The 57,105-nt window shown below is 70.4% G+C and carries 53 protein-coding genes and 1 pseudogene; 27 read left to right on the forward strand and 27 right to left on the reverse strand.

The annotated features are described in order from the left end of the window. From VGR06_RS17450 to VGR06_RS17465, 4 genes are all read left to right on the forward strand, one after another. Positions 1 to 879, forward strand: an 879-nt coding sequence (locus VGR06_RS17450) for a helix-turn-helix transcriptional regulator (protein ID WP_327560138.1), incomplete at its 5' end; no start/stop codon positions are given. Then, on the forward strand, positions 876 to 1,091 hold the full coding sequence (locus VGR06_RS17455) for a DUF397 domain-containing protein (protein WP_327560139.1): 216 nt from the start codon (positions 876 to 878) through the stop codon (positions 1,089 to 1,091). The genes VGR06_RS17450 and VGR06_RS17455, both read left to right, overlap by 4 nt. Next, positions 1,088 to 1,816, forward strand: coding sequence for a bifunctional 1-(5-phosphoribosyl)-5-((5-phosphoribosylamino)methylideneamino)imidazole-4-carboxamide isomerase/phosphoribosylanthranilate isomerase PriA (priA, locus tag VGR06_RS17460; RefSeq protein ID WP_327560140.1), 729 nt, complete (start codon positions 1,088 to 1,090; stop codon positions 1,814 to 1,816). Before VGR06_RS17455 ends, priA begins: the two co-directional genes overlap by 4 nt. Continuing rightward, a complete protein-coding gene (locus VGR06_RS17465) occupies positions 1,813 to 2,115 on the forward strand; it encodes a DUF6191 domain-containing protein (RefSeq protein ID WP_327560141.1) in 303 nt (100 codons plus the stop codon). Before priA ends, VGR06_RS17465 begins: the two co-directional genes overlap by 4 nt. 263 nt (positions 2,116 to 2,378) lie before the next feature. Here VGR06_RS17465 and VGR06_RS17470 read toward each other — a convergent pair whose 3' ends face one another. From VGR06_RS17470 to VGR06_RS17480, 3 genes are read right to left on the reverse strand one after another with little or no spacing between them, the layout of a single operon-like run. Then, a complete protein-coding gene (locus VGR06_RS17470; protein ID WP_327560142.1) occupies positions 2,379 to 2,759 on the reverse strand; it encodes a PPOX class F420-dependent oxidoreductase in 381 nt (126 codons plus the stop codon). Between the two features lie 9 nt (positions 2,760 to 2,768). Continuing rightward, complete coding sequence (locus tag VGR06_RS17475) at positions 2,769 to 5,135, reverse strand: ABC transporter permease (protein ID WP_327560143.1); 2,367 nt, start codon at positions 5,133 to 5,135, stop codon at positions 2,769 to 2,771. Next, on the reverse strand, positions 5,132 to 5,797 hold the full coding sequence (locus tag VGR06_RS17480) for an ABC transporter ATP-binding protein (RefSeq protein WP_327560144.1): 666 nt from the start codon (positions 5,795 to 5,797) through the stop codon (positions 5,132 to 5,134). The genes VGR06_RS17475 and VGR06_RS17480 overlap by 4 nt, the downstream gene beginning before the upstream one ends. A 113-nt stretch (positions 5,798 to 5,910) precedes the next feature. Here VGR06_RS17480 and VGR06_RS17485 point away from each other — a divergent pair, with 113 nt between their 5' ends. Both VGR06_RS17485 and VGR06_RS17490 read left to right on the forward strand, forming a co-directional pair. Continuing rightward, the gene (locus VGR06_RS17485) at positions 5,911 to 7,059 is read left to right on the forward strand and encodes a sensor histidine kinase (RefSeq protein WP_327560145.1); all 1,149 of its coding nucleotides are present in this window, start codon (positions 5,911 to 5,913) and stop codon (positions 7,057 to 7,059) included. Continuing rightward, positions 7,056 to 7,721, forward strand: coding sequence for a response regulator transcription factor (locus VGR06_RS17490; protein ID WP_327560146.1), 666 nt, complete (start codon positions 7,056 to 7,058; stop codon positions 7,719 to 7,721). Before VGR06_RS17485 ends, VGR06_RS17490 begins: the two co-directional genes overlap by 4 nt. 55 nt (positions 7,722 to 7,776) lie before the next feature. Here the strand turns inward: VGR06_RS17490 and VGR06_RS17495 are convergent, their stop codons facing one another. From VGR06_RS17495 to VGR06_RS17510, 4 genes are read right to left on the reverse strand one after another with little or no spacing between them, the layout of a single operon-like run. Continuing rightward, entirely contained in the window at positions 7,777 to 8,340 is a 564-nt protein-coding gene (locus VGR06_RS17495) for a Uma2 family endonuclease (protein WP_327560147.1), read from the reverse strand. A 57-nt stretch (positions 8,341 to 8,397) separates the two neighbouring features. Beyond that, positions 8,398 to 9,132 carry an ABC transporter permease gene (locus VGR06_RS17500; protein WP_327560148.1) on the reverse strand — a complete coding sequence of 245 codons (735 nt, stop codon included), beginning with the start codon at positions 9,130 to 9,132 and terminating at the stop codon, positions 8,398 to 8,400. After that, positions 9,129 to 9,857, reverse strand: a complete 729-nt coding sequence (locus tag VGR06_RS17505) for an ABC transporter ATP-binding protein (protein ID WP_327560149.1) — start codon at positions 9,855 to 9,857, stop codon at positions 9,129 to 9,131. The genes VGR06_RS17500 and VGR06_RS17505 overlap by 4 nt, the downstream gene beginning before the upstream one ends. 60 nt (positions 9,858 to 9,917) lie before the next feature. Further along, the gene (locus tag VGR06_RS17510) at positions 9,918 to 10,487 is read right to left on the reverse strand and encodes a TetR family transcriptional regulator (RefSeq protein ID WP_327560150.1); all 570 of its coding nucleotides are present in this window, start codon (positions 10,485 to 10,487) and stop codon (positions 9,918 to 9,920) included. Positions 10,488 to 10,512: 25 nt separating this feature from the next. Between VGR06_RS17510 and hisF the strand changes: the two genes are divergently transcribed. Both hisF and hisI read left to right on the forward strand, forming a co-directional pair. Then, complete coding sequence (gene hisF / locus VGR06_RS17515; RefSeq protein ID WP_327560151.1) at positions 10,513 to 11,277, forward strand: imidazole glycerol phosphate synthase subunit HisF; 765 nt, start codon at positions 10,513 to 10,515, stop codon at positions 11,275 to 11,277. Continuing rightward, complete coding sequence (hisI, locus tag VGR06_RS17520) at positions 11,268 to 11,618, forward strand: phosphoribosyl-AMP cyclohydrolase (protein ID WP_327560152.1); 351 nt, start codon at positions 11,268 to 11,270, stop codon at positions 11,616 to 11,618. Before hisF ends, hisI begins: the two co-directional genes overlap by 10 nt. On the opposite strand, the gene VGR06_RS17525 is transcribed toward hisI, so the two are convergent. Beyond that, a complete protein-coding gene (locus tag VGR06_RS17525; RefSeq protein WP_327560153.1) occupies positions 11,599 to 12,216 on the reverse strand; it encodes a TetR/AcrR family transcriptional regulator in 618 nt (205 codons plus the stop codon). The genes hisI and VGR06_RS17525 overlap by 20 nt on opposite strands. A 97-nt stretch (positions 12,217 to 12,313) precedes the next feature. Here VGR06_RS17525 and VGR06_RS17530 point away from each other — a divergent pair, with 97 nt between their 5' ends. From VGR06_RS17530 to lgt, 6 genes are all read left to right on the forward strand, one after another. Continuing rightward, positions 12,314 to 13,849: an anthranilate synthase component I gene (locus VGR06_RS17530; RefSeq protein ID WP_327560186.1), complete on the forward strand. Its 1,536-nt coding sequence runs from the start codon at positions 12,314 to 12,316 to the stop codon at positions 13,847 to 13,849. Further along, positions 13,846 to 14,349 (forward strand): Trp biosynthesis-associated membrane protein, encoded by a 504-nt coding sequence (locus VGR06_RS17535; RefSeq protein ID WP_327560154.1) that lies wholly within the window; start codon positions 13,846 to 13,848, stop codon positions 14,347 to 14,349. Before VGR06_RS17530 ends, VGR06_RS17535 begins: the two co-directional genes overlap by 4 nt. Before the next feature lie 74 nt (positions 14,350 to 14,423). Next, positions 14,424 to 15,233 carry an indole-3-glycerol phosphate synthase TrpC gene (trpC, locus tag VGR06_RS17540; protein WP_327560155.1) on the forward strand — a complete coding sequence of 270 codons (810 nt, stop codon included), beginning with the start codon at positions 14,424 to 14,426 and terminating at the stop codon, positions 15,231 to 15,233. Further along, entirely contained in the window at positions 15,212 to 16,450 is a 1,239-nt protein-coding gene (trpB, locus tag VGR06_RS17545) for a tryptophan synthase subunit beta (RefSeq protein ID WP_327560187.1), read from the forward strand. The genes trpC and trpB overlap by 22 nt, the downstream gene beginning before the upstream one ends. Beyond that, a complete protein-coding gene (gene trpA, locus VGR06_RS17550; RefSeq protein ID WP_327560156.1) occupies positions 16,447 to 17,241 on the forward strand; it encodes a tryptophan synthase subunit alpha in 795 nt (264 codons plus the stop codon). Before trpB ends, trpA begins: the two co-directional genes overlap by 4 nt. 36 nt (positions 17,242 to 17,277) lie before the next feature. After that, positions 17,278 to 18,342 carry a prolipoprotein diacylglyceryl transferase gene (gene lgt, locus VGR06_RS17555; protein WP_327560157.1) on the forward strand — a complete coding sequence of 355 codons (1,065 nt, stop codon included), beginning with the start codon at positions 17,278 to 17,280 and terminating at the stop codon, positions 18,340 to 18,342. 58 nt (positions 18,343 to 18,400) lie between these two features. Here lgt and VGR06_RS17560 read toward each other — a convergent pair whose 3' ends face one another. The 9 genes from VGR06_RS17560 to VGR06_RS17600 form a co-directional block, all read right to left on the reverse strand. Next, complete coding sequence (locus VGR06_RS17560) at positions 18,401 to 19,477, reverse strand: diacylglycerol kinase (protein WP_327560158.1); 1,077 nt, start codon at positions 19,475 to 19,477, stop codon at positions 18,401 to 18,403. Further along, positions 19,474 to 20,265, reverse strand: coding sequence for an SDR family oxidoreductase (locus tag VGR06_RS17565; protein WP_327560159.1), 792 nt, complete (start codon positions 20,263 to 20,265; stop codon positions 19,474 to 19,476). The genes VGR06_RS17560 and VGR06_RS17565 overlap by 4 nt, the downstream gene beginning before the upstream one ends. Before the next feature lie 92 nt (positions 20,266 to 20,357). Then, entirely contained in the window at positions 20,358 to 21,125 is a 768-nt protein-coding gene (locus VGR06_RS17570) for an ABC transporter ATP-binding protein (protein ID WP_327560188.1), read from the reverse strand. 138 nt (positions 21,126 to 21,263) lie between these two features. Next, a complete protein-coding gene (locus VGR06_RS17575) occupies positions 21,264 to 22,289 on the reverse strand; it encodes a FecCD family ABC transporter permease (RefSeq protein ID WP_414637287.1) in 1,026 nt (341 codons plus the stop codon). Continuing rightward, a complete protein-coding gene (locus tag VGR06_RS17580) occupies positions 22,279 to 23,250 on the reverse strand; it encodes an ABC transporter substrate-binding protein (protein ID WP_327560161.1) in 972 nt (323 codons plus the stop codon). The genes VGR06_RS17575 and VGR06_RS17580 overlap by 11 nt, the downstream gene beginning before the upstream one ends. Before the next feature lie 55 nt (positions 23,251 to 23,305). Continuing rightward, positions 23,306 to 24,490: an NB-ARC domain-containing protein gene (locus VGR06_RS44255; RefSeq protein WP_422652995.1), complete on the reverse strand. Its 1,185-nt coding sequence runs from the start codon at positions 24,488 to 24,490 to the stop codon at positions 23,306 to 23,308. 309 nt (positions 24,491 to 24,799) lie between these two features. After that, a complete protein-coding gene (locus VGR06_RS17590; protein WP_327560163.1) occupies positions 24,800 to 25,822 on the reverse strand; it encodes a LacI family DNA-binding transcriptional regulator in 1,023 nt (340 codons plus the stop codon). Continuing rightward, positions 25,819 to 27,219, reverse strand: a complete 1,401-nt coding sequence (locus VGR06_RS17595; protein WP_414637288.1) for a GH1 family beta-glucosidase — start codon at positions 27,217 to 27,219, stop codon at positions 25,819 to 25,821. The genes VGR06_RS17590 and VGR06_RS17595 overlap by 4 nt, the downstream gene beginning before the upstream one ends. Before the next feature lie 188 nt (positions 27,220 to 27,407). Next, positions 27,408 to 28,826 carry a glycoside hydrolase family 16 protein gene (locus tag VGR06_RS17600; protein WP_327560165.1) on the reverse strand — a complete coding sequence of 473 codons (1,419 nt, stop codon included), beginning with the start codon at positions 28,824 to 28,826 and terminating at the stop codon, positions 27,408 to 27,410. 752 nt (positions 28,827 to 29,578) lie between these two features. Between VGR06_RS17600 and gltB the strand changes: the two genes are divergently transcribed. Together gltB and VGR06_RS17610 are read left to right on the forward strand one after the other, a co-directional pair. Continuing rightward, positions 29,579 to 34,174: a glutamate synthase large subunit gene (gene gltB, locus VGR06_RS17605; protein ID WP_327560166.1), complete on the forward strand. Its 4,596-nt coding sequence runs from the start codon at positions 29,579 to 29,581 to the stop codon at positions 34,172 to 34,174. Positions 34,175 to 34,252: 78 nt separating this feature from the next. Further along, positions 34,253 to 35,773 carry a glutamate synthase subunit beta gene (locus VGR06_RS17610; protein ID WP_327560167.1) on the forward strand — a complete coding sequence of 507 codons (1,521 nt, stop codon included), beginning with the start codon at positions 34,253 to 34,255 and terminating at the stop codon, positions 35,771 to 35,773. A gap of 54 nt (positions 35,774 to 35,827) precedes the next feature. Here the strand turns inward: VGR06_RS17610 and VGR06_RS17615 are convergent, their stop codons facing one another. The 3 genes from VGR06_RS17615 to VGR06_RS17625 all read right to left on the reverse strand — a co-directional run bounded on the left by VGR06_RS17615 (position 35,828) and on the right by VGR06_RS17625 (position 38,859). Further along, a complete protein-coding gene (locus VGR06_RS17615) occupies positions 35,828 to 36,433 on the reverse strand; it encodes a hypothetical protein (protein ID WP_327560168.1) in 606 nt (201 codons plus the stop codon). Positions 36,434 to 36,674: 241 nt separating this feature from the next. Then, positions 36,675 to 37,370 (reverse strand): hypothetical protein, encoded by a 696-nt coding sequence (locus VGR06_RS17620; RefSeq protein WP_327560169.1) that lies wholly within the window; start codon positions 37,368 to 37,370, stop codon positions 36,675 to 36,677. A gap of 49 nt (positions 37,371 to 37,419) precedes the next feature. Beyond that, entirely contained in the window at positions 37,420 to 38,859 is a 1,440-nt protein-coding gene (locus tag VGR06_RS17625; RefSeq protein ID WP_327560189.1) for an aromatic amino acid ammonia-lyase, read from the reverse strand. 122 nt (positions 38,860 to 38,981) lie between these two features. Between VGR06_RS17625 and VGR06_RS17630 the strand changes: the two genes are divergently transcribed. The 5 genes from VGR06_RS17630 to VGR06_RS17650 all read left to right on the forward strand — a co-directional run bounded on the left by VGR06_RS17630 (position 38,982) and on the right by VGR06_RS17650 (position 44,917). Further along, positions 38,982 to 39,968 (forward strand): peptidase, encoded by a 987-nt coding sequence (locus VGR06_RS17630; RefSeq protein WP_327560170.1) that lies wholly within the window; start codon positions 38,982 to 38,984, stop codon positions 39,966 to 39,968. A 162-nt stretch (positions 39,969 to 40,130) separates the two neighbouring features. Then, a complete protein-coding gene (locus tag VGR06_RS17635; RefSeq protein WP_327560171.1) occupies positions 40,131 to 40,796 on the forward strand; it encodes a DUF2461 domain-containing protein in 666 nt (221 codons plus the stop codon). Between the two features lie 88 nt (positions 40,797 to 40,884). After that, positions 40,885 to 42,309, forward strand: coding sequence for a pyruvate kinase (pyk, locus tag VGR06_RS17640; RefSeq protein WP_327560172.1), 1,425 nt, complete (start codon positions 40,885 to 40,887; stop codon positions 42,307 to 42,309). Positions 42,310 to 42,319: 10 nt separating this feature from the next. Continuing rightward, positions 42,320 to 43,198 carry an acyl-CoA thioesterase II gene (gene tesB, locus VGR06_RS17645; protein ID WP_327560173.1) on the forward strand — a complete coding sequence of 293 codons (879 nt, stop codon included), beginning with the start codon at positions 42,320 to 42,322 and terminating at the stop codon, positions 43,196 to 43,198. A gap of 156 nt (positions 43,199 to 43,354) precedes the next feature. After that, positions 43,355 to 44,917: a bifunctional lysylphosphatidylglycerol flippase/synthetase MprF gene (locus VGR06_RS17650; RefSeq protein WP_327560174.1), complete on the forward strand. Its 1,563-nt coding sequence runs from the start codon at positions 43,355 to 43,357 to the stop codon at positions 44,915 to 44,917. 225 nt (positions 44,918 to 45,142) lie between these two features. Here VGR06_RS17650 and VGR06_RS17655 read toward each other — a convergent pair whose 3' ends face one another. After that, positions 45,143 to 45,481, reverse strand: coding sequence for a hypothetical protein (locus VGR06_RS17655; RefSeq protein ID WP_327560175.1), 339 nt, complete (start codon positions 45,479 to 45,481; stop codon positions 45,143 to 45,145). Between the two features lie 298 nt (positions 45,482 to 45,779). Here VGR06_RS17655 and VGR06_RS17660 point away from each other — a divergent pair, with 298 nt between their 5' ends. The 4 genes from VGR06_RS17660 to VGR06_RS17675 all read left to right on the forward strand — a co-directional run bounded on the left by VGR06_RS17660 (position 45,780) and on the right by VGR06_RS17675 (position 50,297). Continuing rightward, positions 45,780 to 46,628 carry a helix-turn-helix transcriptional regulator gene (locus VGR06_RS17660; RefSeq protein WP_327560176.1) on the forward strand — a complete coding sequence of 283 codons (849 nt, stop codon included), beginning with the start codon at positions 45,780 to 45,782 and terminating at the stop codon, positions 46,626 to 46,628. Between the two features lie 19 nt (positions 46,629 to 46,647). After that, complete coding sequence (locus VGR06_RS17665; protein WP_327560177.1) at positions 46,648 to 46,854, forward strand: DUF397 domain-containing protein; 207 nt, start codon at positions 46,648 to 46,650, stop codon at positions 46,852 to 46,854. Between the two features lie 213 nt (positions 46,855 to 47,067). Beyond that, a complete protein-coding gene (locus VGR06_RS17670) occupies positions 47,068 to 47,274 on the forward strand; it encodes a hypothetical protein (protein WP_327560178.1) in 207 nt (68 codons plus the stop codon). Between the two features lie 11 nt (positions 47,275 to 47,285). After that, positions 47,286 to 50,297 carry a helix-turn-helix transcriptional regulator gene (locus tag VGR06_RS17675; RefSeq protein WP_327560179.1) on the forward strand — a complete coding sequence of 1,004 codons (3,012 nt, stop codon included), beginning with the start codon at positions 47,286 to 47,288 and terminating at the stop codon, positions 50,295 to 50,297. A gap of 583 nt (positions 50,298 to 50,880) precedes the next feature. On the opposite strand, the gene VGR06_RS17680 is transcribed toward VGR06_RS17675, so the two are convergent. After that, positions 50,881 to 51,954: a YncE family protein gene (locus tag VGR06_RS17680; protein WP_327560180.1), complete on the reverse strand. Its 1,074-nt coding sequence runs from the start codon at positions 51,952 to 51,954 to the stop codon at positions 50,881 to 50,883. A gap of 168 nt (positions 51,955 to 52,122) precedes the next feature. On the opposite strand from VGR06_RS17680, the gene VGR06_RS17685 reads away from it, so the two are divergent. Together VGR06_RS17685 and VGR06_RS17690 are read left to right on the forward strand one after the other, a co-directional pair. Continuing rightward, entirely contained in the window at positions 52,123 to 52,758 is a 636-nt protein-coding gene (locus VGR06_RS17685) for an AAA family ATPase (protein WP_327560181.1), read from the forward strand. A gap of 3 nt (positions 52,759 to 52,761) precedes the next feature. Then, positions 52,762 to 53,859 (forward strand): alpha/beta hydrolase, encoded by a 1,098-nt coding sequence (locus tag VGR06_RS17690; protein ID WP_327560182.1) that lies wholly within the window; start codon positions 52,762 to 52,764, stop codon positions 53,857 to 53,859. Here VGR06_RS17690 and VGR06_RS17695 read toward each other — a convergent pair. The 5 genes and pseudogenes from VGR06_RS17695 to VGR06_RS17715 form a co-directional block, all read right to left on the reverse strand. Beyond that, a complete protein-coding gene (locus tag VGR06_RS17695; RefSeq protein WP_327560190.1) occupies positions 53,834 to 54,088 on the reverse strand; it encodes an AMP-binding enzyme in 255 nt (84 codons plus the stop codon). The two genes, VGR06_RS17690 and VGR06_RS17695, sit on opposite strands and share 26 nt — an antisense overlap. A gap of 242 nt (positions 54,089 to 54,330) precedes the next feature. Further along, positions 54,331 to 54,618 (reverse strand): annotated as a pseudogene (locus VGR06_RS17700) (AMP-binding protein); the annotation flags it as partial. Positions 54,619 to 54,825: 207 nt separating this feature from the next. Then, positions 54,826 to 55,347: a hypothetical protein gene (locus VGR06_RS17705; protein WP_327560183.1), complete on the reverse strand. Its 522-nt coding sequence runs from the start codon at positions 55,345 to 55,347 to the stop codon at positions 54,826 to 54,828. Positions 55,348 to 55,381: 34 nt separating this feature from the next. Next, complete coding sequence (locus tag VGR06_RS17710) at positions 55,382 to 56,686, reverse strand: ISL3 family transposase (protein WP_327560184.1); 1,305 nt, start codon at positions 56,684 to 56,686, stop codon at positions 55,382 to 55,384. Between the two features lie 208 nt (positions 56,687 to 56,894). Then, the coding region (locus VGR06_RS17715) for a hypothetical protein (RefSeq protein WP_327560185.1) at positions 56,895 to 57,105 on the reverse strand (211 nt) is incomplete at its 5' end.

Below are 57,105 nucleotides of genomic sequence, written 5' to 3' on the forward strand. Positions count from 1 at the left end.
TGGCTTAGCTTCCCCGCCATGCGAGATCGTACACCGACAGTACGCAGCCGAGAACTGGGAGAAGGACTGCGGAAGGCAATGCAGCAGGCTGGGATGAGTGGAAGGGAGATTGCTGGCAAACTGGGCTGGTCGGACAGCAGGGTATCCCGGTTGATGGCCGGCACTCGCGGGGGAACCGAAGCGGATGTGTCGGCATTTCTGGCAATTTGCGGAGTCACCGGCAAGGAACGCGAGCGCCTGCTGAAGTTGTGCAAGGACCAGTACATCCGAAGCTGGTTCCAGCAGCACGGCGCCCATCTGCCGGTGCAGCTGACGACCCTGATCGACCACGAGACCAAGGCCGTGTCCATTGCTGAGTATCAGTCCACCCTGGTGCCGGGTCTGCTCCAGACCGGGACCTACGCGCGCGCGGTGATCACAGCCTCGGGCGCCGTTCCCGACGATGAGGTCGAAGACCGGGTGTCGGCCAATATCGCCCGCAAGAGCATATTCACCCGCCAGCACCCGCCGAAGTTCACCTTCTTCATTCACGAGTTCGTGCTGCGACTCCCGGTCGGTGGCGCCGGGGTGATGTCGGAGCAACTGCACGAGCTGCTGCGCATGTCCGTGCGGCCGAACGTGATCTTGCGCGTGTTGCCGGCGGCCATCGGTGCCCACCCGGGCTGTGCCGGTTCGTTCAAATTGATGGAGTTCGCTGAGTTCAAGCCCGTGGCGTACCTGGACAGCGAGACGTCCAGCCTGTTCCTGGAGTTGCCGGACGAGATCGCCGCCTACCGGCGCATCTTGAAGTCCCTCGATGAGATTGCCCTTGATGAGGGACAATCGAGGGAGGTGATTGGCAACGTGGCGGTCGAACTCTACGAGTCGGGTGAATCATGATCGAATGGCGGAAGAGCAGCTTCAGCGCTAGCGGCGATGAGTGTGTCGAGGTGGGTTGGCGGAAGAGCAGCTTCAGCGCGAACGGGGATGCATGCGTCGAGGTTGGCAGGGCTGATCTTCGGGTCGCTGTGCGTGACTCCAAGAACACCGGGCCCTCGATCAACTTCCCGGTCGACGGGTGGCGGGGGTTGATGGCTAACCTGCAGGGGTGACGTTCTACCTTCTCCCAGCGGTGGACGTGGCGGACGGCAAGGCTGTCCGCCTGGTTCAGGGTGCGGCCGGCACCGAGACGTTCTACGGCGACCCGTGGGACGCGGCCCACGACTGGCAGGCCGGCGGCGCCGAGTGGATCCATCTCGTCGATCTTGACGCGGCGTTCGGCCGTGGGTCGAACCGCGAGCTCATGGCCGAGCTGGTCGGCCGCCTCGACGTCCAGGTCGAGCTCTCCGGCGGCATCCGGGACGACGAGTCGCTCGCCGCCGCCCTGGCCACCGGCTGCGCCCGGGTGAACCTCGGCACCGCCGCCCTGGAGAACCCCGAGTGGTGCGCCCGTGCCATCGCCACCCACGGCGAGAAGATCGCCGTCGGCCTCGACGTCCGCATCACCGAGGGCAACCACCGCCTCGCCGCCCGTGGCTGGACCCAGGACGGCGGCGACCTGTGGTCCACCCTGGACCGCCTCAACGCCGAAGGCTGCCCCCGCTACGTCGTCACCGACGTCTCCCGCGACGGCACCCTCACCGGCCCCAACCTGACGCTGCTCCGCGAGATCTGCGCCCGCACCCCGTCCCCGGTGATCGCCTCCGGCGGCGTGTCCACCCTCGACGACCTGAACAACCTCGCCGCGCTCGCCCCCCTCGGCGTCGAAGGCGCCATCATCGGCAAAGCCCTCTACACCGGCCAGTTCACCCTTCCCCAAGCCCTGGCCGCGGTATGAGCACCCCCGAACTCATCCTCTCCCTCAGCATCCCCGGCTGGGTAATACTTCTCGTCGCCGTCGCCCTCTACGAGCTCCGCCGAAGCAAGCGCCAACGCCGAACCGGCACGCCGCTCTCCGCCACCTTCATCGACGAGTTCACGGCAACCTTCTACGGCTCCAAACGCCAGGAGCTCGACAACCGCGCCTCCCAGTCCCTTCTCCGCGAAGAAGACTCCGACGGCGCCCCACCCTGGCTCGGTATCGACCTCGACCGCCGGGTCGTGCACCTACGCCCCGACGCCTCCGGCGACTACTGAGACACCAGCCCGGAGCCCTGAATACCCGCCACCGGCACCCCGGACCCCTCGATACCCGCCGGCAGCATCACAACCCCCAAGCTCAACGCACACGCCACCGCCACCACGAGCCGCCGCACCGACATGGCCGCCTCCTCCTCCGCTCGGTATGACCCCGATTGTGGCGGTCCCCTAGTTCGACCCGGAACCGCTGTCCGGCCTACATGCCCTGAAGGCGTCCTTCAGGGCGTTGAACGTCCTGAAGGTCACCTTCAGGGCATCAGCTAGGCCAGGTTGATCGAGATCCCCACGGTGCCCTTCCTGCCTCGCCTGATCGTGCTGCCGAGCACCGACACCCACCCGATGACGCCGAACTTGGCCTTGATCAGGCGCCGGACGCGCTCGGAGCCCGCCTCGTCGAGGATCCGGGCCGTTCCCTTGACCGCGGCGCCACGGGGTCTGCCGCGGAGGTCGCACTCGGCCAGCTCCACCGCGCCGTTGTTGCGGATCCGCTTGACCTTGCCGGTGTTCGCGGCCGTCCAGATGGCCACCTCGTCGCCGTCGCGGACGACCCAGACCGGCGTCGGCACCGGCGTCCCGTTCTTCCGGAACGTCGTCACCAGCACGTACTTTCCGGCCGCGAGCCGGTCCAGGTCGGATGCCATGGCGGAAACCTACGCGTAGGCGAGGGCTTCGCGCACCGTGAGGCGGGAGGCGCGGTACGCCGGAGCCAGCGTCGCGAGGGTCGCGCCGAGGAGCACCGCACCGGCCCAGATCACGATGGCGAGCCAGGAAACGCGCAGCGGCAAGGGGAGGAACCGTTCGCTGAGCCGGGAACGCAGCACGGCGGTGAGCACCGCGGCCGGCAGCGCCGTGACGACCAGGCTGGCCAGCGCGACGAACAGGCCTTCCAGCACCACGATCCGGCGCACCGCCCGCGGCCGCACCCCGATCGCGTGCAGCACGCCGAACTCGCGGGTGCGTTCCAGCACGCTGGTGCTCATCGTGGAGCCGAGCCCGATGAAGCCCACCAGCCCGAGCACCACCGCGATCGCGGTGACGACGCCGATCATGGCGTACACGTGGCCGTCGACCACCGCCGCGTACCGGGTCGAGGGCTGCGCCGAGTCCACCCGGAAACCGGCGGCCACCAGCGCCCGCTCGGCGTCCGCGGCGATCCCGGGCCGGTCGCCGCGGACCTGCACCTGGTTGGCCCGATCGTCGCCGGTCGCCCGCGCCAGCCCGGCCGGCGAGACGTACGCCGTCGCCAGCGCGAACACCTCGCGCTCGATCCCGACCACCCGCCACCGGACCGGCCGTCCGGACAACGACAGCTCCACGGTGTCGCCGACCTTCGGCTTGACGCCGTTGACCTGCTGCGACTGGTTCAGCACGATCGCGTCCACGTCGTCCGGCCGCAGCCACCGGCCGTCGACGAGCGGCAGGTTCAGCATCGTCGTGTCCGGCGGCACCGCGGCCAGCCGGAAGCTGCCGTGGCCCTGGTCGGGGTAGGTCCGCGCGAGGTCGACCTGACCGTCCCGGTGGCCGGTGACCGGCATCGCCCGCCAGGCCTCGACGCGGGTCGCGCCGGGCAGCCCGGCCAGCGCCCGGGTCAGGTCCCCGGCCGGCGCCGGCGCACCGAGGCTGAGCTGGGCGTTGACCCGGTGCTCGGCGGTGGCGTTGTCGACCAGCCCGCGGATGCTCTCCAACGTGTTCAGCGCGCCGGTGAACAGCGTGCCCGCGCCGGCCAGCAGCCCGATCGCCAGGATCAGCCGGCCCCGGCGGCGGAACATGTTGCGCAGAGCCAGAAGCAGGCCGCGGTCCAGTCCGCGGAGCCGGCCCAGCCAGCGCTGCGCGGGCTTCCCGCGGGGGGTGCCGTCGTGGTCGATGGCCTGCCGGACGGTGACCCGACCGGCCCGGACCAGCGGCACCAACGCCATGATCACTGGGAGGAGCAGCCCGGTGGCGAGCACCAGGGCGTACTGCCCGGGCGGGACGGAGGTGCTGGCCACGTCCATGTTCAGCATGCGGTCGGCGAGCAGCCGCGAGTACGGGCGGCCGAGCAGGATGCCCAGCGGGAACCCGACGGCGGTGGCGGCCGTGGCGACCAGCAGGACCATGATCAGGTAGAGCTGGACGACCCGGCCCGAGCGCGCGCCGACCGCCTTGAGGATGCCGATCTGCGGGATCTGCCGGCTCAGCAGGCTGTTCAGCATCGTCGCCACCAGCAACGCGCTGAGCAGCAACGACAACGCACCGAACATCAGCACCATGGACAGGATCGCGTTCATCTGGCCCTGGTGCGGATGCTCGCCCGGCGGCGGCACCTGGATCTGCTCGACCCGGACCGGAAGCGACGCCGCGACGTCCCGGGCGACGGACTCGACCGTGGCCCGGTCCTGGCTCGCCACGGTGATCTTCAGCTCGTTCAGGTCGGGCCGCAGTCCGAGGCGTGCCAACGCGTTCGTGGACACGTAGCCGTAACCCTTGGCCTCGTTGCTGGCCGGCGCGAGGCCCGGGTCGTGCACCACGCCGGTGATCCGCAGGGTGGCGGGCCGCCCGCCGCGGGGCTGGACGGTGATGGTGTCGCCGACCTTGACGCCGAGCACGTCCAGTGCCAGCCGTTCCAGCAGGATGCCGTCCGCCGGTGGCGGCCAGGCTCCCCGCTCCACGGCGAACGTCGCCACCCGCAGCGGATCGTCGGGGGCGTACCCGAATGTCTGAAGTGGATACTCGGACCAGCTGTCGCCGGTGCGGAACCGGGCGTCGAACTGGGTGCGCAGCGCCGCGCCGGTCACCCCGGGCCGGGTGCGGACGTCGGCGAGCCGGGCCGGGTCGAGGGTGCCGTCGAGCCGGATCGTGGCCGAGGCCGGGTTGGTGGCCAGGTAGCTGCGGGTGATCTCGCGGTCCACAATCGTTCTGGTGTAAAGGATCGCGCTGAACGCGGTGAGGCTGATCCCGATCGCGACGATCATGATCAGGATCCGCGCCCTGGTGCTGCGGAGGTCGCGCAGCAGCTTGACGAGCAGCAGCCGGGTCACCGGTCCACCGCCACTCGTCCGTCCACAAGCGACACCTGGCGGGCGACGTACTTGGCGATGTCGCGCTCGTGGGTGACCACGACGATCGTCCGGCCCTCGTCGTTCAGCTCGGCGAAGAGCTCCAGCACCGCGGTCCCGGTGGCCGAGTCGAGGTTGCCGGTGGGCTCGTCGGCCAGCAGCACCGGTGGGTCGTTGGCCAGTGCCCGGGCGATCGCGGCCCGCTGCTGCTGACCGCCGGACAGCATGGCCGGGAACTTGCCGGCCTGGTCGTCGATGCCGAACCGGGCGAGCAGGTCCAGGGCGCGGTCGCGGCGGGCGCGGGCCGGGATGCGGCCGGCGAAGTCCATCGGCAGCAGCACGTTCTCCAGCACCGTCAGCGTGGGCAGCAACTGGAAGAACTGGAAGACCAGGCCGACCGTGCGGCCGCGCCACTCCGCGAGGTCCGACTCGGACAGCTGCTGCACCGCGGTGCCGGCCACCACCACCTCGCCGCTGGTCGGGCGGTCGATCCCGGCCAGAATGTTCAACAATGTGGTCTTCCCACTGCCGGATCGTCCTACGATCCCCACGAACTCTCCGGGGGCGATCTCCACGTCCACCGCGTCGAGGGCGGTGACCTGGCCATAGGTCTTGGTGGCGGCGCGAACCGCGATGGCGTTCATGGCCGCTCACCCTGGCCGGCCGGCCGGTGTGCTGTCGTCGCCCCGGCGCGGGCATTCGGATGTACCGCGCTCGCGGTATGGGTCGCTGGCGTCCCGGTGTCTACCGTGGGCGCATGCATGGGCTGCGCCGGCACCCGGTCGCGGTGGACCTCGCCATCGCGGCGCACCTGTTCGCCGTCACCGTGCTGACCACGGTGCACGGTCCGGGGTACCTGGGCGGTCACCTGTCCCCGTTCGGCCTGGTGACCGCGGCGACGACCTGCGGCGCGCTGGCGCTGCGGCGGCGGTTCCCGTTCCCGGTGCTCGCGGTGACGATCACCGGCGCGGAGGCGTACCTGGCGGTGTCCGCGTCCACCGAGCTGGTCCTGGCCGCGCCGCTGATCGCGCTGTACACCGTGGCCGACCGGGTCGGCCGGCGCACGTCGCTGACCATCGGGGTGCTCGCCGTGGTCGCGGTTTCGTTGGTGCACCTGGTGTTGCGGCCGTCGTCGGTGTACGGGCCGGGGAACCTCGCGCTGGCGGCGCTCGGCGGGCTGGCCATCGCGGCCGGGGACGCCACCCGCAACCGGCGCGCGTACCTGGCCGAGGTCGAGGCCCGGGCCCGGCACGCCGAGGTGTCGCGGGAGGCCGAGGCGCGGCGCCGGGTCACCGAGGAGCGCCTGCGCATCGCCCGCGACCTGCACGACGTGCTGGGCCACCACATCGCGTTGATCAGCGTGCAGGCCGGGGTCGCCGGGCACGTGCTGACCTCGCAACCGGCGGTCGCCGGCGAAGCGCTCGACCACGTCCAGCAGGCCAGCCGGGCCGCGCTGGACGACCTGCGGGACACCATCGGGTTGCTCCGCGCTCCCGACGAGCCCGCGGCGCCGGTCCAGCCGACGCACGGGCTCGACCGGCTGCCGGAGCTGATCACGTCCTTCACCCGGTCCGGACTGCGCGTGGCGCACACCGTGTCCGGCGCGGAAAGACCTGTCCCGACGGCCCTCGGCACCACCGCGTACCGGGTGATCCAGGAGTCGCTGACCAACGTGCGCAAGCATTCGGGCTGCGCGGCGGCCCGGGTCGAGCTCGGCTACACGCCGCGCGCATTGCGGATCCTGGTGGAGGACAACGGTTCCGCTGTGTCGCACAAGGACGGTGGCGGGCATGGCATCGCGGGTATGCGGGAACGGGTTGCGGCCGTCGGTGGCCGCCTGCGGGCCGGTCCGCGCCCGGGTGGCGGCTTCCGGGTCACCGCCGTTCTGCCCTGGGCCACCGCATGATCCGGGTTCTGCTGGCCGACGACCAGGTCCTGATGCGCGCCGGCTTCAAGGTCCTCGTCGACTCCGCTCCCGACCTCGAGGTGGTCGGCGAGGCCGGAACCGGCGCCGCCGCCGTGGAACTGGCCCGGGTCACCCGCGCCGACATCGTGCTGATGGACATCCGCATGCCCGATGTCGACGGCATCACCGCCACGTCCATGATCACCGCGGACGACGACCTCGCCGGCGTCCGCGTCCTGATCCTCACCACGTTCGAAATCGACGAATACGTGTTCCGCGCGCTCCGCGCCGGCGCCAGCGGCTTCCTCGGCAAAAGCGCCGGCCCCGAAGAGCTGCTGTCGGCCATCCGCACCATCGCCGCCGGTGAGTCCCTCCTCTCACCCACCGCCACCAAGGCCCTGATCGCCCGCTACCTTTCGCATCCGGATCACCTGCTCTCCGCCACCCCGGAGCGCCTGGCCACCCTCACCCCCCGCGAACGCGAAATCCTCACCCTCGTCGCCGCAGGCCTGTCCAACGACGCCATCGCCGTTCACCTGGTCCTGAGCCCCGCCACGGTCAAGACCCACATCAACCGCACGATGACCAAACTCAACGCCCACGACCGCGCCCAACTCGTCGTCATCGCCTACGAAACCGGCCTCGCCCATGGCCATCGCTGACCAGCCTGGCAAGCGCCCTCGCAAATTCAGTTCGCGTCCGAGTTCCAAATGAGCTCTACATCAACTCGTCGAGATCCACCGAAACCTCGAAAGGATCGCTGACGACCATCTTGCCGGTGCTCATGCCGGCGGAGGTGTAGACCCGAGTCGTCGGATCCAGCCGGTAGCGGAAAACGGTCAGTTTGCGCTCGCCGGCGTCGAACTCGAGGCGCCAGAAATGATTGATTCCGGCGGTCGCATATTCCGCTGGCTTGTCGGTTCGGTCGGTGCTGACCGATCCCGGAGACATAACTTCCACCACTAGCAGGCAATGCTGAGGGCGCAGCACCTCGTCGCTGGGGATGGCCGAGTTGTATACGACGATATCTGGCCGGCGGTTGAGTAGAGGGACATCCCGCAGGCGAAGATCCACATCGATGACGGCTGTGAATTCCGGGTCGCACGCCGCATCGAGAATGTTCACGAGGCGCTGCACGACTCGCTGGTGGGGGCGGCGTGGACTCGGGCTCACAACGACTTGTCCATCAACGACCTCGATCTGGTGGCAGATCTCCTCGGGCAGCGCATCGTAGTCGGCGGCGGTCAAGCCGCCGACCATCCACTCGGGCAACGCCGTCATCGTGGCCCCTGACCTCGGACTATGAACTGGCAAGTTCAGACTGTACTAGCTCACTTCTCAGGGTGTCCTCCTGCGGAGGGTGGCGGCGCCGAGGATGAGGGCGGCGATGGCGCAGGCGGCGACGATGAGCAGGTTGCGGGTGAGGGTGGCGTCGAAGGTGGTGCTGCGGGTGACGTGGGAGAGCGCGTCCACGGCGTAGGACAGCGGCATCACGTTGGAGAGCCAGTTGAGGAGCCAGCCCATGTCGCCGCGGGGGACGAACAACCCGCACAGCAGGATCTGGGGAAGGACGAACAGCGGCATGAACTGGATGGCCTGGAACTCGGAGGTGGCGAAGGCGCTGACGAACAGGCCGAGGGCCATGCCGAGGAGGGCGTCGAGGACCGCGATGAGCAGGAGTGTCCACAGTGAACCGGAGACTTCCAGGCCGAGCCAGGTGACGCTGATGCCGGCGGCGACGGCGACCTGGACGACGGCCACCGATCCGAAGGCGAGGGCGTAGCCGAAGAGCACGTCGAGCTTGCCGATGGGGAGCGTCATGAGGCGCTCCAATGTGGTCGTGGTGCGCTCGCGCAGGGTGGTCACCGAGGTGATCAGGAACATGATCAGGAACGGGAACACGCCGAGCAGGGCCGGGGCGACCCGGGAGAAGATCAAGGGGGAGTTGAAGACGTAGCGCAGCAGGACCATGAGCAGGGAGGGGACCAGGACCAGCATCACGACCGTGCGCGGGTCGTGGCGGAGCTGGGAGAGGATCCGGCGGGCGGTGGCGAGGGTCAGGGTGGGGTTCATGACGCTACGACTTTCTGTGAACGGATCAGGTGCAGGAACGCCTGCTCCAGGTCGGGGGTTCCGGTGGCGCCGCGGAGGCCGTCCGGGGTGTCGTCGGCGAGGACGCGGCCCTCGCGCATGAGCAGCAGGCGCTGGCAGCGGGCGGCTTCGTCCATGACGTGGCTGGACACCAGCAGGGTCACGCCGCGGGCGGCCAGGCCGTGGAACAGGGTCCAGAGGTCGTCGCGGAGCACCGGGTCGAGGCCGACGGTGGGTTCGTCGAGGACGAGCAACTCGGGTGAACCCAGCAGGGCCACGGCGAGGTTGGCGCGGCTGCGCTGGCCGCCGGAGAGCTGGGAGACCAGCTTGTCGGCGTGGGCGCGGAGGTCGACCTCGGTGATCACGCGCTGCACGTCGCCGGCGGGGGCGTGCAGGATCGAGGCGAAGTAGCGCAGGTTCTCGGCGACGGTGAGGTCGGCGTAGATCGACGGGCTCTGGGTGGCGTAGCCGATCCGGCTGCGCAGCGGGGGGCTGCCGGCCGGCTGGTCGAGCACGGTGACCGAGCCGCCGGCCACGATCTGCACGCCGACGATCGCCCGCATGAGCGTCGTCTTGCCGCACCCGCTCGGCCCGAGCAGGCCGGTGACCTGGCCTTTCGGCACGGAGAAGCTGACCGATCTGAGGACCTCGCGCCCGCCTCGGCGGACGTCGAGCCCTTCGACCACGATGGCGGAGGAATTAGTCATGTGTTTAATTCTGCGCCCGTTGAGATGTCTCGTCAAGCGGGAAGTTCGGTGACGGCGGACTCAGTCGATGTACTGCTGGAGCACCGGCGCCACCAGGGCGACGAGCTCATCCTCGCCGGCCGAGGCGATGGGCTCGACGCCGACGATGTAGCGCATCATCGCGATGCCCATGACGTGTGAGATCAGGGCGGTCAGCCGGAGTTTCGGCACGCCGAGCGCGTCGGCCACCCGGGCCAGCATCACCCGCTCGATGAACTGCCGCATCATGGCGGCGGCCTGCGCGTTGGTGGACACCGAGCGCACCAGGGCCAGGAACGGTGTGCGGGTGGCCGGTTCCCGCCACAGCGAGATGAACAGGCGCAGGATGCGCTCGCCGACGGAATCGCGGGGGCCGTCGAGGACCACGGCGAGGACGGCCGCCGGGTCGATCGGCAGATCCAGCGCGGCGGCGAACACCTGCTCCTTGCTGCCGAAGAAATGGTGCACCAGCGCGGGGTTCACCCCGGCCTCGGCGGCGATCCCGCGGATCGTCGCGCCGTCGTAGCCGCGCTCGCCGAACTGGTTGCGCGCGGCCGCGAGGATGTCCTCCCGCGTCTCCGTCTGTCCCGGCCGGCGGCCCGTACGCGCCATGCCAGCCAGTATTACCCTCGGCGGCATGCCAGTAGCGGTTCGGGTGATCCCGTGTCTCGACGTCGACGCCGGCCGGGTGGTGAAGGGCGTCAACTTCACCAACCTCCGGGACGCCGGTGACCCGGTGGAGCTCGCCGCGGTCTATGACGCCGAGGGCGCCGACGAGCTGACCTTTCTGGACGTCACCGCGTCCTCTTCGGACCGGGAGACCATGTTCGACGTGGTGCGGCGCACCGCCGAGCAGGTGTTCATCCCGCTGACCGTGGGCGGCGGCGTGCGCAGTGAGTCCGATGTGGACAGGCTGCTGCGGGCCGGGGCGGACAAGGTGAGCGTCAACACCGCCGCGATCGAGCGGCCGGAGCTGCTTCGCGAGGCGGCGCAACGGTTCGGCTCGCAGTGCGTGGTGCTCTCGGTGGACGCGCGGCGGGTGCCCGGCGGCGGGTGGTTCGAGGTGACCACACACGGCGGGCGGCGTGGCACCGGGATCGACGCGGTCGGCTGGGCGGCGCGCGGGCAGGAGCTCGGGGTGGGGGAGATCCTGCTCAACTCCATGGACGCGGACGGCACCAAGGCCGGGTTCGACCTGGAGCTGATCGAGCTGGTGCGCGCCGAGGTGGACGTCCCGCTGATCGCCAGCGGCGGCGCCGGCGCGGTGGAGCACTTCGCCCCGGCCGTCTCCGCGGGCGCCGACGCGGTGCTCGCGGCCAGTGTCTTCCACTTCGGACAGTTGAGGATCGGTGAGGTCAAGGGGGCGCTGGACAAGGCGGGGGTGGAGGTCCGGTGGCCCTAGACCCGGCGCTGGCCGCCCGGTTGAAGCGCAACGCCGACGGGCTGGTGTGCGCGGTCGCCCAGCAGCGCGGCACCGGTGAGGTGCTCATGGTCGCCTGGATGAACGACGAGGCGCTGGAGCTGACCCTGACCACCCGCCGCGGCACGTATTTCTCCCGCAGCCGCAACAAGATCTGGGTCAAGGGCGAGACTTCCGGGCACACCCAGCAGGTGCACGAGGTCCGCCTGGACTGCGACGGGGACACCGTGCTGCTGATCGTCGATCAGGCCGGCGCGGCGTGCCATACGGGCGACCGGACCTGCTTCGACGCCGACGTGTTGCTCAGTCCAGATCCCCGGTGAGGTACCGCTGCACGTTCGGCGCCACCGCGGCGACGATCGTCGCCACGTCGGCGGACGCCATCGGCTCAAACTTCAGGACGTAGCGGGCGATGCCCAGCCCCACCATCTGCGAGCCCACCAGGCTGCCCCGGAGCAGCGGCCGGTCGTCGGCGGCCACCGCGCCGGCGATCTTGGAGAACACCTGCTTGACGAAGAAGTCGTGCAGCATGTGGGCCGCCTGCTCGTGGCTGGACACGCTGCGGATGAGCGCGGTGAAATGGCCGCCGCCGGTGGAGTCCCAGATCGTCAGGAACGTCCGCACGATGCGTTCGCCCATGGTCTCCGGCGGGCCCGCGGCGATCCGGCTGATCAGCTCCTCCGGCTGGAACGGCAGCTGCAGCACGGCCTGCACGAACAGACCCTCCTTGCTGCCGAACCAATGGTTGACCATGGCCGCGTCCACCCCGGCCCGGGTGGCGATCGCGCGCACCGTGGCGCCGTCGTAGCCCTGCTCGGCGAACACCCCCCTGGCCGCCTCCAGCAGCGCGGATCTGGTGTCCGTGCCGCCGGGCCGCCGCCCGCGCCGCCGGCCCTTGGCTTGCTCCACGGTCTCGGTCACGCGTCCATCATGACCCGTCAGGCAAGGATTTTCAACGTTGAATGAATTTACTCGTGCGGGACTCAACGGGCCGCACGGCACAATGACACGCATGGTCATGGTCGAGGCCGCTCTCGCGCGGCCGGCCGGGATGGGCGCGGTCAGCCCCACCCGCGAGGAGTTCCACGCGCTCGCCGCCGACCGGCGGGTCATCCCGGTGGTCCGCCGGGTGCTCGCCGACGCCGAGACGCCGGTCGGCGTGTACCGCAAGCTCGCCGCCGGGCGCCCTGGGACGTTCCTGTTCGAGTCCGCGGAGAACGGCCGGTCCTGGTCGCGCTGGTCGTTCGTGGGCGTGCACAGCCCGGCGGCGCTCACCGCGGACGGCGGCGAGGCGCGCTGGACCGGCACGCCGCCGGTCGGCCTGCCGATGACCGGTGACCCGCTGCAGGCGCTGCGCGAGACCGTCCAACTCCTGCACACCGACCCGCTGCCCGGGCTGCCCCCGCTCACCGGCGGCATGGTCGGCTTCATCGGCTACGACGCGGTGCGCCGGCTCGAGCGGCTGCCCACGCTCGCCGAGGACGACCTGCGGCTGCCCGAGCTGATCATGCTGTTCGCCACCGACCTCGCCGCGCTGGACCACCACGAGGGCACGATCACGCTCATCGCCAACGCGGTGAACTGGGACAACTCGCCCGAGCGGGTCGACGCCGCCTATGACGACGCGGTGCGCCGGCTGGACGCGATGACCCACGGGCTGCAGACCCCGGCCGAGGCGACCGTCGCGGTGTTCGCCCGGCCGCACCCGGAGTACCTGCGCCGGCGCGACCGCGACGAGTTCTGCTCCGCGGTGCGCGCCGCAAAGGAGGCGATCCGCGCCGGGGAGGCGTTCCAGGTAGTGCTGTCGCAACGGTTCGAGATGGCGACCCGGGCCGACCCGCTGGACATCTACCGGGTGCTGCGCACCACCAACCCCAGCCCGTACATGTACCTGCTGCGGCTGGACGGATTCGACATCGTCGGGTCCAGCCCGGAGTCGCTGGTGACCGTGCGGGACGGCCGGGCCACCACCCACCCGATCGCCGGAACCCGTTGGCGCAGCGCCGATCCCGAGGAGGACGCGCTGCTGGAGAAGGACCTGCTGGCCGACGAGAAGGAGCGCGCCGAGCACGTCATGCTGGTCGACCTGGGCCGCAACGACCTCGGCCGGGTGTGCAAACCGGGGACCGTGCACGTGGTCGACTTCTTCCGGGTCGAGCGCTACAGCCACGTGATGCACATCGTGTCCACCGTGACCGGCGAGCTCGCCGCCGGCATGACCGCGTACGACGCGGTGGCCGCCTGCTTCCCCGCCGGCACCCTCTCCGGCGCCCCCAAGCCCCGCGCCATGGAGCTGATCGAGGAGCTCGAGCCCACCCGGCGCGGCCTCTACGGCGGCGTGGTCGGCTACCTCGACTTCGCCGGCGACGGCGACACCGCCATCGCCATCCGCACCGCCCTCATCCGCGACGGCATCGCCTACGTGCAAGCGGGCGCCGGCATCGTGGCCGACTCCGACCCGATCTACGAGGACACCGAGTGCGTCAACAAAGCCGGCGCCGTCCTCGCCGCCATCGCCACCGCCGCAACCATGCACCCCGCCGGTGCTCCGTGAGGCGTCCACTGTGGATCGCGGTGGGGGCGTTGCTGGTGGGGGCGGTGGGGTTGTGGGGGGCATCGCGGTTGACGTGGGTCACCGAGTCGCGGGTGCGGGCTGGGACGGACGTGGCGACCACGGTGGGGCGGACGGGGGCGGATGTCGCTCCCCTAGGGGCAATTGCCGTGCTGGCGCTGGCCGGGGTGGCGGCGTCGGTGGCGACCGGAGGGTGGGCGCGGCGGTTGGTGGGGGTGGTGCTGGTGGCGGCCGGGGTGGCCGCGATCGTGGCCGGTGTGCTGAGCGGGCCGGTTTCCCTTTCGTGGGGCCGACTTCTCGCGCTCTTGAGCGGGGCTCTGGTGATGCTCGCGGGCGGGCTGCTGGTCTGGTTCGGTGACCGGATGCCGCGGTTGGGGGCGAGTTACCGGGCGCCGGGCGACCGGCGCGGGGCGCGGGATCCGGATGGTGATCTCTGGCGGTCGCTGTCGCAGGGTGATGATCCCACTACCGGGGAACGTTGACCCGGACCCGGTGCGGAACTGCCTTGTGGCGCAGGGCTAGCATCCCATTCGGCGGGAAGGGGCAAGTGCTTGTGGTGAGTGTTCTCGAGTCGATCATCGAAGGCGTGCGGGAGGATCTCGCGGCGCGCGAGTCGGCTCTTCCGTTCGAGAAAATCAAGGAGCTCGCCGCCAAGGCCCCGCCGCCGCGCGACGCGATCAGTGCGCTGCGGGCCGCCGACATCGGGGTCGTCGCGGAAGTCAAGCGCCGCAGCCCCTCCAAGGGCGACCTGGCGCTGATCGCCGACCCGGCGGCGCTGGCCAAGGACTACGCCGACGCGGGCGCGCGGGTGATCAGCGTGCTCACCGAGCAGCGGCGCTTCGGCGGCTCGCTGGCCGACTTCGACGCGGTCCGCGCCGTGGTGGACGTTCCGTTGCTGCGTAAGGACTTCATCGTCAGCCCGTACCAGGTGCACGAGGCCCGGCTGCACGGCGCCGACCTGGTGCTGCTGATCGTGGCCGCGCTGGAGCAGAACGCGCTGGTGGCCCTGCTGGACCGGGTCGAGTCGCTGGGCATGTCCGCGCTGGTCGAGGTGCACACCGCCGAGGAGGCCGACCGCGCGCTCGAGGCCGGCGCGAAGGTGATCGGCGTCAACGCCCGCGACCTGCACACCCTCGAGGTGGACCGGGACGTGTTCGGCCGGATTGCACCCGGCCTTCCGTTCGAGACCGTGAAGATCGCCGAGTCCGGCGTGCGCGGGCCGGGCGACCTGATGGCCTACGCCGGTGCCGGCGCGGACGCCGTGCTGGTCGGCGAGGGGCTGGTGGCCAGCGAGGACCCGAAGGCCGCGCTGATCCAGCTGGTAACGGCCGGCTCACACCCGGCCTGCCCGAGGCCGAGCCGGTGAGTGGGGACGACGACAAGCACGGCCCGGATCCCAGGGGCCACTTCGGCCCGTACGGCGGCCGGTTCCTGCCCGAGGCGCTGATCGCCGCGCTGGACGAGCTGGCCGCGGAGTACGACAAGGCCCGCGTCGACCCGGAGTTCACCGGCGAACTGGCCCGGCTGCTCAAGGACTACGCGGGCCGGCCGTCGCTGCTCACCGAGGCGCCCCGGTTCGCCGCGCACGCCGGTGGCGCCCGGGTGTTCCTCAAGCGTGAGGACCTCAACCACACCGGCTCGCACAAGATCAACAACGTGCTGGGTCAGGCGCTGCTCACCAAGCGGATGGGCAAGCAGCGGGTGATCGCGGAGACCGGCGCCGGCCAGCACGGCGTGGCCACCGCGACCGCGTGCGCGCTGCTCGGCCTGGACTGCGTGGTCTACATGGGCGAGGTGGACACCAAGCGGCAGGCGCTGAACGTGGTCCGGATGCGGCTGCTCGGCGCCGAGGTGATCCCGGTGACCTCCGGCTCGCGGACGCTCAAGGACGCCATCAACGAGGCGCTCCGCGACTGGGTGGCCAATGTGGACAGCACGCACTACCTGCTCGGTACGGCGGCCGGCGGGCACCCGTTCCCGATGATGGTGCGCAACTTCCACAAGATCATCGGCAGCGAGGCGCGCGCGCAGATCCTGGAGCAGGCCGGGCGGCTGCCGGACGTGGTCGCGGCCTGCGTCGGCGGCGGCTCGAACGCCATCGGGATCTTCCACGGGTTCCTCGAAGACCCGGCCGTGCGCCTGGTCGGGCTGGAGCCCGGCGGGCACGGCATCGAGTCCGGCGAGCACGGCGCGACGCTGTCCGAGGGCAGCCCGGGCATGCTCCACGGCGCGCTGTCCTACCTGCTGCAGGACGACGACGGGCAGACCATCGAGGCGTACTCGATCTCCGCCGGGCTGGACTACCCCGGGGTCGGCCCCGAGCACGCCTGGCTCAAGGACATCGGGCGCGCCGAGTACCGGTCGGTCACCGACGACGAGGCGATGGCGGCGTTCCAGTTGCTGTCCCGCACCGAGGGGATCATCCCGGCCATCGAGTCGGCGCACGCCCTGGCCGGCGCGCTCGTGCTCGGCCGGGAGCTCGGCCCGGACGGGCTGATCCTGGTGAACCTCTCCGGCCGGGGGGACAAGGACATGGACACCGCGGCGGCGTACTTCGGCTTCGCCGGTGAGGAGTTGCGATGAGCCGGCTTGATCCACTCTTCGCCGCCACCCGCGCCGAGGGCCGCGCCGCCCTCGTCGGTTACCTCCCGGCTGGCTACCCGACGGTTGACGACTCCATCGAAGCGCTTCGACAGCTGATCGACGCGGGCGCCGACCTGGTCGAGGTCGGGGTGCCGTACTCGGACCCGGTGATCGACGGCCCGGTCATCCAGGCGGCCGCGGATGTGGCGCTGCGCGGCGGTTTCCGGCTGCGCGACCTGTTCCGCGTGGTGGAGGGCGTGTCCTCGGCCGGCGGCCGGGCGGTCGTGATGACCTACTGGAACCCGGTGCACCGCTACGGGGTCGACGCGTTCGCCCGGGACCTGGCCGCGGCCGGCGGGCTCGGCCTGATCACCCCGGACCTGATCCCGGACGAGGCCGACGACTGGATCGCCGCCTCGGACACGCACGGGCTCGACCGGATCTTCCTGATCGCGCCGTCCTCCACCGAGGAGCGCATCGTCCGGACCGCCGACGCCACGACCGGATTCCTGTACGCCAGCGCGGTCATGGGCGTCACCGGGGCCCGGGACACGGTCGGCACCGCCGCCGCGGGCCTGGTCGCCCGCGCCCGGGCGCACACCGACCTGCCGGTCGGGGTCGGGCTGGGGGTGCGGTCGGGAGAGCAGGCCGCGGAGATCGCCGGGTTCGCCGACGCGGTGATCGTCGGCTCGGCCCTGGTCTCGCGGGTCCCGGACGGCGTCGAAGCGCTTCGCCAGCTCACGTTTGAGCTGGCGGCGGGCGTGCGGCGGCCGGCCGTTCCGCAGGGGTAAGCCCCGCCCGCAACCCGGATTGTGTCGCCCATTACGGTGAGCGCCGTGGTGACTGCCTCCAGTGTGTTCCTGGCCAGTTTTCCGAGCCCCGACCGGGGCGTCTGGCATCTCGGCCCGATCCCGATCCGGGCCTACGCCCTGTGCATCATCGTGGGCATCATCGTGGCGATCTGGTGGGGCGAGCGCCGGTTGGTGGCGCGCGGTGGCCAGGCCGGCACGGTGATCGACGTCGCGGTGTACGCCGTGCCGTTCGGGCTGGTCGGTGGCCGGCTCTACCACGTGATCACCGACTACGACCGGTACTTCGGCGAGGGCAAGAACCCGCTGGACGCGTTGAAGATCTGGGACGGCGGGCTGGGCATCTGGGGTGCCATCGCGCTCGGCGCGGTCGGCGCGCTGATCGGCTGCCGCCGCCGGGGCGTCCCGCTGCCCGCGTTCGCCGACGCGGTGGCGCCGGGGATCGTGGTCGCCCAGGCCATCGGCCGCATCGGCAACTACTTCAACCAGGAGCTGTACGGCGGCCACACGGATCTGCCGTGGGGACTGGAGATCTACAAGCGGTTCAACGACGCCGGCATCGAGGATCCGCTCGGCGGCGTCGCGGCCGCCGACCACGAGCAGATCGTCGGCAGCCCGGTGCACCCCACGTTCCTCTACGAGCTGCTCTGGAACCTCGCCGTTGCCGCCCTCGTCATCTGGGCCGACCGCAGGTTCCGGCTCGGCCACGGCCGCGCCTTCGCCCTCTACGTCGCCGGCTACACCGCCGGCCGCACCTGGATCGAGCTCATGCGCACCGACACCGCCCGGCACATCTTCGGTGTCCGCATCAACGTCTGGGTCTCGATCATCGTCTTCCTCGCCGCCGTCGCCTACTTCATCTACGCCCAACGCCTCGGCGAACGCGAGGACCTCGCCGCCCTCACCGCCGAACCGGACGAAACCGAAGGGGCCGAACCGGCCGAACCGGCCGACGAATCCGAACCGGAGGACGAGGACGCCGAGGAGAAGGAGCCCTCAGCCGAGGACGAACCGGCCAACGTCCCCGCCGGCAAACCCGACGAGGACGACAAGCCCGCCGAACCGACGGCCAAGGACGACTAGCCCGCGAGTTCGACGCTCCAGCAACTGAGTTCGACGTTCGGGACGCTGAGTTCGACGTTCAGGCCAGGTTGATCAACCCGCGGCCGGTGATCAGCGGTAGGTCGAGGGCGGTCAGCAGGCCCGGCCCTGCCTCCACGACGGCGGGGATGGCGTTGACCAGGCGCATGGCGGTGGCCTTCAACCCCGCGGTGTTGTGGTCGCCGTCGGAGCCGAGGAGTTGGAGGTCGAGGGTGTAGTTGGGCTCGCCGGTGACCACCACGCGGTAGCAGCCCTGGCCGGCGGGTTGGGGCCAGTCGGGGCCGAGGTCGGGGCGCAGGCGGGTGACGTGTTCGAGCACGCAGACCGCGCGATCGCCGACCATGCCGCGGACTTCGAAGCGGAGTGCGGCGGCGGTGCCCTCCTCGATGGTGCCGGAGTCGATGTCGAAGGTCTCGGGCGCCGGAAGGCGTTCGTAGGACTCCTCGACGCGGTCGAGGGTGACGCCGAGGCCGGCGGCCAGTTGTCTGACCACACTGCCCCAGGCGAGGGACAGGATGCCGGGTTGGAGCAGCAATGGCTTGTCCGCCAAGGGTTTGCCGAAGCCCATGATCTCGAACAGGACCTTGGCGTTGTCGTAGGTGCTGTAGTCGAGGATCTCCAGGCAGCGCACCTCGTCGATGCGCTCGCAGACGCCGGTGAGGACCAGGGGGAGCCAGTCGTTCGCGAAGCCGGGGTCGACGCCGTTGACCCAGAGCGAGGCGCCACCCTCGAGCGCGGCGGCTCGAAGCGGCTCGACGGCCTCGTCGGGCAGCACCCCGGACGGGAACTGGAGGAACACCGGGGAACTGGAGACGACGTTGATCCCGGCGCGGAGGAACCCGGCCAGGTCCTCCATCGCCTCGCCCAGCCGGTCGTCGGCCATCGCCGTGTAGACGATGCAGTCGGGCTTCAGGGCGAGCAGCGCGGCGGCGTCGTTGGTGGCGGTCACGCCGAGGTCGCGGCCCAATCCGGCCAGGTCGCCGGCGTCCCGGCCTACTTTGTCCGAAGTGGACACCCAGACACCGGTCAGCGACAGGTCCGGCCGGGCGTCGATGCCGGCGATCGCGTGCCGCCCGACGTTTCCGGTGCTCCACTGCACCACGCCGTAGTTGGTCATGAAAGGTCCGGGAGGCCGAGGTCGAGGTTGGGCGCCTGGGTGCCGCCGTCCACCTCGAGCACCTTGCCGGTGACGAACCCGCCCGCGGCCGACACCAGGAACAGCACCGTGGCCGCGATCTCCCGCGCGTCCCCGATCTTCTTCAGCGGCGTCGCCTGCTCCATCCGCGTCCGGATCTCCTCGTTGGTGAGCACGATGTCCAGCGCCGACGTGGCGACCGAGCCGACCGCGATCGCGTTCACCCGGATCCGCGGCGCGAGGTCGAACGCGGCCAGTTCGGTGAAATGCGCCAGCGCCGCCTTCGCCGTGCCGTAGGCCAGGAAGCCGCGCCCGCTCACCCGCCCCATCACCGAGGAGATGTTGACCACCGACCCGCCGCCGCCGCGGAGCATGACCGGCACCGCGGCCTTCGTCAACGCGTGCGCCGTGCCCACGTTGAACCGGAACGCCTCCTCCAGGAAGTCGACCTCGGTCTCCAGAAACGGCCGCGGGTACGTCCCGCCCACGTTGTTCACCACGATGTCCAGCCGCCCGAACTCGCCGTCCGCGGCCGTGGCCAGCCCGGCCACCGCGTCCAGTTCGGACAGATCGGCCGGCACCACCAGCGCCCGCCGGCCGGCGTCCTCGACCCGCTTCGCCACCTCGCGCAGGTCGGTCTCGGTCCGCGACGAGATCACCACGTCGGCCCCGGCCTCGGCCAGCGCGACCGCCGTCGCCGCCCCGATTCCGCGCCCCGCTCCGGTCACGACGGCCACTTTGTCCTTGATAGCGAACAGATCCAGAATCACCCGCGAACAGTAACAGGTTCTATTTGCGACTTGTCGCGGGTACTTCCCACGACAGGTGTCACCAGTCGCGGGAAGTACCCACGACAAGTCGGTTATCTGGGCCGGGTAGGGGCGACGACGAGTTGGCCGCGGGTCGTGGTGAGCACCTCGACCTCGGCGCTGTAGTGGCGGAGCACGTTCTCCCGGGTGAGGACCTCGGCCGGGGTTCCGGCGGCGGCGACGCGGCCGGCGTCGAGCAGCAGCAGGCGATCGGCGTACTGGGCGGCGAAGGTGAGGTCGTGCAGGGTGCTCAGCACGGTGGTGCCGTCCTCGGTGCGCAGCCGGTCGACGAGGTCGAGCAGGGCCTGGGCGTGGCCGATGTCGAGGCCCGTGGTGGGCTCGTCGAGCAGCAGCAGGCCGGCCTGCTGGGCGAGCACCCGGGCCAGCACCGCGCGCTGCCGCTCGCCGCCGGACAGGGTGCGCAGCACGCGGCCGGCGAGGTCGGCGAGGTCCAGGCGGGCCAGCACCTGCTCGACGATGGCGTGGTCGCGGCGGCCTTCCCGGGCCAGTGGGCCGAGGTGCGGGGTGCGGCCGAGCAGGGCGTAGTCAATGACCGTCAGGCCCTCGGGGAGGACCGGAACCTGTGGCGCGTAACCGATCGTTCGGGCGCGGGCCCGGGAGCCGAGCGTGCTCGCGGGGACGCCGCCCACCAGGATCTCGCCGTCGCTGCGGGCCAGCCCGATGATCGACTTGAGCAGCGTCGACTTGCCGGCGCCGTTCGGCCCGATGATGGCGAGCCACCCGCCCGGTTCGAGAGCGGTGCTCACATCGAAGACCACCCGCTCCGAGCCGTACCCGGCGCTCACCCCGCGGAGCACCAGCGCTGGATGGTCGCTCCGGCTCGGCCACGCGGAGGTGCCGGCGTTCGCTCGTGCGCTGCTCGGTGCTCGTTCCTCGCACCTGCGCTGCTCCTCACTCACACCAGCACCGTGGCCTCGCCTCCGCTCCGATAGCGGGCGTCATCGCAGCCGGCCCCGGTTCAACCGCAGCACCAGCACGAAGAACGGCGCCCCGGCGAACGCCGTGATCACCCCGATGGGCAGCTCGGCCGGGGCGAACGCGGTGCGCGCCACCTCGTCCGAGACGATCAGGAACGCCGCGCCGCCGAGCAGCGAGAGCGGTACCACCACCCGGTAGCTCGCGCCGGCCAGCAGCCGGACCAGGTGCGGCACCACGATCCCGACGAACCCGATCAGCCCGCTCACCGCCACCGCCGCGGCCGTGGCGAGCGAAGCGGCCAGCAGCACCACCAGCCGCACCCGCCCGGGCCGGACGCCGAGCGAGGCCGCCTCGTCGTCGCCCACCGCCAGCACGTCCAGCAACCGCGCGGCCAGGCACAGCACCACGGCAGCGGTTCCGATGTAGGGCAACGTCAGCAGCACGTCGTGCCACCCGGCCGTGGTCAGCCCGCCGAGCATCCAGGTGTACACCTGCTGGATCGTGTCCGTGTTGAGCTGCTGCGCGAACGTCTGCACCGCGGTGAGGAACGCCGCCACCGCGATCCCGGCCAGCAGCAGCACCGCGGTCCCGCCCCCGGCCGAGCGCCCGAGCAGCCAGCTCAGCCCGACCCCGCCCAGCGCACCGGCGAAAGCGGCCAGCGGCAACGGATCCACCACCCACCCGGTGCTCGCCGGCGCCGCCACCACGACCACCGTCGCCGCCATCCCGGCCCCGGCCGCCGCGCCGAGCAGGTACGGATCCGCCAGCGGGTTGCGGAAGACGCCCTGGAACGCCGCTCCGGCCACGGCCAGCGCCGCGCCGACCAGCCCGGCCAGCACCACCCGCGGCACCCGCAGCTGCCAGATGATCGCCGCCTCCTGCGCGGAGAGCGGCGAGGTGCCGCCGGTCAGCTGGGCGAAGACCTCGCGCGCCACCCGCGTCCAGCCCAGCCCGGCGGCGCCGATCAACGTCGCGCCGGCCGAAACCACGAGCAGCACGAGCACCGCCACCACCAGCGTGACGGGGGACAACCGGCTAGGCCGCACTGGCCTTGGTCACCGCCTGGGCAACCGAGCGCACCAGGTCCACGATCCGCGGACCCCACCGCGACGCCAGGTCGTCGTCGAGCGCGACCACGTTGCCGCCCTGCACGGCCTTCAGCGTGCGCCAGCCCGGCCGCGCGCCGACCGCAGCAGCGTTCTGCCCACAGCATTTGCTGTCCGCCAGGAAGATCAGATCGGGGTTGGACCGCAGCACGTGCTCCGCGGACAGCTTCGGGTAGCCGGAGTTCACCGTGTCCGCCGCGTCCGCGATGTTGCTCAACCCGAACAGCGCGTACACCTGCCCGATGAACGTCCTCGACGACGCCGCGTCCAGCTCGGTGGTCAGCTCGTGGTAGTACGTCAGGGTCTTCGCCGGCTTCGGCACCTCGCCGACGATCTTGGAAATGTCCTCGGTGGTCCTGCTGACCAGCTCCTCGGCCTCCTTGACGTGCCCGGTTGCCTTGCCCAGCAAGCGGAACTGATCCAGCACGTCGTCAAACGCCTTGGCGGACGGCAGAAGCAGCACCGGCTGGTGCAGCTTCGCCATCCCCGCGACGAGATCGTTCGAGTCCGACTGCGCGATCACCAGGTCGGGCCGGTAGCCGGCGATCGCCTCGACGTTCGGCGTCAGCCCGGACAGCGACGTCTTCGGCGTGTCCTTGGGGAAGTCGGAGTGGTCGTCGACGGCGACGACCTGCTTGCCGGCACCGATCGCGAACAGCGTCTCGGTGGTGCTGGCGGACAGCGACACGATCCGCTCCGGCCGGTGGTTGAGCACCAGCGGCTTGCCGTCCGGCGGGGTCAGCTGCACCGGAAACGCCTGCGCCGCCTGACTCGCCGGCGTGCGCACCGGCGCCGCCGCCTCCTCCCGGTTGGCACAGCCGGCCAGCACGACCGCACCGAGCACAGGCAGGATCACGGCCAGGCGTCGCACGCGCTCCGGCCGGGTGTACAAGGTGGACACTCCGCACCTCATCATTGTTGGTTCGGACGCGGGGCGGTGGTCGATCTGGCTGAGGTTACCCATCACAGTTGCGGGACAGCGCCGGACTTGCACCGGACTTCGCTACCACCCGTTCACGCCACCGGCCACTATCCGTAACCGGCGCCCGGACGCTACCACCCGGGCATCCCCACGCCTTGTCCCGGACAGTGCGATTTGCTCGCCGCCGATATGACTCGCTCGACGGACGGTGCGACTCGCCGATCGGTCGTCGAGGGATCCCGTGAGCCGTACTCTCCATCATGCGGGTCGCACTCCAGAGCAACCTGGCTTGCTGGGTCGTGAGCTTCTGATAGGACCAACCGAACACCGTCCGCACCGACGTCGCCTCGTCCATCGACGTGCTCAGTGCGTCCAACCGCCCGCAGCCATGGCCCATCTCGGCCAAGGCGTCGGCAATACGCAGATGAGGGCGAGCGGCAATGCGACTACTGGCAATCCGCACCGCCAATGGCAGCCGATCGCACATCTGGACCAATTCGCATACCGAATCAAATTCAGCTTCTAGGCGCCGCGACCCGACAATTCCACCAACCAGCTCAACGGCCTCCTGCGGCGCCAAGGGAGCGAGACTTACGCGAGTTGCGCTTTCGCTAATCACCAGCCCGGAGAGACTATCCCGGCTGGTCACCAATACCAGGCAGCCCTGGTTTGCTGGCAGCAGCGGTCGCACCTGTTCCGCAGTGCTTGCATTGTCCAGCACTATCAACATCCGACGATCTGCGAGCATTGACCGGTATAAACCGACCCGAGCTTCCACCTCAATCGGGATGCGCTCTGGCACGATATCCAGCGCCCGAAGAAACCTGTGCAGGACCTCGCCGGGCGCGACGGGCTCGCCGGGACCATAGCCTTGCAGATTGACATACAGGGTGCCATCCGGAAACTCGCCCTGCACTTGGTGCGCCCACGACACCGCCAGCGCGGTCTTGCCCACCCCTGGAAGGCCGTCCACCGCAGCGATCCCGACGGCACCCGCGACGGCCCCGTGATGCGCTGCGGGCAGCAGTGCGTCGAGAGCAGCCATGTCCTCGACACGGCCGACGAAGTCTCGGATGCGTGGCGGCAACTGCCGGGGCACCTGCGGCTGCACAGGCAATGCGGCGCTGGTCAGCGTTACCTGCTGGATCGAGCCAGCCTGCACCACCGCACCTGTCACTGCACCGCCGGTCTCGTTCCTGACATCCAGATCGTCGGGCACATGGGCAAGTGTGTCGATAAGCGCTGCTGCAGCACAACACCAGACCAACCGACGTGGCCCAAGCGCCCATCACGACCGTGGTCACCGAGGTAATCGACGTGCTTTGGCATTCATAGGTCACCGTAGAGTTCGGCATGATGAGCAGCAAATTTGTGCGGCGATCTGTAAGAACGGTGGGTTTAGCGAGCGCGCCGCGCCCCAGATGGGATCGTCGTGTTCGACAGCAACGACTTTGTACCGGGCCGCCGGCGTAGTGGATGTCAATGGCAGGTGACGGCTCGCTGACATCGGTTGGGTGGGCACCGGGGTTTACGCGGAGTCACGCTCCACCAGCTCGGTGGGGAGGATCACCGGGTTGCCGACCGGTTGGCCGCCGATCTGGGTGAGCAGGAGCTCGGTCATGGTGCGGGCCTGGTCGACGATGGGCTGGCGGATGGTGGTCAGGGCCGGTTCGGTGTGCCGGGCCAACTCGATGTCGTCGTAGCCGACCACCGAGACGTCGTCCGGGATGCGACGACCCGCGGCGCGCAGGGCCCGCAGCGCGCCGCTGGCCATCATGTCGTTGGCGGCGAACAGCGCGTCCAGGTTCGGGTCGCGCTCGAGCAGCTGGTGCATGGCCTGCTCGCCGGACTCCCGGGTGAACCGGCCGTACGCCGCCGGGCCGGGGGCCTGCCCGGCCTGGGCCAGCGCGCGGTGGTAGCCGGTGAGGCGGTCGGCCGCCGCGGTCATGTCCAGCGGACCGGCGATCGTGGCGACCCGCCGCCGCCCGGCCGCGACCAGCCGCTCGGTGGCGAGCTGGCCGCCGCCCACGTTGTCACTGTCCACATAGGTCAGACCGGGGACGGGGCGGTCCGGGCGGCCGCCGACCACGGTCGGCACCCCGGCCGTGATCAGGATCTCCGGCAGCGGGTCGCCGGCGTGCATGGAGGCCAGCAGCACCCCGTCGACGTGCCCGCTGCGCACGTAATCGGCCAGCCGCGCGTGCTCGCGGTCGTTCTGCGCGTTGACCAGCACCAGCTGCACGCCGGTGCCGATCAGGGCCCGGCTGGTGGCCACGATGATCGCGGCCAGGTACGGGTCGGCCAGCACCAGCTCGCTGGGTTCGCGGAGCACCAGGGCGATCGAGTCGGTGCGGCGCATGACCAGGCTCCGGGCCGCCCGGTTCGGCACGTAGCCAAGCCGCTCGACCGCCCCCTCCACCAGCTCCCGGGCCTCCGGCGACACCCGGGGCGAGCCGTTGATCACCCGGGACACGGTGGCCCGGGACACGCCGGCCTCGGCCGCCACCGTGTCCAGCGTCGGCTGCCGCCGTGTCCCCGATCCCGCTGTCATGCCCAGTCGATGCCGTTCGCTCGAATCACCGCGCGATACCAGTGCGCGCTGTCCTTCAACACGCGGCGCTGGGTCGCGTAGTCCACGTGGACGATGCCGAAGCGCTTCGTGTACCCGAAGGCCCACTCGAAGTTGTCCAGCAGCGACCACACGAAGTATCCCCGAAGGTCGATGCCGGCCTCGATCGACTCGTGTACCACGGCCAGGTGATCACGCAGGTAGGCGATCCGCTCCGGGTCCCGCACCGCGCCGTCGGCCTGCACCCGGTCGTCGAACGCCGCGCCGTTCTCGGTGATCATGAGGGGCAGCCCGGGGTAGTCCTCGTGCAGCCGGAGCAGCAGCGTGCGCAGACCCCGCGCGTCGATGGTCCAGCCCATCGCGGTGGCCGGGCCGGGCTGCCGGACGAACACCACGTCGTCGCAGCCCGGCCAGGCGGTCGGTCCGGACCGCGGCTCGCCCAGGTCGACCAGCGTGGGCGCGTAGTAGTTGACGCCCAGCAGGTCGATCGGCTCGCCGATGACCGCCTCGTCCCCGGCCCGCACGAAGCTCCAGTCGGTCAGCGACCCGGTGTCCCGCACCACATCGAACGGGTACCCGCCGCGCAGCAGCGGGTCCAGGAAGATCCGGTTGGCCACCCCGTCGAGGCGCCGGGCCGCTTCGGCGGCGCTCGGCGACGGGGACGCCGGCATGATCGCGTGCAGGTTCAGCGTGATCGACACCTCGGCGCCGGCCGGCAGCACCGACCGCAGCGCGGCCACGCCGAGCCCGTGTGCCAGCAGCAGGTGGTGCGCCGCGCGCAGGGACAGCGCCGGGTCGGTGTGGCCGGGCGCGTGCTCACCGGAACCGTAGCCGAGGAACGCCGAGCACCACGGCTCGTTCAGCGTCGTCCACAGCGGAACCCGGTCGCCCAGCCGGGTGCCGACGACCGAGGCGAACTCGGCGAACCGGGCCGCGGTGTCCCGCTCACCCCAGCCGCCGGCGTCTTCCAGCTCCTGCGGCAGATCCCAGTGGTAGAGCGTGAGCACCGGCATGATCCCGTGCCTGAGCAGCTCGTCGACCAGCCGCTCGTAGTAGTCCAGCCCGGCCGCGTTGACCGGACCGCGCCCGCCCGGCTGGATCCGCGGCCAGGACACGGAGAACCGGTACGCGGACAGGCCCAGCTCGGCCATCAGCGCGATGTCGGTGCGGAACTGCCGGTAGTGGTCCACCGCCACGTCGCCGGTGTCGCCGCCGACGACCTTGCCCGGCGTGTGCGAGAAAGTGTCCCAGATGGACGGTCCGCGCCCGTCCGCGGTGGCCCCGCCCTCGATCTGGTACGCCGCCGTCGCCGCGCCCCAGACGAACCCGGCCGGAAACGACAACCGTGACCCGTTGACGGAGTACTCCTGCGTGCTCAAGCCCATCACCCCTTCGCCGCGCCCTGCAGGCCGTGTTCGCGATCGCCACCTGCACCGTCGGATTCTGCGTGTCGAGCAGGATCAGCGTCCAGCAGCTCTGCCTGTGAGAGCGCTCTCATGGGGTGGGAATGCCCTGAAGGACGCCTTCGGGACACTGAACGTCCTGAAAGCCGCCTTCAGGGCATCCCTCAGCGACCGAAGGTGAACCAGTTGACGTTCACGAAGTCCGCGGGCTGCCCGCTGGTGAACGTGAGGAACACGTCGTGCGTGCCGGTGACCCCGCTGATGTTGGCCGGGACCGTGCGCCAGCTCTGCCAGCCGCCGGTGTTGGCGATGGCGAAGCTGCCGATCGGCGCGCTGCCGAGGCTGTCCAGCCGCACCTCGACCAGCCCGCTGACCCCGCCGGCGGCACCGGACGCCACCCGGGCGCTGAACTGCCGGGCCGGCGTGCCGCCGAAGTTGATCCCGTTGTAGCGGGCCCAGTCTCCGTTGGCGGCCCAGCCGATGTTCTGCCCGCCGCCGGTGTCCGTGGTCGTCTCGACCTGGATTCCGGACTGCTGCTGGAAGTTCTCGGCCTGCAGGGTGGAGTACGCGTCACCGCCACCCCCGCCACCGCCACCGGTGGTCGTGGTCGTCGTGGGACCGCCGCCACCGCCGCGGGTCCACACCGCCACGTAGTCGACGATCATCGGCACCCCGGGAACCGTTGCGCCGGTGGGGGTTCCGGTGCCCGCGACGCCGTTGGGGAAGGAGCCGCCGATGGCCACGTTGAGCAGGATGAAGTAGCCCGCGTGCGAGGTCATGCTGTTCCACGTGTCGGCGGGGAGCTGGCCCTGGCTCACGCTGAAGTACTGTGTTCCGTCGACGTACCAGCGGAGTTGCTGCGGCGAGACGCTCGCGTCCCACTCGAAGCGGTAGGCGTGGAAGGCCGACTGGCAGGACGATCCGGGGCACGGCCGGTTGGTGCCGAGGCCGTTGAACTCGTTGCACGGTCCGCCGGGCGCCACTCCACAGTGGAGGGTGCCCCACACCGCGTTGATCCCGTTGACGTTCTCCATGAAGTCGAACTCGCCGATGCCCGGCCAGTTCTGGAAGTTGCCGCGGTACGGAGAGCCGAGGGCCCAGAACGCCGGCCAGTAGCCGAGGGCCGCGTTGCCGGTGATGTTGGGCATCTGGATGCGGCCCTCGATGCGCAGCACCCCGCCGGCCGCCGGCTTGAAGTTCGACCGCTGGGTCTCGATGCGCGCCGAGGTCCAGTTGCCGGCCCCGTCCCGCAGCGGCGTGATCCGCAGGTTGCCGCCGCCGTCGAGGGCGATGTTCTGGTTGCTGGTGGTGTAGCTCTGGATCTCGCCGGTGCCCCAGTTGCCGGGACCGCCGGGATAGTTGTGGCCGGTGTCGAAGATCCAGTTGGCGCCGGACGGCAGGGATCCGGCCGCGCCGGTGAAGTCGTCGCTCCAGGCGAGCGTCCAGCCCGCGTCGGGTGGGGGCACGGCGGCGTTGGCCGCGAGCGTGATCGGGACGGTGACCAGCACGGCGGTGGTCGCGGCGCCGAGCGCGAGCCGCCAGCGCCGAGCCCGGGCGAAGGGGTGCAGGGATGGGCCGGGCATGGGTGACCTCCTTGTCGACCCAGGGGTGAGGATCCGTTTGTTGGGCCTGGCAACAAACGGAGTAGGGCCATGAAAGCGCTCTCACGACACGTTGTCAATGTCTGACCAAAAGAGGGTTCTGCACAACGAAGGACTGTGGTGGCGCTGGCACCGTGGTCGGTTGGCCGGTTGCTCGCGGCGGGCCAGCGTGCCGTGCGGTGTTCGGATCTGTGGCTGAGCTGGCAGGCCTGGTTGCTAGGACCGACCGCTCGGGCAGGCCTCCGGCCTACCTTCGCTAGTCGGTACGAACACCGCCCGGCGGCCCACCACTCCCAACCGGCGTTGCGCAGAACCCTCACAGCCCGGTAACCGGGATGTGGCAGGTGTTGCGCCCGAGTTGCGGGGCGGCCGCGACCTGTTCGTGATCCGCGCCGCACTGCCGTAACGGCGACCTCAAGTTATCCTGAGAGTGACGTGTCAAGCCCGTACACGGATGTAGGGCGCCTAATCGCGTGGATCATGTTCGGCGTTACGCCCAATCGCAAGATTCATTCACTTGACGGGTGCCCTCAGGTTTCGGGACTGTTAAGCTCACGTCAACACGCGGGCCATCGGAGTCCCGCGCCCAGAACCCGGGAAACCCGAGCTGAGCGCGAGGACGACGAGGGAGGTCGACGCGTGAGCGAGCTTGCGAGCGAACCTTTGAGCACTGCCCCAGTCGCCGAGCTTGCGAGGCGAAGGGGCAGCCATCACCGAGCTTGCGAGGTGATGGCGTGATTTACTCCGCCATCCCCACCCAACAGGGCTTGTACGACCCTGCCGCCGAGCGTGACGCCTGCGGCGTGGCGATGGTGGCGGACATCCGGGGCAGAAGGTCGCACGGCATCGTCGCCGACGGCCTCACCGCGCTGGCCAACCTCGAGCACCGCGGCGCCGCCGGCGCGGAGCCGACCAGCGGCGACGGCGCGGGCATCCTGCTCCAGCTGCCCGACGAGCTGCTCCGGGCCGAGGTGGACTTTCCACTGCCCGAACCGGACTCCGGCACGGGGGCGCACACCTACGCCACCGGCATCGCCATGCTGCCCACCGACCACGGGGCGCGGGCCGCCGCGGTCGACCTGGTGGAGCGGATCGCCAAGGAGGAGGGTCTGGTCCTGCTCGGCTGGCGCGAGGTCCCGGTGGCGCCGAACGCCGCCGAGGTCGGGCCCACCGCCCGCTCGGTGATGCCGCACTTCGCCATGCCGTTCGTGGCCGCGCAGTCCGATCCGGACGGACGGTGCCCGGCCGGCGTCGACCTCGACCGGATGGTCTTCTGCCTGCGCAAGCGGGTCGAGCACGAGAGCGTGACCGCCGGCTGCGGTGTCTACTTCCCGTCGCTGTCCGCGCGCACCTTGGTGTACAAGGGAATGCTCACCACCGCGCAGCTGCCCCGGTTCTTCCCCGACCTCACCGACCCGCGCCTGACCAGCGCCATCGCCCTGGTGCACAGCCGGTTCTCCACCAACACGTTCCCGTCCTGGCCGCTGGCCCACCCGTTCCGCTACGTCGCGCACAACGGCGAGATCAACACGATCCGCGGCAACCGCAACCGGATGCGCGCCCGCGAGGCGCTGCTGGCCTCCGAGCTGATCCCCGGCGACCTCACCCGGCTCTACCCGATCTGCGACCCGGACGGCTCCGACTCGGCCTCCTTCGACGAGGTGCTGGAGCTGCTCCACCTGGGCGGCCGGAGCCTCCCGCACGCGGTGCTGATGATGATCCCGGAGGCCTGGGAGAACCATTCCACAATGGACCCCCGGCGCCGCGCCTTCTACCAGTTCCACGCCAGCCTGATGGAACCGTGGGACGGGCCGGCGAGCGTGACGTTCAGCGACGGCACGGTGGTCGGCGCCGTGCTGGACCGCAACGGCCTGCGCCCGGCGCGCTGGTGGCGCACCGCCGACGACCGGGTGGTGCTGGCCAGCGAGACCGGTGTGCTGGACGTGCCGCCGGACCAGGTGGTCGCCAAGGGCCGGCTGCAGCCCGGCCGGATGTTCCTGGTGGACACCGGGGCCGGCACGATCGTGGATGACGACGAGATCAAGTCCGCGCTGGCCGCCGACCTGCCCTACGAGGACTGGGTGCACGCCGGCCTGCTCAAGCTCGCCGACCTGCCGGACCGCGACCACGTGGTGCAGACGCACGAGTCGGTGCTGCGCCGCCAGCTCACCTTCGGCTACACCGAGGAGGAGCTGAAGATCCTGCTCAGCCCGATGGCGGTGACCGGCGCGGAGCCGATCGGGTCGATGGGCACGGACACTCCGCCGGCCGCGCTCTCCCAGCGGTCCCGGCTGCTCTACGACTACTTCAAGCAGAACTTCGCGCAGGTGACCAACCCGCCGCTGGACGCGATCCGCGAGGAGATCGTCACCTCGGTGCGGCGGATCATGGGTCCGGAGCAGAACCTGCTCGACCCGGGGCCGGCGTCCTGCCGGCACATCATGCTGCCCTACCCGGTGATCGACAACGACGAGCTGGCCAAGCTCATCCACGTCAACGACGACGGCGACCTGCCCGGCTACGCCTGCACGGTGATTCCCGGACTGTACGAAGTGGACGGTGGCGGGCCGGCGCTGCGCGCGGCGATCGAGCGGGTGCGCCGCGAGGCCTCCGAGGCGATCGCGGCCGGCGCACGCACGCTGGTGCTCTCCGACCGGGACTCCGACCACCGGTTGGCGCCGATCCCGTCGCTGCTGCTGGTCTCCGCGGTGCACCACCACCTGGTGCGCACCAAGGAACGGCTGCGGGTGGCGCTGGTGGTGGAGACCGGCGACGCGCGCGAGGTGCACCACATCGCGCTGCTGCTGGGCTACGGCGCCGCGGCGGTGAACCCGTACCTGGCCTTCGAGACCATCGAGGACCTCGTGGCGCACGGCGCGATCACCGGGCTGGAGCCGCACACCGCGGTCCGCAACTACGTGACCGCGCTGGTCAAGGGCGTCCTCAAGATCATGTCCAAGATGGGCATCTCCACCGTGGGCGCCTACACCGCGGCCCAGGTGTTCGAGGCGCTCGGGCTCGCGCACGACGTGCTCGGCGAGTACTTCACCGGCACCACGTCCAAGCTCGGCGGGGTCGGGCTGGACGTGATCGCCGAGGAGGTGGCCGCGCGGCACCGGCGGGCGCATCCGGAGAACCCGGCCGACCGCGAGCACCGCGGGCTGGAGGTGGGCGGCGAGTACGCCTACCGCCGCGAGGGCGAGCTGCACCTGTTCACCCCGGAGACCGTGTTCCTGTTGCAGCACGCGACGAAGACCCGGAAGGACGAGGTGTACCGGCACTACACCGAGGAAGTCGAGCGGCTCAACCGCGAAGGCGGTGCACTGCGCGGAATGTTCCGGCTCCGCACGGAAGGGCGCACCCCGCTGCCGATCGACGAGGTGGAGCCGGTCGAGCAGATCCTCAAGCGGTTCAACACCGGCGCGATGTCGTACGGCTCGATCAGTGCCGAGGCGCACGAGACCTTCGCCATCGCCATGAACATGATCGGTGGGCGGTCCAACACCGGGGAGGGCGGCGAGGACCCGGACCGGCTCTACGACGCGAAGCGCCGGTCGGCCATCAAGCAGGTCGCGAGTGGACGGTTCGGGGTCACCAGCGAGTACCTGGTGAACGCCACCGATCTGCAGATCAAGATGGCGCAGGGCGCCAAGCCCGGTGAGGGCGGGCAGCTGCCGCCGAACAAGGTGTACCCGTGGATCGCCCGCACCCGGCACAGCACGGCCGGGGTCGGGCTGATCTCGCCGCCGCCGCACCACGACATCTACTCCATCGAGGACCTGGCCCAGCTCATCCACGACCTCAAGAACGCCAACGAGCACGCGCGGGTGCACGTGAAGCTGGTGTCCGAGGTGGGGGTCGGCACGGTGGCCGCCGGGGTGTCGAAGGCGCACGCGGACGTCGTGCTGATCTCCGGCCACGACGGGGGGACCGGCGCCTCGCCGCTGAACTCGTTGAAGCACGCCGGCACACCGTGGGAGGTCGGGCTGGCCGAGACCCAGCAGACGTTGATGCTCAACGGTTTGCGGGACCGGATCACGGTCCAGGTGGACGGCGGCATGAAGACCGGGCGGGACGTGATCGTCGCCGCGCTGCTCGGCGCCGAGGAGTACGGCTTCGCCACCGCGCCGATGATCGTCGTCGGCTGCGTGATGATGCGGGTGTGCCACCTGGACACCTGCCCGGTCGGGGTGGCCACGCAGAACCCGGTGCTGCGCGAGCGGTACACCGGGCAGGCCGAGCATGTGGTCAACTTCTTCCGGTTCGTCGCCCAGGAGGTGCGCGAGTTGTTGGCGCAACTCGGTTTCCGCACCCTGGATGAGGCGATCGGGCACGCCGAGCTGCTGAACGTGGACGAGGCGGTCGCGCACTGGAAGACGCGGGGCATGGACCTCACCCCGGTGTTCACGGTGCCGGAAAGCCCCTACGGCACCGCCCGGCGCCGGGTGCGGGCCCAGGACCATGGTCTGGACCACGCGCTGGACCGGACGCTGATCCAGCTCGCCGAGGCGGCGCTGGAGGACGCCCACCCGGTGCGGCTGGAGCTGCCTGTCCGCAACGTGAACCGCACCGTCGGCACCCTGCTCGGGTCCGAGGTGACCCGGCGCTACGGCGGCCAGGGGCTGCCCGAGGACACCATCCAGATCACCCTGACCGGTTCCGCCGGCCAGTCCCTCGGCGCGTTCCTGCCCGCCGGGATCTCCCTTGATCTGATTGGGGATGCCAACGACTACGTCGGCAAGGGCCTGTCCGGCGGGCGGATCGTGATCCGGCCGGCGCCGGACGCGCCGTTCGCCGCCGAGCAGCAGGTGATCGCCGGCAACGTGATCGGCTACGGCGCCACCGGTGGCGAGCTGTTCGTGCGCGGGCGGGTCGGTGAGCGGTTCTGCGTGCGGAACTCCGGTGCGGTCGCGGTGGCCGAGGGCGTCGGCGACCACGCGTTCGAGTACATGACCGGCGGCCGGGCCGTGGTGCTCGGGCCGACCGGGCGGAACCTGGCGGCCGGCATGTCCGGTGGCATCGCCTACGTGCTGGATCTCGACGAGCGGATGGTGAACAAGGCGATGGTGGCCCTGCAGCGGCCGGACGCCGATGATCTGCGCAGGCTGCGCGACATCGTCGACCGGCACCACCGGCTGACCGGCTCGGCGGTGGCCGCGTCGCTGCTCGGCGACTGGACCCGGCGGGCCCGCTCGTTCACCAAGGTGATGCCGCGCGACTACCAGCGGGTGCTCGAGGCGGCGCGGATCGCCCGGGCCGAGGGGCGCGACGTGGACGAGGCGGTCATGGAGGCGGCCGTGAGCGGAGGCGGAGGCCGCGGTGGTGGCTGAACCGAGGAGCAGCGCAGGCGCGAGGAACGAGCGCCGTAGACAACAGTGGCCGAGCCGGAGCGAACCTGGAGAAATTGCGTGGCTGACCCGAACGGCTTCCTCAAGCACAACCGGCAGGACGCGCCCAAGCGGTCCAAAGTGGACCGCCTGGCGGACTGGCACGAGGTCTACGTCGACCTCGACCCGGCCGAGCGCGAGTCCCAGGTCCGGGCGCAGGCCACCCGGTGCATGGACTGCGGCATCCCATTCTGCCACTCCGGCTCCGCCGGCTGCCCGCTGGGCAACCTGATCCCGGAGTGGAACGACCTGGTGCGCCGCGGCGACTGGACCGCGGCCAGCGACCGGCTGCACGCGACGAACAACTTCCCGGAGTTCACCGGCCGGCTCTGCCCCGCGCCGTGCGAGTCCGCGTGCGTGCTGGCCATCTCGGCCGACGCCGGGGGAGCGGTGGCGATCAAGCGGGTCGAGCAGGCCATCGCCGACGAGTCCTGGAACCGCGACCTGGTCGGCGCCCGCCCTGCCGCGGTGTCGTCGGGTAAGCGCGTCGCCGTCGTCGGCTCCGGCCCGGCCGGCCTGGCGGCCGCCCAGCAGCTCACCCGCGCCGGCCACGAGGTGACCGTGTACGAGCGCGACGACCGCCTCGGCGGCCTGCTCCGCTACGGCATCCCCGAGTTCAAAATGGAGAAGAAGGTCCTCGACCGCCGTCTCGCCCAACTCCGCGCCGAAGGCACCCACTTCGTCACCGGCTGCGAGGTCGGCGGCTCCGCCCCCGGTGACCTCTCCGTCGAAGCGCTCCGCTCCACCTACGACGCCGTCGTCCTCGCCGTCGGCGCGCTCCGCGGCCGCGACGCCCCCGACCTCTCCGGCCGTTCCCTCGCCGGTGTCCACCTCGCCATGGACCACCTCGTCCCCGCCAACCGCGAATCCGAAGGCGACGACCCCACCCCCATCTCCGCCCACGGCAAGCACGTCATCATCATCGGCGGCGGCGACACCGGCGCCGACTGCTACGGCACCGCCACCCGCCAGGGCGCACTTTCCGTGACCCAACTGGACATCTACCCCCGCCCGCCGGACCTGCGCGACGACGACCGCTCCCCCTGGCCCGTCTGGCCCTGGATCCTCCGCACCTATCCCGCCCACGAAGAAGCCGGCCAACGCCGATTCGCCGTCGCCGTCCAACGCTTCATCGGCAACGACCAGGGCCACGTTGCCGCCATCGAGGTCCGCGAGGTCACCGTCCACAAAGACCCCACCACCGGCACCCGCACCCTGGTCCCCGCGGGCGACCACACCGAACTCCTCCCGGCCGACCTGGTCCTCCTCGCCATCGGCTTCGACGGGGTGGAGCACATGCCCCTGCTGGACGGGCTCGGCCTCTCCCTCAACGGCCGCGGCGCGCTCCCCTGCGGCACCGACTGGCAAACCACCACCCCCGGCGTCTTCGTCTGCGGCGACGCCCACCGCGGCGCGAGCCTGGTGGTCTGGGCCATCGCCGAAGGCCGCTCCGCCGCCCACGCCGTCGACGCCTACCTCACCGGCACCTCCAACCTCCCCACCCCCGTCCACCCCACCGCCCTCCCGCTCGCCGTGGTGTAAAGCAAGCAATATGAGGTTGCCCGCAAAAACCGCGGGCAACCTCATTCGGCGAGTTTAATCGGTGGGATCGACGACGACCACGTCCGTGAAGAATACACAGCTCAGCACTCTTGAGGTGACGAGTGTGCATTCATCTTCCGGCCAGGACGTCCACAGGTAGCCCTGGGGGAGGATCATGTCGGCGTCCAGGAGCACCTGATAGGTGCCGGCGCAGTTGGCCTGGCCCGCACACAGGTGGCCGTCGGCCGAGAAGACAAGCGTGCAGGCTTGATCGTCAATGTTCTGGTGGACGCACTCGCTTACCGGCCCTTGTTCCACGACGTTACTATTGATGGCTAGTTCCGTAAAGGCGAGGAGATTTGCCATTGTCTCGTGTGGATAGTCCGGGTCATCGGAAGGACACTCGATATCGCCGTCGAAGTCCGTCGTCGTGCCGTCCAGGATGCCATTCGTGTAGAACGCGGTAGTCGTGAATTCGGCGAAGGGGTTGCAGGTCGGCGGCGGGAAATCCAAGTCGTCGTCGACGTGCCCTCCTGCCTTGAACTTGAGAAACTCGTGGCCGTCGAGGCGGAACGACTGGGTCTTCACCACTTTGGTTCGCACCCCGGTCGCCTTGCTCCCGGCCTGGGTGGCGAAGGCACTCTGCGCGCCGGTTGTCACCAAGGTCAAGCACAGTGCGCCGGTCAGGAGATACTTAATACCGCGTCGCGGTTTAGCGTGCATTATTACCCCAGTTCTCAGTGTCGCATGGCGTAAATGCTTATCGACCGATGGCGGGGAACACACCCTTAATGTGCGACGTCATCCGCATGGTTTTCAGGAGAAACGTCGCAATTGCCGGTCATGGACCCCCAGTCAACAAGCGGCTACATGCTCTTTGTAGTCGGTCAGCGGTAGGTTGTCAAGCCGAGTCCGATCGGCCTCCAGCCAACGGGATAGGCACCGTGACCTGGCCGCCGGGATGCTCGATGATCAAGGTGAGAATGCGTGCATCTGCGGGTGGCCCCGGTTCGAACACCCGCTTCTCGAAGAACACGGCGTGCGAGCCGGAACCACCTGCGGGTCCGCCCCGGTACCGTGTTCCCACATCGTCCCACCCGTGCCAGCGGACACTCGAACCGAAGTGCTCCCGCCTTCGGCGCGAATCGACATCAACGTGCGCGAGGTTCACGGCGAGGAATGTCGACCACAGCTCCAGGCTCACCAGATCGGCGGTCATCTCACCGATGGTGATGATGCGGCCCACCAGCGGAATGACGTCGTGCAGTGCCGGAGTCGGCGGGTTTTCGATTGTCTGCCGCCACCCGGGCCGCACGTTGCCTGCGCGGCTGGCCACGGCGCCGGTGCGGGACGTCGTCGACGCCGACATCTGATGCCGCACGAGCTGCGGCCAACTGGCGTCCCGCAGGGTTGCCTCCATGTCGGCCAGGATCTGCTCCGCGTCCTCCTGCCGGAGTGCCTCCGCAGCCACCAGCCCGATCGCTACCCCGCGGATCTCAAACAGGTTGAAGCTGTTCTGCCGGCTGGGTGACGGCTGCCCCCTGCCCGCTCCGAGCCGGTCGGCAATCAATTTCTCCAGATAACCACGTCCGTCCATGTCCCTATCATCCACCGCCGATACCGGCGCTCTGGCTGGCGGATTTGCGCTACACCTCGGCCAGTGCGTTGAGGGTGGCCGCGGCGTGCGTGATGTCGGCGGAGAGCGGGCGGTCGGTGAGGTCGGGGTCGAGGACGGCGGCGGCCGCCTCGAAGGCGAGCCGGACCGGGAGGTCGAGAAGGCTGGCGTTGCGCATGCGGAGGGCGCGGGTGGCGGCGACGAGTTCGCAGGCGAGGACGTGGCGGTAGGCGGTGGCGGCGTGGTGGATGGCGCGGGCGGCCTGGGTGGCGAAGCTGGCGTGGTCTTCGAGGCCGCGGGAGACGACGGCGGTGCCGATTGTCACCGGGAGCGCGGCTTGGCGGAGTTGGGCCAGGGCGTCGTGGGCGACGTATTCGAGGATCATGATGCCGGAGCTGCCGCGGGGGCCGGTGGCCAGGAAGGCGGGGAGGCCGGTCAACGTTGGCTCGACGAGGTCGCCCAGGCGGGCGGCGGAGAGCTCGGCGACGTGGTGGACGGTGGCGCGCAGGCGGTCGAGGGCGACGGCCACATAGGCCGTGTGGAAGTGGGCGTGGTGGTAGGCGTCCCGGGTCTCGGTGGAGATCATCGGGTTCTCGGTGGCGGCGTTGATCTCGATGGTGAGGACGTCGCGGAGGTATTGGCAGGCGTCCAGGGCGGGGCCTTGGACCTGGGGGAAGGCGCGCAGGCCGTAGGGGTCCTGGAGGCGTTTGCCGGGGAGTGGGGTGCCGCTCATGCCCAGTAGCCGGCGTAGCTCGGCGGCGCAGCGGACCTGGCCGGGGTGGGGCCGGGCCTCGTGGACCGGGGTGGCGTAGGCCTCGGGGTTGCCGTCGAGGGCGATGAAGGAGAGCGCGGCGACGGCGTGGCTGGCGCGCAGCAGGCGGTCCATCTCCAGGCAGCCGAGGACGGACTCGGCGATGGTGGCGGCGTTGCTGCTCTGGAACGCCAGCGCGTCGCCGGTGTCGAACGGGACGGGCGGCAGCGAGCCGGACGCCCAGGCGTGCTCGCCGGCCAGCGCCAACCCGGTCTCGGCGAGCGCGGTCAGGTCGCCCGTGCCGATCGAGCCGGTGCGGTGCACCCGCGGGATCGCGCCGAGCGTCAGGGCGTCGGCGAGCGCGGTCAGCAGGCGCGGGTTCACCCCGGCCCGGCCGGCGGCGAGTTGGCTCAACCGCACCAGAAGCATGGCCCGGGCGAGCGGCGCGGCCAGCTCCTCGCCGGTGCCACCGGCGTGGCTGCGCATCAGTCGGCGGCCCTGCTCGTGCGCGGTCCCGGCGTCCAGCGGCTGGTCGCGGTTGGCGCCGACGCCGGTGGTGTGACCGTAGACCGGGCGCCGCGCGATCAGCTCGGGCACCAGCCGCCAGGAGTCCCCGGCCCGGCGCAGCGCCTCCGGGGCGACCTCGACGCGAACGTCGCGGCGATCGGCGATGAGCTGGACATCCTCGCAGCGCAGGGATATCCCGTCGACCATCAACACCCGACCGTCCACTGTGGTCATCCCTGATCGATACACCAAACCGCGGTTCTACTGGTGAGTATCCCGATACGTGGTCACTCGTTAGCGCTGATAAGACGTCGACCGGGTGAAAGGTGGGCACGATGACATACGGAAAGTGGCGGAGCGGACTGGTGCTGGGGGCGAGCTGCCTCACCCTCGCGGGCCTGCTCCTGCCGGCCCCGGCGATCGCGGCCCCGTCCGTCGTGGTGCACCCGGCAGCCGACACCGCGGCCGAGGCCGCCGCGGTCGCGGCCAAGTGGACGCCGGCCGCCATGCGCAGCGCCATCCCGCTGGACACGCTCGTGGTCAGCAACACGAAGCGGCTCAGCACCAAGGTGGCCAAGGGCGCCCCGCAGGTCGTCAAGCCCACCGCGGGCGGCGTGTCCGTCCAGTCGTTCCCCAACGGCGGCGGCGCGTGGACCGGCGGCGGCGGGATCACCAGGACCTCCGGCCGGGTGTTCTTCACCTTCCAGGGCCGCCGCGCCTCGTGCAGCGGGGACGCGGTGACCAGCGGCAACAAGAGCGTCGTGCTGACCGCCGGGCACTGCGTCAAGCTCGAGGGCGCCTTCCACACCGACTGGGTGTTCGTGCCCGGTTACAACAACGGCAACGCGCCGTTCGGCACCTGGACCGCCCGGCAGACCCTGACCACGCCGCAGTGGCTGGCCAGCGAGGACATCAACTTCGACGTCGGCGCGGCCGTGGTGAACACGCTCAACGGCCAGCGGCTGACCGACGTCACCGGCGCCCAGGGCGTGGCCTTCAACCAGGCCCGCGGCCAGCGGATGTACGCGTTCGGCTTCCCCGCCGCGGCGCCCTATGACGGCACCAAGCTGATCTACTGCAGCGGAACCGTGATCAACGACTTCCTGCTGAGCAGCGACCTCGGCATGTCCTGCAACATGACCGGCGGCGCCAGCGGCGGCCCGTGGTTCCTCAACTTCAACGAGGGCACCGGCACCGGCGTGCAGAACTCGGTGAACAGCTTCCGCTACCAGATCCTCGGCGTGATCGACCCCGGCTTCATGTTCGGGCCGTACTTCGGGACCGACGCGCAGAACCTGTACAACACCGCGTCAGTGAGCTAGTGCCAGTCCAGATCATCGCGGGTTGACAAAGCCTCGTGCCTGCCAACAGAACCTCAGGGGACCGTGACGGTACTCAGCCACAATGACCCTGCCAACCGCAGGGTCCCCGGGGACGCAACCGAGGTAAAAACTCCGGAGAGGCGGAACAGTAGGCTGCCCGCCGTGACGTTCAGCGGATTCGGCGAGCATGCCATCGACTTCTACGACGGGCTGGCCGCGGACAACTCCAAGGCGTACTGGGAGGACAACAAGAAGGTCTACCAGGAGGATGTCCGCGCCCCGATGGAGGAGCTGCTCGCCGCGCTGGACAAGGAGTTCGGCGGGGACTTCGGCACGCCCAAGGTGTTCCGGCCGTACCGCGACGTCCGGTTCGCCAAGGACAAGACCCCGTACAAGACCGAGTGCGGCGGGGTGATCGAGGCCGGGCGCGGCGCCGGTGCGTACTACGTGCAGGTCAGCCCGGAGGGGCTGATGGTCGGTGGCGGCTGCTTCCACCTGCACTCCGACCAGATCGAGCGGTTCCGGGTGGCGGTGGCCGACGACATCCGCGGGCCGGCGCTGGAGAAGATCATCGCCACCCTGCGCCGGAAGGGCTGGGAGGTCAGGGGCGACCAGATGAAGGTCCGCCCGCGCGGCTATCCCGCCGACCACCCGCGGATCGACCTGCTGCGCTACCGGTCGGTCTACACCAGAAGGGTGTGGGAGCCGGACGACGTGCTGCACGAGAAGGCCTGCCTGGACCGGGTGCGCAAGGCCTGGCGGGAGATCCGCCCGTTCAACGAGTGGGCGGCCGACCACGTCGGGGTCAGCGAGCAGCCGCACCGCTGAAAGTTTCTGAATCGAAGACTGAATCGAGACAAAGCTACTGCGCGGTACTTCGGGATCGTTCCAGCGGGCCGGGCTAGGCTGCCTAAACGTGAGCCGACGAGCGAAGATCGTCTGTACTTTGGGTCCGGCCGTGTCCACTGCGGAGCGGGTGAACGAGCTGGTCCGGGCGGGTATGGACGTCGCCAGGATGAACTTCAGCCACGGTAGCAAGAGCGACCACAAGCAGGTGTACGACCTGGTCCGGGCGGCCTCCGACGAGACCGGGCACGCCGTGGGCATCCTGGCCGACCTGCAGGGCCCCAAGATCCGGCTGGGCACGTTCGCGGCGGGCCCGGTGGAGTGGAAGACCGGCGAGGTCGTCCGGATCACCGTGGAGGACGTGGCCGGCACGCACGACCGGGTGTCCACCACCTACAAGGGCCTGGCCAACGACGCCCGGCCGGGCGACAAGCTGCTGGTCGACGACGGCAAGGTGAGCCTCGTGGTCCGCGAGGTCGACAGCCAGGACGTGGTCGCCGAGGTGACCGAGGGCGGGCCGGTCAGCAACAACAAGGGGATCTCGCTGCCCGGCATGGACGTGTCCATTCCGGCACTGTCCGAGAAGGACGTCGAGGACCTGGAGTTCGCGCTGCAGCTCGGCGTCGACTTCATCGCACTGTCGTTCGTCCGGTCCCCGGCCGACATCGACCTCGTGCACCAGGTGATGGACCGGATCGGCCGCGGCCGCATCCCGGTGATCGCGAAGCTGGAGAAGCCCGAGGCGGTGAGCAACCTCGAGGCCATCGTGCTGGCCTTCGACGGGGTCATGGTGGCCCGCGGCGACCTCGGTGTCGAGCTCCCGCTCGAGCAGGTGCCGCTGGTGCAGAAGCGGGCCATCCAGATCGCCCGGGAGAACGCCAAGCCGGTCGTGGTCGCCACCCAGATGCTCGAGTCGATGATCAACAACTCCCGGCCGACCCGGGCCGAGGCATCCGACGTGGCCAACGCCGTGCTGGACGGCGCGGACGCGCTCATGCTCTCCGGCGAGACCAGCGTGGGCCGCTACCCGGTCGAGGCCGTGCGGACCATGAGCAAGATCATCTCGGCGGTCGAGCAGGAGTCCACCGTGGTGCCGCCGCTCTCGCACGTGCCGCGGACCAAGCGCGGGGTGATCTCCTACGCGGCCCGGGACATCGGGGAACGGCTCAACGCCAAGGCATTGGTCGCGTTCACGCAGTCCGGGGACACCGTGCGGCGGCTGGCCCGGCTGCACACCCACCTGCCGCTGCTGGCGTTCACCCCGGAGCAGAGCGTGCGCAGCCAGCTGGCGCTGACCTGGGGCACCGAGACGTTCATCGTGCCCAGTGTGGACTCCACCGACCAGATGGTCCGGCAGGTCGACCTGTCCATGCTGACCATCGGGCGCTACCAGGACGGTGACCTGGTGGTCATCGTCGCGGGCTCCCCGCCGGGCACGATCGGCTCCACTAACCTGATCCGGGTGCACCGCCTCGGTGAGGAGGACCACGCCTGAGAGGAGCTTCGTGGAGGCCGTCGATCACGCTGGTCAGCCGGTGCTCGACCGGTTGGTGAAGCTCCTGGACCTCGAGAAGATCGAGGAGAACATCTACCGAGGGGAGAGCCCGCGCAGCGCCACCGTGCGGGTGTTCGGCGGTCAGGTGGCCGGACAGGCGCTGGTCGCGGTGGGCCGGACGGTGCCGCCGGAACGCCGGGTGCATTCGTTGCACGCCTACTTCATCCGCCCCGGCGACCCGAGCGTGCCGATCGTGTACGAAGTGGACCGGATCCGTGACGGCCGCTCGTTCACCACCCGGCGGGCGGTGGCGGTCCAGCACGGCAAGGCGATCTTCGCGCTGTCCGCGTCGTTCCAGGTCGAGGAGCCTGGTCTGGACCACGCCGAGCCGATGCCGGACGTGCCGGACCCGGAGACGCTGCCCACCCGGCTGCAGAGCCTCGGGGACTTCGCCGAGAAGCTCGGCCGGGTGGCCACCGTGCCGCGCCCGATCGACATCCGGTACGTGACCGAGCCGCCGTGGCTGTCCCGCGAACGGGGGCCCCGCGACGACGCGCGCAGCCAGGTCTGGATGCGGGCCGACGGCACCCTGCCCGACGACGACCTGCTGCACGTCTGCGTGCTGACCTACGCCTCGGACATGACGCTGCTGGACGCGATCCTGGCCCGGCACGGCGTCTACTGGGGCACCGACAACGTGATCGGCGCCAGCCTGGACCACGCACTGTGGTTCCACCGCCCGTTCCGCGCCGACGAGTGGTTCCTCTACGACTGCGCCTCGCCGAGCGCCTCGAACGCGCGGGGCCTGGCCACCGGCCGGTTCTTCTCGCAGGATGGCAAGCTGATCGCCACCGTGGTGCAGGAGGGACTGCTCCGCGTGGTTCCCTGACGCCGGAATACTCGAGCGGGCCGGTGGTGTCTGGACTGACGAGCAGCGCAGGGAGCGAGGAACGAGCGACCGAGCAGCGCAGGAGGGAAGACACCGCGTCAAGGCCCGCTCCCGCGAGCGGAGCGAGCAAATCAGACACTGACTTGAGGGGGGTCTGTGCGACGAGTTTGGCCATTTGCCCTGGCAGCGGCGGTGTTCGCGGCGGCGGCCGCGCTGGTGGCGTTGCATGTTCACGTTCCGCAATGGGTTCGACCGGCCGTGCCGGACAGCGCGGAGGTCCGGCTGCACGGCGCATTGCTGGCGGTGCTGCTGGCCGTGCTGGCCCGCGGGCTGGCCGGGCGGCGCAAGACCGCCTACTGGGCCGGGATGGTCGCGGCGGTCTGCGGCGCGCTCACCTTCGGCCCGGGAGTGCCGGCCGTGCTGCTGCTGATCATCGGGGTGCTGCTGGCGTTGCGCCCGGCCGACTTCCCGGCGGTGCCGGCGCTGTCCCGGGTGCGCACCGCGGTCGCCGGCGGGCTGATCGTGCTGGCCGGGGGCGGGCTCTACGACGCCGCCCTGCACTGGGACGCCCACCTGCGCGTGGATCTGCTGTCGCTGCTGCTGATCGCCGCCGTGGTGGTGCTGGTCGTGCTGGTCGCGCCCGGTCCCGCGCCGGCCCCGGCCGACGAGCTGACCCGCAGCGTCGTGCGCGGGCTGGCCGCACACCCTGCCTCGGGCACGCTGGCGCCGTTCGCGTTGCGGCACGACAAGGCCTACGTGTTCAGCCCGGACGGCCGGGCCGCGCTGGGCTACAAGGTGGCGTTCGGCGTGGCCGTGGCCGGCGGGGACCCGGTCGGGCACCCGGACTCCTACGCCGCCGCGGTCGAGGCGTTCACCGCCCGCTGCGCCCGGGACGGGTGGCGGCCCGCGGTGCTCGGCGTGCGTGCCGAGCTGGCTGAACTCTGGCATGCGCACGGGCTGCGCTCGGTCGGCATCGGCGACGAGGTGCTGCTGGACCTCGACTCGTTCAGCCTGGACACCCGGGCCATGCGCAACGTCCGGCAGGCCGTGGCGCGCACGCACAACGCCGGGGTGCGCACGGTGATCGTGCGAGAGGGCGACCTGGCGCCGGCGCTGCGGGCCGAGCTCGCCGAGGTGTCCGCCCGCTGGCTGCGCGGCTCCCGCGAGCGCGGCTTCTCCATGATCCTGGACGGGTTGCTGACCGGCGCGCACCCGGACTGCGTGCTGGTGATCGCGCTGGACCGGGCCGGGCGGGTGGTCGGTTTCCAGCGCTACGCCCTGTGCGCCGGCGGCGAGGCGCTCTCGCTGGACACCATGCGGCGGGACCGCGGCGGCCCCAACGGGCTCAACGAACGGATGATCGTCGACCTGGTCGACCGGGCGCGGCAGTGGAGCGTCCCGGTGCTCTCGCTCAACTTCGCCGCGTTCCGCACCCTCCTGGACGCCGGCTCCGGCCGCCGCGGCCTGGAGCGGCTCGGCTACCGCGCCCTCCACCTGCTCGACCCGTGGATCCAGCTCGAGTCGCTCTACCTCTTCAACGCCAAGTTCCGCCCCAACTACCGCCCACGCAGCGTCGCCTTCCCCTCGTGGTGGTCGATTCCGACGGTCGCGGCGGTCATGCTCGGCCTCGAGTTCACCGGCAGCGGCACTCGCCGGGCCCCCGAGACCGAGCCCACCCTGGCCGCCGGGCCGACCATGGTCACTGGAGATGCGGAGTAGGTAATGCCCTGAAGGCGGCCTTCGGGACGTTCAACGCCCTGAAGGCGGCCTTCAGGGCATCCATGCCTACCAACCCGCGCCAGGAAACTCAGAAGGTCCGGGACCGTGTCGGGGCGACGTGGTCCCGGACCCTCTGGTTTGTCGGGCGACGCGGGGGAGATCCGGGGGAGACTGGTCGCCCGACACGGGGCCGCGCGCTGGGGGGAGGACGCGCGACCCCGTCGTTCAGCGGAGGTGGTGGTGCAGGCCGGCGCCGATGTCGAGGATGTCGGGCGGGTGCGGGTCGTCCTCGGTCAGGAGCAGGCCGAGGTGGGCGGTGAGGTAGGCGCGGCAGGGCGCGGAGGAGCGGCCGAAGCGGCGGGTGCGGCAGGTGGGGCAGCGGCCGTGGTGGTCGGGCTCGTGCTCCTCGAGGACCTGCTGGAGCGCGGCGGCGATGCGGGGCAGCTCCAGCCTTGCGAGGGTGGCGGCGGTCGTGTCATCGGAGGTCTGGGCTCGCTCGATGACCCCGGCCAGGTACTCGTGTAAGGAGGTCTGGAGATGGCTGAAGATTGAGCTGCTAGTCACCGTCGTCCCTCGGCGAACTGGCTGCGGATCCCACCCGGATGTGGGAGCGCGGAACAGGCCGTGACGGCATAGAGTGCCTTTGCGACACACCCACCGACCCGCACCTCGCTTTGCAGTCCTAAATTTGACGTTGAATACCCAAGGAGCTTGCTCCTTGCAAGGCTCAATGTGCAAGTTGCAACACCCGAACGGATGATACCCGACTGCGGAGGGCGGCACGACACCCACACCGGGTAGACACGGAGCCCTCCTCAATACGAACATCCGTCAACGACGTCGAGCATTGAGGTGATTGGTCATGGCGAGAGGTAACAGCCCGACGGTGCGACGCCGGCGGCTCGCCAGCGAGCTCCGCCGGCTGCGTGAGGCCGCCGGGCTGACCATCGACGAGGTCGGTGACAAGCTCGAGTGCTCGGCGTCGAAGATCAGTCGCATCGAGACCGGCCACGTGGGAGTGACCCCGCGGGACGTGCGCGACATGCTCGAGCTGTACCCGATCGACGCCGACCAGCGCGAGGCCCTGGTCCAGCTCGCCCGGGAGGCGCGCAAGAAAGGCTGGTGGCACGCCTACAACGAGGTGTTCACCGGCTCGTTCGTCGGCCTGGAGTCGGATGCCTCCTCGCTGCACGCACACCAGGCGCTGCTGGTGCCCGGTCTACTCCAGACCGAGGACTACACCCGCGCGGTGCACAAGGCGATCCGTCCCGACCAGCCGGACGAGGAGATCGAGCGCCGGGTCCTGGCCCGGCTGGCCCGGCAGAACCTGCTCGCCGACCCGCAGCCGCCCGAGTACTGGGCGATCATCGACGAGGCCGTGCTGCACCGGGTCGTCGGCGGCCCGGAGATCATGCGGGCCCAGCTGAACCGGCTGATCGAGGCCGCCGAGCTGCCCCACGTCACGTTGCAGGTGGTTCCGTTCGGCGCCGGGGCACACGCCGGCATGGAGGGGCCGTTCCTCATTCTCGGCTTCCCCGAGCAGGCCGATCCGGACGTGGTGTACGTCGAGAACACGACAACCGGGTCCTATTTGGAGGACCCATCCGACGTGTACCGGTATACGTTGATGTTTGACCATTTGCGAGCGTCCGCCTTGAACACGAGCGAAACGCTGCGGATGGTCAGGGAAGCGGCCGATCGGCTGGGCTAGCGAACGAAGGGAGTTCGGCGTGACCGTTTCTGACCTGAAAGGCGCGCAGTGGCGCAAGAGCAGCCGCAGTGGCGCGGGCAACGACTGTGTTGAGCTGGTCGTAGGCGGAAGCGGCGCAGCGGTGCGGGATTCGAAGAGCCCCGGGACCGGCCACCTGATCTTCACGGAGACCGGGTGGCAGGGGTTCCTCGGGTTCGTCAAGGAGGAGCCCCACGGCAGCTGCTGAGGGGCGCATCTCGTTGCGCCCGCAACCACGTTGACGCAAGGCGCGGTTTGCGGAGCCGCGGTGCCGGACTCGCGGGCACCGCGGCTCTTCCGTGTCCGCCTTACCCGCACCCGGCGGCCCGGGTAAGGGGTAAGGGGCCGGCCGGTGCGCCAGCACTGCGCAACCTTCGGATGTCCGCACCCCTCCCTCAGCACCAACCTTCACGGTGAACCGATGGGAGAGGTGATCAAGATGGAGTGGACGCCGGAGGCCGTCCAGGCCGAGGTCGAGCGCCGGCACGAGGTGGCGCGGCACAGCGCGCTGGTGCGGCAGCTGCGGGACTCCCGCGGGCCGCGCCCGTCCTGGTGGCGGCGGCTTCGAACGCACGACGGGCCGCATGAAGATCATGATGAGGACGGCGACGCGGCCGACGCGGCCTGAGGTGTGCCAGCATGATGGATATGCCGCGCCTCGGGTCGGGGGTTCCCCTGGTGGCGCGCGGCCGGGAGCTGGACCGGCTGCGTGTCGCGTTCGAACAGGCCGCGAGTGGGTCGGCGGTCGCGATGCTGATCGCCGGTGACGCCGGGGTGGGCAAGACCCGGCTCACCGAGGAGCTCGCCACCCTTGCCCGGGACAAGGACGCGCTGGTGCTGACCGGGCGCTGCCTGGACGCGACCGAGACCGGCCTGGCCTACCTGCCGTTCGCCGAGGCCCTGGCCCAGATCCCGGACCGGGACGCCGCCGTGCGGGCCCACCCGGGCCTGGCCACGCTGTTTCCGGACAGCGCCCTGCCGGCCTCGCCCGCGCCCGGCTCGCTGGTCACCGGCCTGCCGCTGCCGGTCGGTGCCGGCGCCGGGACGCGGTCCGAGCAGGACGTCGGCCAGCTGCAGATCTTCGACGCGGTGCACGGCCTGCTGGGCGATCTCGCCGGGCGCGGACCGGTGGTGCTGATCCTGGAGGACCTGCACTGGGCGGACGGGTCGACCCGCCGCCTGCTCTCGTTCCTCTGCTCGCGGCTGCGTGCGCAGCGGCTGCTGGTCATCGGCACCTACCGCGGCGACGACCTGCACCGCCGGCACCCGCTGCGGCCGCTGCTGGCCGAGCTGGTCCGGCTGCCCGCGGTGGAGCGGCTGGAGCTGGCCCCGCTGGGCACCGCCGACGCCCGGCGGTTCGTGGCGGCGCTGGCCGAGGACCGGGTGCCGGACGAGGCGCTGCGCGAGCTCGCCACCCGCTCCGAGGGCAACGCGTTCTTCGCCGAGGAGCTGCTGGCCACCTACGTCGAGTGCGGTGGCGGCATGCCCGCGACCCTGGTGGACGTGCTGCTGGCGCGGGTCGAGCGGCTCAGCCCGGCCGGCCAGAAGCTGGTCAGGGTCGCGTCGGTGTCCGGGCGCCGGGTGGCGCACAGCCGGCTGCGCGCCGTGGCCGGGCTCGGAGAGCTGGAACTCGAGGAGGCGCTGCGGGAAGCGGTGCAGCACTACATCCTGCTGGCCGGCGACGGGGAGGTCTATACCTTCCGGCACGCCCTGCTCCGCGAGGCGGTCTACGGCGACCTGCTGCCCGGCGAGCGGGTCCGGCTGCACGCCGCGTACGCCCGGGAGCTGGCGGCCGAGCAGGGCGCCCGGGGCGCGGCGGCGGCCCTGGCGCACCACAGCAGGGAGAGCCACGCGCTGCCGGTGGCGCTGGCCGCGTCGGTGCGTGCGGCCGAGGAGGCCGGCCGGCTGGGCGCGCCTGCGGAGGCGCTGGAGCACCTGGAGCGGGCGCTGGACCTGTGGCACGTGGTGCCTGAGATGGATCGTCCGGCCGATGTGGACGAACCGGCGCTGCTGCGCCGGGCGTCCTGGTTTGCCGGCACCTCAGGGGATCCGGAGCGGTCGGTGGCATTCGCCCGGTCCGCGGTCAAGCATGACGAGGGCGTCGACCCGGAGGCGGGAGCGGAGGTGCGGCGCCGGCTGGCCAAGGCGCTGTCCGTGATGGACGGTCGCGAGGCGGAGGCGAGTGAGGTCATCCGGGCGGCCTGGGCGCTGGTCGCGGACCGCCCGTCCAGCTACACCAAGGCCTGGGTGCTGGCGGTGTCCGCGGTGATCGAGCGCAACGCCGACCGGGTGGACGCCGCGCGGGAGCGGGCGGAGCTGGCGGTCCGGGTCGCGCGCGAGGCGGACGCGCCGGGGCCGGAGGCGGACGCGCTGACGACGCTGGCCGCGCTGGACGAGCTGGCCGGGCGGGTCGAACAGAGCCGGGACCGGCTGGTCGAGGCGATGCGGCGGGCGGCCGAGGTCAACGCGCTGACCACGGAGCTGCGCGCCCGGTTCAACCTGGCGATCAACCGCTACGAGCAGGGCCATCTCGCCGAGGCGGTGCGGGTGCTGGACGAGGGGGTCGAGCGGGCCCGGAGCACCGGGTTGAGCTGGAGCGCCTACGGCCTCGAGCTGCGGGTCCTGCAGGCGATCGCCAAGTACGTGACCGGCGACTGGGACGGGGCGCAGGCCGCCACCGAGCCGCCCGGGCACCGGGTGTCCGGCACGGTCTCGGCCCGGCTGGCCGCGGCCGGCGCGTACCTCATGGTCGGCCGCGGGCAGCTCACCGAGGCCGCCCGGGTGGTCACGGAGCTGCGCCCGGAGTGGCACCGCGACCTGCTGATCGCGCTGACCATGGGCGGGGTCGCGGCCGAGCTGGCCTGCTGGCAGGGCCGGCCGGAGCAGGGCGTCGCCGCGATCCGGGACACGCTGGACCACGTGCGGCAGGTGACCGACGACCGGCTGACCGCCGGGATCCGGCTGGGCGCGCTGGGGGTGGCCGCGGCGGCCGACCTGGTAGCCCGGGCGACGGCGCGCCGGGACGGGTCCGCGGCCGGCGACGCCCGGCGGGACGGGACGGAGCTCGCCGAGCTCGCGCGGGAGACCGCGGAGATGGGCACGCCGCGGACCGGAGAGTTGGGTCCGGAGGGGCGGGCCTGGCTGGCCCGGGCGGAGGCCGAGGCGAGCCGGCTGGCCGGGGCCGGGGACGTGGCGTTGTGGCGGACCGCGGTGGACGCGTTCAGTTACGGCGCGGTGTACGAGCAGGCGGTCTGCCGGTGGCGGCTGGCCGCGGCGCTGCTCGGCGCGGACCACCGGGAGGACGCCGCGGCCGAGCTGAAGGCGGCGCACGAGGTGGCCGACCGGCTGGGCGCGCGGCCACTGCGGGACGCGGTGCGGCGGCTGGCCCGGCGCGGGCGCATCCCGCTCGGCGAGGGGGAGGTGCCGCGGGACGAGATCGACCCGTTCACCCCGCGGGAACGGGCGGTACTCGGGCTGGTCGCACTGGGCCGGACGAACCGGGCGGTCGGCGCGGAGCTGTTCATCAGCGAGAAGACGGTGAGCGTGCACCTGTCGCGGATCATGGCGAAGCTCGGCGCGAGCAACCGGGCCGAGGCGGTGGCGATCGCCCACGAACGGGGCCTGCTCGAGCAGCCGGGCAAGCTTTCCTGAGGGATTGGCGCGGGTGGGTGGGTTGCTTTGCCGGCCCTGGCACAAACTCCGTGAACCCGCCGCCCGAGACCCGGGCGGAGAGTGGCCCGCGGCGTGCGGCAGCGCTTCCCACCTGCGACGTTGCGCACCCGAAAGGCACGGCTGTTTCAAGATCACCTGAGTGCGACGAAGGACGCTTTCCTCACGCTGGGCGTGAGAAAGGACGCCTTCCTCGCATCCACTCCACAATGGACCCTGAGGTGCCGCACGGCTCAGCACCACCGGCACGCCACCGGCCTCGGGTAGCACCGCCTGAGGCGCTACCCAAACGATCTTGAAACGGCCCTGACCCGACACGTCAATCGCTCAAGCGATCGAAGAGCTCTTCACGGAAAGTGGCCAGAGTCAGAACTCACCCTTCAAACCACCCGTCAGCTCCACGTCTTCAGCAGAGGTGCGCCCGTGGAAGCGCGGACCGGGTCGTCCGTCGTGTTCTCTGGGGGCAACCCCCAGGGCCCTTCCGACGGGCTCCCCGGACGCTGGCCGTGGTCACCATTCCGGAATGGACATTTCATCCAGTTGAGTGCGGGACGTGCTGGTGCGGTCATGGGGCGCAGGGGTTGAAGCGGGGTGGTTCGGGTGGGAGGCGTTCGCCGCGGGGGGTGGTGGGGATGGTGGCGGAGAGTCTGATGCGGGTGAGGGTGGAGGCGTGGGTGGCGGGGAAGGCGCCGAAGGTGTCGAGGATGGCGCCGGTGGAGGTGTTGAGTTCGAGGATGGCGCGGAAGGCGTCGACGACGACGTAGAGGCGGGTGGCGTCGGGGCTGAGTGCGGCGCTGCTCGGCCAGCGGCCGGCGATCAGGGTTCGGAGGGTTTGGCCGGTGGTGACGCTGATCTGGCGGAGGGCTCCGCGGGAGCGGTCGGCGCAGAGGTCGGCGAGGTAGATGCTGGCGCTGTCGGGGGAGAACAGGAAATCGGTGGGGAGCACGCCCATGGGGATGGTGCGGACCACGGTGTCGGCGGTGGTGTCGACGAGGGCGCCGGTGCGGATGAGGACGAAGCGGCCGTTGGGGGAGACCGCCAGGTTGTTGAGCAGGCTGTTGCCGACGGTGAGGGGGATGGTCCCCTGGACCGTGTTGGTGGCGGTGCTGATGATGGTGAGCTTGCGTGAGGCGAGGGTTCCGGTGTCCGTGGCGACGTAGATCCGGGTGCCGTCGGGGGATGCCGCCGGTAGGCCTGGCTGGTCGGTGGGGATGACCCGGATGATCTGGCGGGTCGTGGTGTCGATCGCGGTCACCGAACCGGAGCCGTCGTTGCTGACGTAGGCCCGGCGGCTGTCCGGGGTGAACGCCACGCCGGCCGGGTCCGGCCGGACCGGAATGCTGGCCACGATGGACATCGTGGCGGTGGAGACCACCACGACGCGGTCGTGCACGTCGTCGGTGGCGTAGATCTCCTGGCCGTCGGGCCGCACCGCGTATTCCAGGAAGAAGTCGGAGGGGATCCGGTTGGTGATCGTGTTGGTCGCCGGATCGAACGCCACCAGCGTGCGATCCTTGGTGTCGACCAGCAAACCGCGCGTCGCCCCGCCGGCGGCCGTTGCCGGAGAAGCCGTGAAGGCGAGGGTTGCCAGCACGGCGCCCAGCGTCGCCACGGCGCGCTTCCACCCATTGCTGCCCATAAAGGAACCCCCTGAAGTCGTGGCGTGGCGGTGACTTTAGGGCCGCCGCCGGCATCGCCGAAACGGGCGAACTCACCTAGGGCGGCGGGTTTCCCTTATGGATCACTGTGGACCCCGCCCGGTGGTCTTTGCCGGCACAGGTGTGCCCAAAGAATGACAGGAGTCGTGATGCCGAGATTTGTCCTGACCGGCGCCCCCGGGGCCGGGAAGACGGCCGTTCTCCGCCTTTTGGAGGTCAACGGGTATGTCGTCGTCGAGGAGGCCGCGACCGACACCATCGCCCTCGATCAGGCCCTCGGCCGCGCGGAACCGTGGCACGATCACGACTTCATCGACAAGATCGTCACCTTGCAGCGGCAACGGCAGGGTTCTGTTCGGGCGGCCGCGGGTGCCGGGGTCTTCTTCGACCGCTCGCCGGTGTGCACGCTGGCGTTGAGCCGGTTCCTCGGCCTGACGGCGTCGTCCCTGCTCGCCCGCGAGGTCGATCGGGTCGTGGCGGAGGGCGTGTACGAGCCGACGGTCTTCTTCGTCCGCAATCTGGGATTCGTGGCGGCCACCGCGGCCAGGCGGATCAGCTTCGAGGACTCGCTGGTCTTCGAGCGACTGCACGAGGATACCTACCGTGAACTCGGGTTCGAGCTCGTCGAGGTGCCCGCGGGTCCGCTGGGCGACCGCGCCGCTCTGGTCCGGCAGACGGTTGAACGGCTGCGCGGGCGATCTCCCCGCCATCGTTCAGGGGTTGTCTCCGGGTGGCGGTCGGGGTGTTTCCGGATGTTCCGCTTACCCGGTCCCGGGCACAGTTGACGCGTGCGAAAACCATTGGTCGTGACAGCCGCCGTCGTGGCGGCGCTGAGCGTCTTACCGCTGTCCACCGCCGCGGCCACCGTTGGCCTGTCCCTTCCCGCGCCCACGGGGCCGGCCGCCGTCGGGCGCACCACCCTGGCCCTCACCGATCGCGACCGCGCCGATCCCTGGGTGCCCGAGGCGGGGCCGCGTCAGCTCATGGTCTCCCTGTACTACCCGGCCGTGCGCGGCACCGGCGACCCGGCCCCGTACATGGACATCGCCGAGGCCGCCGCGCTCGTGGACTTCGCCCAGCTCGGTCCGGAGTTCACCGCGGAACGGCTGGCCGGCACCCGTACCTGGTCACGCACCCACGCCCGACCACTCCCCTGCCGGCACCCGCTCGTCCTGTTGTCGCCCGGGTTCACCGTTCCCCGCCACACGCTGACCGCCCTCGCCGAGGACCTCGCCTCCCACGGCTACGTCACCGCCGCCGTCGACCACGCCTTCGAGTCGGTCGCCACGAAGTTCCCCGGCGGCGTGCTCCCGTGCGCGGCCTGCGACCTGCCCGGCCAGATCGGCAACGCCCCCATCGCCGTCAACCGCGCCGCCGACCTGTCCTTCGTGCTCGACCAGCTACGCCACCACCCCCTCGTCGATGAGCACCGCGTCGCCGTCGTCGGGCACTCCATGGGTGGGGACGCGGCGGCCACCATGATGCGCGCCGACTCCCGCGTCGACGCCGGCGTCAACCTCGACGGCCCGATGGTGCCCACCGACCCGCTCACCCGCCCGTTCCTCCTGCTCGGCACCCTCGACGACCATTCCCCAGGCGGCACGTTCGATCCGTCCTGGGACGCCGTGTGGCCGCACCTGTCGGGCTGGAAACGCTGGCTCACCGTCACCGGCGCCGACCACTACTCGTTCACCGACCTCGACCTCCTCGTCCACCAGTCCGGCGTCGACCTGCCCATGCCCCTGGACCCCGTCCGCGGCATCCAGCTGACCCGCACCTACGTCACCGCGTTCCTCGACCAGCACCTGCGCGGCATCCCCCGACGCCTGCTCACCGGGCCGGCGGCCGACTTCCCGGAGATCACCTTCCAGCAAGGGCCGGCTTGATCGTGTCGTGCCGGGCGCGCAACGCCTTCCGGTCCACCTTGCCGATGCCCACGAACGGCAGGCCGTCGACGACGTCGACCGACCGCGGCGCGCAGAACGGCGGCAGTTCCTCGGTCACCCGGTCGCGCAGCTCCTCGACGCTCGGCGCGAGATCGCCGTCCGGCACCACGAAGGCGTGCCCGGCCTCGCCGAGCTCGGGATCCGGGACGCCGATCACCGCGGCCGCCAGGACCCTTCGGGTGGGCGGTGAGCGCGTCCTCGATCGGCCGGGGGAACATCTTCCGCGCGCCGTGCCTGGTGATGATCATGTCCTGACTCCGGCCGACGAGGTACAGGTAGCCGTCCGCGTAGAGATATCCGAGGTCCTGGGTGCGCACCCAACCGTCCACAATGGTCCGTGGTCCGGGCCGATGCCGCCCGGGCCGAGGCAGAGCACGGGTGCCGGCGCCAGCTCACGCGCCAGGTCCCGGCTCAGCTCGGCCCGCGCCGCGGGTCGTACAGGAACACATCCGGCCCCGTCTGCTCGAGGTAGGCCAGCATCTCCCGGCGCGCGCTACCCGGCTTCAGCCATACCGTCCGGCAGCCCAGCAGGTGCAACGCGAACTGCACGGCCGGCCCCTCGACCGGAAGCATGATCAGCACCGCGACCGACATCCCCGGACACACCCCGTGCTCGCGCAGCGCGACCGCGAGATCGAGGACCTGATCCCGTAAGTCCATATAGGACAGACGGTGGACGTTGTCCCTGATCGCTTCGCGGCGACCATGCTGGCCAAACTCGAAAGCGCCTAGTACTACAGGGCTAGATCATTAGGGTCTGGAGTCGGAGGCGGCGTCGGATGTGGGCTCGGCGGGCTTGGGTTTGGTGCCAGCGGCGCCAGACTGACCAGTGCAGGCCGTGGTTGATGGCGGGTTCGTCGCGGTGAATGAGGTTGAGGAGTCGGCGGATTTCGGCGAGTGTGAGCGCTATGAGACGTCGGTAGATGGGGGCCGCGGTTTCTGGTTCGCCGGGTGGATGTTGCCGCCGATGTGGCTGTTCGGTTCGGCGGGATCCCCTTTTTTCGTTTTGTGTGCGGTGACGGCGAGGAAGGTGTGGGCGAGCATGGCGAGGGTGATATGTCGGTGCCAGGCGTCCCAGGTGCGGACTTGGTAGTTGTCGAGTCCGACTTCATTTTTGCCGGAGCCGAAACATTCCTCGATGGGCCAGCGCGCTCCGGCCACGTTCACGAGTTCTCCGAATCCTGCGTGGTTCGGGTTGTGGCAGTGGTAGAACGCGAGTTCACCATCGTCGATAGATCGGCGGATCAGGTATTGGTGGTCGGGTTCAGCAGAGTCGGTGAGAGCCCAGTCGTAGACGCGGAAGCCTTTCGAACCGATCCCGCACGCGCGGCGTTGCCACACATTTCGGCGCAACCGTCCGGCGAGTTCGTCGCACTGGACCGTGTCGCCTTCCGGGTCGATGAATCGGGTGGTCTTCGGCACGGCCATCACAGGGTCTTCGAAGTTAACCGGGTCTTCGAAGTTAACCGGGCTTTGCTTGGTGTCGGGCGGCGCGGGTGGTTGCGCAGCGTGATCGTAGGCGCTGGTTGGTGGCGTTGCGGAAGCCGAAGGCGTTGCGGGCTTCGAGTTTGATCAGCCGGTTGATGCCTTCGCTGGCGGCGTTGGTGATGCCGGTGTGGATGAAGGCTTCGATCTGGGGCCACCAGTCCTGGATGGTCGTGGCGAGGCGGTGTAGTTCGGTGATGTCGGTGTCGGCGCACCAGCGGTAGAAAGTCCATAGCTGGTGGGAGATCCGGTGCCGGTCGGTGCCCTTTCGGGCCAGGGCCAGCAGGGTGCGGAGTTCTTCTTTTGCGATCCAGGCGGTCAGGACCTCGGTCCCGGCTGGCCCGAGGTCGGCCAGGCGGTTCCACATGTCGATGAACTTCTCGGGGGTCAGGTCTTCACGGTTGCGCAGCAGGCGCCGGCGCAGCCCGTATTCGGGGTCTTCTTTGCGGACCCGACGCCCGCGCAGCTTTGTGGTTGCCTTGCGGCGCACCGAACTGACCACCTGGTTGGCCAGTTGTACGACGTGGAAATGGTCGACCACCAGCGTCGCGTGGGGTAGATGCTCGCGCACCGCCGCCCGGAAGGCCGAACACATGTCGATCGCGACAGCCTGGACACCATCGCGCCACGCCTGTGTTCTGGCAGCCAGCCAGGACCCGGCATCACCGCTGGAGCGACCCTCGACCTGGCCCAGCAATCCCTGTTTCCCAGTCAGGTCAACAAATCCGGTGTGCCAACGGTCGGTGACCTGCTCCAGCGCCCCGGTCTCGGGATCGACGGCGAACCGCGGCTTGCCCCGGCGGGTTTCGTCGATTCCCAGCGCGGCCACCGGTTGCGGCTCCTCGGGCAACACCGCCGCGGCATGGTCGAGGAACGCCGCATGGACCACCGGCCAGGACAGGCCAAAATCCCGCGCCGCCTGCGCCACCGTGCGAGCCCCGTCGGCCACCGCGCCTCCCGCTGCGGCGCGAAGCCGGCCGGTCACCCGCTTCCGGGACGGGATCTGGGGCACCGACTCGGTGAACGAGGACCGCACACACGCCGATTCCCGGCACCGCCACCGCCGTTTCCGCCACACCAACCGCGCCCCGACAGGAAACGGCACATCACGCGGCCCGGTCGTGACCCACCCCTTCACCGAGACAGAAGGCACACCACACGACGGACAAACCCGCGGCGCGTCCATCGTGGCCACATGCACCACCCGGGTCCCATCCGAATCAACCTCGACCCGATCGACCACCACACCGGGCAACCCCAGCAACAACGTCGTATCGTTCACTCGCGTCCGTAGTTCTTCATGATCGACTGCCTAGACAACAGTCATGATCACGAAGGACTACGGACGCCCGTCACCCGGGGGCCACAACACCCCACAACAACTACCGCAAGTAACCAACCCGCCAGGCCGGAACCACCCTTGCCCGGTCAACTTCGAAGACCCCTTTTTGGAGGCATGGTCATACTGCTCCTTTCGTTGATTGTCGTGATCAAAACAGCCGGTCTTGTGGGTGGGGGACGTTGATACGCAGGCCTTTTTTGCGGCCGGTGCGGGTGAGGACGGCTTGGAGCTCTCCGCGCTTGACACGCTGCAATATGGTTTGGCGGGAGACTCCGAGTTTGCGGGTGGCGTATTGGACGGCGAGCCAGCCTTTGGGTGCGTCGTCGACGAGCATGCCGCGTAGTTCGTCGGTGAGCCGG

The sequence above is a fragment of the Actinophytocola sp. genome (assembly GCF_036002505.1).
GTDB lineage: Bacteria > Actinomycetota > Actinomycetes > Mycobacteriales > Pseudonocardiaceae > DASYTH01.

What these genes read in the sequence shown, in the direction of transcription:
- VGR06_RS17505 (WP_327560149.1), bottom strand. Translation starts at nt 9,857, where the DNA reads ATGACTAATTCCTCCGCCATCGTGGTCGAAGGGCTCGACGTCCGCCGA.
- VGR06_RS17455 (WP_327560139.1), top strand. Translation starts at nt 876, where the DNA reads ATGATCGAATGGCGGAAGAGCAGCTTCAGCGCTAGCGGCGATGAGTGT.
- VGR06_RS17530 (WP_327560186.1), top strand. Translation starts at nt 12,314, where the DNA reads ATGGTCGAGGCCGCTCTCGCGCGGCCGGCCGGGATGGGCGCGGTCAGC.
- VGR06_RS17630 (WP_327560170.1), top strand. Translation starts at nt 38,982, where the DNA reads ATGACATACGGAAAGTGGCGGAGCGGACTGGTGCTGGGGGCGAGCTGC.
- VGR06_RS17600 (WP_327560165.1), bottom strand. Translation starts at nt 28,826, where the DNA reads ATGCCCGGCCCATCCCTGCACCCCTTCGCCCGGGCTCGGCGCTGGCGG.
- VGR06_RS17490 (WP_327560146.1), top strand. Translation starts at nt 7,056, where the DNA reads ATGATCCGGGTTCTGCTGGCCGACGACCAGGTCCTGATGCGCGCCGGC.
- VGR06_RS17675 (WP_327560179.1), top strand. Translation starts at nt 47,286, where the DNA reads ATGATGGATATGCCGCGCCTCGGGTCGGGGGTTCCCCTGGTGGCGCGC.
- VGR06_RS17660 (WP_327560176.1), top strand. Translation starts at nt 45,780, where the DNA reads ATGGCGAGAGGTAACAGCCCGACGGTGCGACGCCGGCGGCTCGCCAGC.
- VGR06_RS17495 (WP_327560147.1), bottom strand. Translation starts at nt 8,340, where the DNA reads ATGACGGCGTTGCCCGAGTGGATGGTCGGCGGCTTGACCGCCGCCGAC.
- VGR06_RS17670 (WP_327560178.1), top strand. Translation starts at nt 47,068, where the DNA reads ATGGGAGAGGTGATCAAGATGGAGTGGACGCCGGAGGCCGTCCAGGCC.
- hisF (WP_327560151.1), top strand. Translation starts at nt 10,513, where the DNA reads ATGCCAGTAGCGGTTCGGGTGATCCCGTGTCTCGACGTCGACGCCGGC.
- VGR06_RS17685 (WP_327560181.1), top strand. Translation starts at nt 52,123, where the DNA reads ATGCCGAGATTTGTCCTGACCGGCGCCCCCGGGGCCGGGAAGACGGCC.
- VGR06_RS17620 (WP_327560169.1), bottom strand. Translation starts at nt 37,370, where the DNA reads ATGGACGGACGTGGTTATCTGGAGAAATTGATTGCCGACCGGCTCGGA.
- VGR06_RS17560 (WP_327560158.1), bottom strand. Translation starts at nt 19,477, where the DNA reads ATGACCAACTACGGCGTGGTGCAGTGGAGCACCGGAAACGTCGGGCGG.
- VGR06_RS17470 (WP_327560142.1), bottom strand. Translation starts at nt 2,759, where the DNA reads ATGGCATCCGACCTGGACCGGCTCGCGGCCGGAAAGTACGTGCTGGTG.
- VGR06_RS17705 (WP_327560183.1), bottom strand. Translation starts at nt 55,347, where the DNA reads ATGGCCGTGCCGAAGACCACCCGATTCATCGACCCGGAAGGCGACACG.
- VGR06_RS17590 (WP_327560163.1), bottom strand. Translation starts at nt 25,822, where the DNA reads ATGACAGCGGGATCGGGGACACGGCGGCAGCCGACGCTGGACACGGTG.
- VGR06_RS17510 (WP_327560150.1), bottom strand. Translation starts at nt 10,487, where the DNA reads ATGGCGCGTACGGGCCGCCGGCCGGGACAGACGGAGACGCGGGAGGAC.
- VGR06_RS17500 (WP_327560148.1), bottom strand. Translation starts at nt 9,132, where the DNA reads ATGAACCCCACCCTGACCCTCGCCACCGCCCGCCGGATCCTCTCCCAG.
- VGR06_RS17480 (WP_327560144.1), bottom strand. Translation starts at nt 5,797, where the DNA reads ATGAACGCCATCGCGGTTCGCGCCGCCACCAAGACCTATGGCCAGGTC.
- VGR06_RS17465 (WP_327560141.1), top strand. Translation starts at nt 1,813, where the DNA reads ATGAGCACCCCCGAACTCATCCTCTCCCTCAGCATCCCCGGCTGGGTA.
- VGR06_RS17485 (WP_327560145.1), top strand. Translation starts at nt 5,911, where the DNA reads ATGCATGGGCTGCGCCGGCACCCGGTCGCGGTGGACCTCGCCATCGCG.
- VGR06_RS17680 (WP_327560180.1), bottom strand. Translation starts at nt 51,954, where the DNA reads ATGGGCAGCAATGGGTGGAAGCGCGCCGTGGCGACGCTGGGCGCCGTG.
- trpA (WP_327560156.1), top strand. Translation starts at nt 16,447, where the DNA reads ATGAGCCGGCTTGATCCACTCTTCGCCGCCACCCGCGCCGAGGGCCGC.